Source organism: Nostoc sp. DedQUE02 (genome assembly GCF_034531035.1).
In the GTDB taxonomy this organism is placed as follows: Bacteria; Cyanobacteriota; Cyanobacteriia; order Cyanobacteriales; family Nostocaceae; genus Nostoc.
Genome location: NZ_JAVRBY020000001.1, coordinates 576,716 through 634,386 on the forward strand (window position 1 = coordinate 576,716; position 57,671 = coordinate 634,386).

Consider the following 57,671-nt stretch of genomic DNA (forward strand, 5'->3'; position numbering starts at 1 on the left):
TCAAAGAGGGGTGATAGCAATGGAATATCATTGACTGCATTTAATGCTGCTAGCACTACTTTAACTGTAACAATCGCTGCTAAAATTAAACCAACAGTTATTAGAGGTTGCTTGTAGTCCTTAAAAAAACTACTTAAATATTCGGGCAGTTGCTCCAAAAATTGAGAAATTTGTCTGCTAATTTGCTGCCATTGAGATTCAGGTTCAGATGCTGGTGGTAACTTTGGCAAGTTTGCAGTATCAGTACCTTCAAGTGCTAATGTACCTTGAGATAATGAAGCATTGATCGATTCACGTTGCTGTTGTTCGGTTTCCATAGTTTTTATTTTCTGTGACTACAAAGAGTTTGTATAAATTAACTGAGCATCAACAAATATAATTATATAAGTCATCAGTTTTCAATTATTAGTGATCAGTAATGAGTGTAACTGATCACTAACACTGAGCAAGAGCATCTAAATTTATTTTTGCATACCTACTCAGTTAGATTTGTTATTAGCTGTTTTAGGGTTTTGGTGGGAGAACAGTTGCTTTAACAACTACACTTTTTACACCTTTAATTTCTTTAGCTAATTTTTCAATTTTAGCCAACTCCTGCTGATTGTTGACAGTTCCTCCCACAGTGACAGTTCCGTTGTCTGCGGCATCAACTGTTAGTTGGCTCTTGGGTATGTTAACCTCCAACTTCGAGCGAACTTCACTTGCTAAATCACCCTTGGCTCGTTGTGCATCACCACCAGTGGTATTATTGCGCTGTTCGCGGGCGCGAATATCAGAATTAGCTTGTTTTCTACGAACTTCACTTTGTGCGTCGTTTTGAGAAGCTTGTGTGGTTTGGGCGGTCGGTGCTTGGGGAGATTCATTAGGGTTATTCGGTGCAGATTCGCTTGTTTTAGAAGCGTTATCACAAGCAGCAACACCAAAGACTAAAAGGCCGCTAAGTAACAAGGGGGTTAGCTTTTGCATAGGTTTAATTCGCAATCGGAAAGTGAAATTTGTTGATATTTACGGCAGGAAGGAGGAGCAAGTTTTTTCAGTCAGGAGCAAGAATTTGAAAAATTTGCTCCTGCAATATTGTGGAGTTAGTCTGAGTGACAACTACTCTAGATTAAAGTGTTTCGTCACGACGATCAACAATGACTACAGCAGGATCGTTTCCATGAAGCTCTGTTGAGTAATTGGGGCGAATGGGTTCATCTACTACTCTGTCGTGATTGGTTGCTCGGTCTATACCTGTGCGATGTTCGCTGATTTCAGTTGCATCATAGACCGCAAATTCTTCAATACCTCGATGTCTGAGAACCGCTTCAGCTTGGTGGATTTCTGCTTCCGTACCATCGATAATTACTAAGTAGTCGCCTCTTTGAAAGCGATCGCTATATACTCGCGCTCTATCTTCAGGAATTCCCAAGCCAACCAGTGCGCCAACAATACTACCAGCTGCTGCACCGATCGCACCACCAGCCAATGTTGTCGCCAAGGCTGTTGCAACTGCGCCACCTGCAATCACGGGGCCGATTCCTGGAATTGCTAAAGTTCCCAGACCAACTAATAAGCCAGTCAAGCCGCCGACGACTCCGCCTGTAGCGGCACCAGCTTTTGCACCATCGTCTGCTTTATTACCTGTACCAACGTTTTTGTCTACATCTACACCAGCAATCCCATGACCGTTTGCATCTTTAGCTATGATGGAGACTTTATTTAAGGAAAAACCTGCATCTCGTAATTCTGTGATTGCCGCTTCTGCATCTCGACGATGTGAAAATACCCCGATCGCGCGTTTGGCAACACCACTATAAGTTCCAGTGGGAGTAGGAGTTACATAACCAGTGGTTGCATTTGTGGTTGTATTTGGAGGATTTGGGTTATCGTAGATGCCAAACTCTTCTACACCCTGACGATTTAAAATGGTTTCTGCTCTAAGAATTTCTGCATCTGTGCCATCGAGGATAACTAAATAATGGCCGCGTCTCACGCGTTCGTCGTAAACTCTGGCTCGTTCTTCGGGAATCCCTAAACCAATTAATGCGCCAATCAAACTACCAGCTACCGCACCAATACCAGCGCCAGCGAGAGTTGTAGCTAAGGTAGTTGCTGCGGCTCCAGCCAACATAATTGGCCCAATTCCAGGGATTGCCAAAGTGCCAAGACCGACTAGTAAGCCAGTTAATCCGCCCAAAGCACCGCCTGTAGCTGCTCCGACTTTAGCGCCTTCGTCAGATTTATCGCCGACGCGATCGCGCACTTCCGCTCCAGCAATATCGTCTTTTTCTCCATCTTGTGTAATGACAGAAACTCTATCCATGTCAAAGCCGGAATTTTTCAATTCATGTAACGCATTTTCAACATTCCGACGATTAGAAAATACACCTACACCACGTTTATGTAAACCTACAACCATTATCTTTTTCCTCAAGCAACAATCTAATTTTTCACTAACTTATAGCTCCTAGTAACCCTTATTAATACATGTTTCTGTTTATTTTTCATCAATCGCTTGGAAGAATTTTTATCTCTATCATTAGACATAGGTAATTTTATCTAAATGATTAATTTTTCTCTTGTAAAAACTTAGATATTTTCTAAAATTTAAACATTGATTATTGTCAGCTTAAAAAATTTCAGATGCAGCTTTACAAAACTTAAATCTTATTTATTAATATTAATTTTTTTCTGTAAACAAATTATTAAATAAACTTTTATTCTATTTATTAATTAATGAAAAATAATCATAACTTGATAATTGAAAGATACAACTTTTGATAAAAAAATCTCCTACCTAAGAAAGTGTCAGTTTATATAAATAATAATTAAATTAAAAATTAAGCTATTTAGCAGATAAATAGATATAGCAATCCTCAATGAATTGTGAAAATCTCAGATATCGTTATTTATTATTTGCACTCTGCGATAAATTGATTCTGAGAAATGATTGAGGATTGCTATCTTTAATTGAGTTGAAGTGAGAAAATACATGTTTCAAGGTGTTTTAAGTATTTTGGTATGGAACTGGCTACCTCTTGGATTAGCGCCGATAACTTTAGCTCAAGAAGTACTAACTCCAGAAGAAGCATCAATTGTTTTTTCTGGGCCTAAATTCTTGATAGCATTGCTGGCTGGGGTTTCGATGGCATTTGCCTTTCAATTATTATTCACAAACTTTTCAGTTGCTGTTGGAATCTCATCTTGGGAAATTGATTCAGATTCTAATGATGAGTCAGAAAGTTTGGGTAAGACAGTTCGTAACGTTCAAACGAAAGTTGGCACTTGGGCGTTACTAACCGCTAGCATTGCATTATTTATTGCTTGTTTTTTAGCGGTAAAACTTAGTTTAATCGAAAATGTATTTTTAGGATCAATTATTGGTGTAGTCATCTGGTCTACCTATTTTTCACTAGTCATTTGGTTTGGTTCATCGGCAGTAGGTTCTTTAATTGGTTCGATCGCTAATACTGCCTCTTCTGGTTTTCAAGCTCTGATGGGCACAGCAACTGCTGGCATCGGTGCTAACAATGCGAAAAAACAGTTAGTTTCTACTGCTGAAGATATTACAGCCGCAGTCCGACGGGAATTAACTTCAGGTTTTGATTCAGAAAGTATTAAAAATACGCTTCAAAGTTCTTTAAGTTCTCTGCAATTACCAAAGCTAGATATTAAAGAAATTAGAAATCAATTTGATCAGCTTCTTAAAGATACAGATTTACAATCTGTTGCCAATAGTGATTTACTGCAAAATGTTAATCGCCAAACCTTTGTTGATTTAATCAGCAGTCGTACAGATTTATCTAAAGAAGATATTAATGGCATTGCTGACCAATTTCAAGATGCTTGGCAACAAGCTTTGAATCGCAAAAATCCTACAGAACAAGTAATCAATTTACTTAAATCTGCTACTCCTGAAGAACTGAACTCTGAGCAATTGGGTGAACGGCTTCAACAACTGGTTACAGTGGGAGGCGGTAATGGCAATGGTGTAATTAAGCAAGCAATTCGATATGGCTTGAGTGCTGCTGCACCAGCAGTTCTAGAGCGAGTAAATCTTTCTGATATCGATGTGAACAAAATTACAACTCAGTTGCAAAAGCTAAAAGAAAAAGTTCAAGATGTCGATGTCGATGAAATCACAGAACAATTCAAAAAGTTTAGAGATCAAACAACTGAGCAAGTATCTGCATTACCAATATCACTGGAAAATGCAATTAAGGCAGATGTAGAAGACTACATATTGCATTCGTTTCCTTGGCATTTTAACCGAATTACGCTAATAGATGAATTTAAAGAAGTTATCTATGATGTAAATGCAGATCCGACAACTGTAAGACGAGAATTGGAAGAAATTAATCAAGAATATTTCACCAATTTGCTACAGCAACGGGATGATCTCAGCGAAGCCAGGGTGAAAGAAATTTCCGATCAAATGGAAAGCGATCGCCTAGAAGTTTTAGAGACTGTAAAACAGGCCGAAGCGCGAGAAAAAGGGCAAGATTTCCGCAGCCGCATCGAAGATTATCTGCGTTCGACGGGGAAAGAAGAACTCAATCCCGAAGGTATTGAACGGGACTTTGCTAAGTTACTCGACGATCCACAAGCTGGGTTTGAAGATTTAAGTAGCCGCTTCGGGCAATTTGACCGCGATACTTTTGTACAATTGCTCCAGCAGCGTCAAGATATCAACGAAGAGGAAGCTAATAATATAGTTAGTCAACTCGAACGCAATCGCGATAATTTCTTGAATCGTGCGAGAGATTTGCAAGAGCAAGCAAAAGCGAAAGCCGATGAACTGCGCCAAAGAGTTGAAGACTATCTGCGAAATACTAACAAAGACGAACTCAATCCCGAAGCGATCAAACGTGAGTTTAGAATTTTGCTAGACGATCCGCAAGCTGGAATTAGCCTGTTACGATCGCGCCTATCGCAATTTGACCGCGATACACTAGTACAATTGCTTAGTCAGCGTCAAGATTTGAGCGAAGAACAGGTAAATCAAACTCTTGATCAACTCGAAGCAGTCCGAGATAGTATTTTGCAAGTACCGCAACAAGCGAAAGAACAGTACGAAAAAACTACCAAAGCGATCGCTGAATATCTCCGCAATACCAACTTGGAAGAACTCGATCCAGAAGGTATCAGAGCCGATTTGGAAAAATTACTCGACGATCCCAAAGCTGGAGCCTTAGCACTGCGCGATCGCTTGTCTAATGTCGATCGAGAAACTTTAGTTAAACTCGTGAGTCAACGCGGAGATTTGAGCCAAGAGCAAGTTAATCAGATTATTGATCGCGCTCAAGATGCAATTGGTGATATTGTAAGAGCGCCACGACGTTTGGCCAAGCGTACTGCTCAACAAGCTTTAGATTTTGAAGGTAATCTCGAAGAATATCTGCGTAACACGAACAAAGAAGAACTCAATCCCGAAGGAATCAAACGCGATTTGCAATTGCTACTGTCTTCTCCTCGCGCTGGACTTGGCAATTTAAGCGATCGCGCCTCAAAATTTGACCGTTCGACAATTGTGGCGCTATTATCCCAACGAGAAGATATCTCAGAAGAAGAAGCTAACCGAATTGTCGATCAAATTGATTCTGTTCGTAGTTCCATCGTTGAACAATTCCAACAGATTCAGCAGAGAGTGCAATCAGTATTAGATGGAGTTTTTGGCAAAGTTCGCAACTATCTCAACTCCCTGGATCGTTCGGAACTCAACTATGAAGGCATTAAGCAAGATTTTGCAAAATTCTTCGATGATCCCCAAGCTGGATTTGAAGCATTGCGCGATCGCCTTAGTCAATTTGATCGCGACACCTTAATTGCTGTATTGAGTTCTCGTGAAGATATTTCCGAGGCAGATGCTAACGGTATAATTAGCCAAATAGAATCGGCGCGGGATGGCGTATTACAACGAGCCGAACGCATCCAGAAAGAAACCCAAAAACGCTTAAAAGCGATTCAAGAGCAAGCTAAAAAACAAGCTGAAGAAACCAAAAAAACCGTAGCCAATGCTGCGTGGTGGATATTTGGGACAGCAATTACTTCTCTTGCAGCCAGTGCGATCGCTGGAGCAGTGGCCGTTATGGGGATACCTCTACCTCGTTAAAATATTACCCTGATCAAAAATTTTGAGAAAATATCAAGTGGTATTCAGTTTTTACAAATGAATGCCACTTTTTTTATATATAAATAAAATAAACTACCCCACAGCGTACTATCACGACCTTTTGATTCCGATCTAAAACAAAAATCCTATCTGAGTAAAGGTTTCAGATTTAATGATGGCGAGAATCATAAAAATAGGGTTAATTATTATTTCTTATAGATAGAAAAAATTATGTTCGAGGATAGTATTATGCTTGTGTTACTCTAAATACACTAAGAATGTCCTCAAACCTATACAATTCCATAGGAGATAATCTGCTTGTTCCTTAGCAGCCTACTACTAGAACCTGTGAAGACATCAGGCATAAGGACATAAAATGAGCATTGGCACAATCAATTTTGATGCCAAAATTATCAGTCCATACACTGCTTTTCAAATTTCCGACTTACAGTAGTTTTCATGTATTTGAATCACATCTGTCGTTAGGGCACAGCATTGCTAATATGTGTCAACTTCAGCTAGAAATAGCTTATGTGTTGGCTGAATCCCCGCCCGGAAATAAAGTTTTCGGCTTTTAGCTTCACTCTACTTCAATAGACTGGAGATTTTTAGCGATATTTAGTCATCTTCAGATGACTTTAGCTATGAGACGGGAATTTCAATTCCCGGCGGACAAGCGGTTTGGCGTTAAGTTGACACCAATCAGCATTGCTGTGCCCCTACCATGTGGTCTATTTACCTGAAAATAGTAGCAGCAAAGACCTGTTTTAATCAGGTCTAATTTGTTCATATCTTCACACTCGTTATTTCCTCACTTTATTTTCTCGGCATTGCTGAATAAAAGTGTGAAATTCCAAAATTGCATATTAGAAAATGTTTCCTTTGCGCCTTTAGGAGAAAGGAAATTCATCCTCTTAATTAGCAGCGCCGTTTTCTGATGGGGAAGTGACGAGGTAATTTTTTACCCAAAAAATTCAGGATAAACCACAATGCCAACCATTAACGGTACTAATCTCCCTGACAATCTTGGTAATCCTTCTGCTATTCTCCCTTATCTCATTAATGGATTTGATGGTAACGATACGATTAGGGGCGGATCTGGCAACGATACGATTAATGGCGGATCTGGAGACGATACAATTAACGGCGGAAAGGGTAACGATAGCCTTCTTGGCGGATCTGGAGACGATACGATTGACGGCGGAGCGGGCAACGATACAATTGACGGCGGTGATGGTAACAATACGATTTATGGAGGATTTGACGGTAACGATAAAATTAACACCGGTTCTGGCAATGATAGGATTCAAAGCGGTGATGGCAACGATACGATTAACGCCGGTTCTGGCAACAATCGGATTGACGGACAATCTGGCGACGATAAGATTGACGCTGGAGCCGGGAATGATACGATTAATGGCGGTTCTGGCAACGATACAATTAACGCCGGAGGCGGGAACAATCGGATTGATGGCGATTCTGGCAACGATATTATTAACGCCGGATCTGGCAGCGATACAATAATCGGCGGAGCAGGCAGCGATACGATTAACGCTGGTGATGGCAATAATACGATTGACGGCGGATATGACAACGATAGGATTAACACCGGATCTGGCAACGATACAATAAACGGCTCGGTAGGCAACGATACGATTAACGGCGGATCTGGCAACGATAAGATTGACGGCAGCTCTGGCGACGATAGCCTTGTTGGTGGACTTGGCAATGATAGCCTTATTGGCGGCTCTGGCAACGATACCATTAGCGGTGATTTTGGTAACGGTGGTATCCTCGTTGGTGTTGGTGGGACTGATATCCTCACTGGAGGATCGGGTAACGATGTTTTCGATTTCAACTTCGTTTCTGAGAGTCAACCTGGTTTGTTGCGGGATGTGATTACTGACTTTGTTGGCAACGGTGTTTTGGCAGGCGATCAAATCGATCTCTCTACCATTGACGCTAATTCCATTACAGGGGGCAACCAAGCTTTCAGTTTCATTGGGAGTAGTGCATTCTCCGCAGCCGGTCAGATTCGTTATTCAGGAGGCATTCTCCAAGGTAGTACTGATGGAGATTTGTTAGCTGAGTTTGAGATTCAGCTTGCAGGAGCACCAGGACTAGTAGCAAGCGACATTATCCTTTAGCTTGTAGAGGATGGAATGCCATATTATTTCCCTTGCAGCCAGTGCGATCGCTCTTACAAAGATAAATCTAGCTGAATAAAATATCCCCATCATCGGGAATTTTTATAAATAAAAGTGGTATTCAGTTTTTACAAATGAATGCCACTTTTTTTGTAAATAAAACATATTACCCTCAAGGGTACTATCATGACATCTCTATTCCGATATAGATTAAAAACATCTCAATACACCTACAGTTGCATCAGATAAAATCTGTCTGCTGCCTCTTTCTAAATACAGTCTTTAGTAAGCTTGTAGGCACATTTTGGATAAAAGCTTTTAACTTTACAGGAATTTATCATGAGTACATTAACCGACGAAACAAAAAGTAATAATTTAACTACTCTTACTGTTCCACCAGTCACATCAGAACGGGCAGATGCTTATGGTGGAACTACGCCTGTAATCAACACGACAAAAACAAATGTTAACAATATTGATGGTCTGCTAATAGGAACTGAGTGGAAATCGAACACTATTACCTTCAGTTTCACCAACAACTTTGCAAATGACTATGAAGATGAGTCTGGCTATCCTAATTCGGCGGTACATAAAGCTAGCTTCCAAACTCTCAACGCCACCCAGCGTGCCGTCGCTCGCCAGTGGTTTGATCAATACGAGTCCGTCTCTGGACTTAATTTGGTCGAACTGACCGGTGCTAGCGATCGCGACGCAACGATCCGAATTGCAGAATCCGACGACCCCCCTACAGCTTATGGCTATTACCCTGCAAACAGCTTTGCAGCAGGCGATGTCTGGTTAAATAAATCCGATTACAATAACCCAGTTATCGGCAACTATGCTTATCACACTTTCGGGCATGAGTTGGGTCACGCGCTAGGACTAAAGCATGGTCACGAAACTGGTGGCGTCTCAAACGTCGCAATGGATGCCAACCGTGACTCTATGGAGTTCTCGATTATGACCTACCGCTCTTATGTGGGCGATCCTCTCAGTGGCGGATACTCGAACGAAACTTGGGGATATGCACAGTCGTTGATGATGTACGACATCAGAGCAATCCAGCAGATGTACGGCGCGAATTTTAACTACAACTCTGGAAACACAACTTACACTTTCTCGACCACCACTGGAGAAATGTTCGTTAATGGCATCGGACAAGGTACACCAGGTGGCAACCGGATCTTTCGTACAATTTGGGATGGTAATGGGAACGACACCTACAACTTCTCAAACTACAGCACCAATCTGGCGATCGATCTGGAGCCAGGTGGATGGACTAATTTAGATGTCGGTGGTAACTTTCAGCGAGCCAATCTTGGTGATGGCAACTATGCCCGTGGACATGTTTTCAACGCGTTGCAGTTCAACGGCGACACCCGCTCATTGATCGAAAACGCCAACGGCGGATCGGGAAATGACAGTATCAACGGCAACAGTGCCAACAACATTTTGCGCGGCAATGGCGGTAACGATACAATCAGTGGCAACGGTGGCGATGATTATATGGATGGTGGTTCTGGTATAGACACCGTTGATTATAGATACTGGAGTGGTGGAGGCACTTACAACCTAGCAACTGGTGTTGCATCCTTCCCAGGCTTTTATAACGAAGAGATTCTCAACTTCGAGAACATCCTGACTGGAAGCGGCAATGACAATGTGATTGGCAGCGATGCAAATAATAGAATCATCACTGGTGCTGGTAACGATACAGTCAATGGCAACGGTGGCGATGATTATATGGATGGTGGTGCTGGTATAGACACCGTTGATTATAGATACTGGAATGGTGGAGGTACTTACAACCTAGCAACTGGTGTTGCATCCTTCCCAAGCTTTTATAACGAAGAAATTCTCAACTTCGAGAACATCTTAACTGGAAGCGGCAATGATAATGTGATTGGCAGTGCGGTAAATAACAAAATCGAAACCGGCGCTGGTAACGATACAGTTAGCGGTGGATCTGGTAATGATACAATTATCGCTGGACTTGGTAATGATACAATCACTGGTGGATTTGGCAACGATATCCTGACTGGCAATGCAGGTGCAGACCACTTTAGGTTTCAATCTTTCAATCAAGGTGTTGATCAGATTACAGATTTCTCCGTGTTCAGTGACACAATTGATGTTTCAGCAGTTGGCTTTGGAGGAGGATTAGTAGCTGGAGCATTCATTACATCTGCTCAATTTGTAATTGGCACAGCAGCTACTGATACATTTGACCGATTTATCTATAACGGTAGCACTGGCGCTCTTTCCTTTGATAAAGATGGAAGTCTTGGAGGCTTTGCTCAAGTTCAGATAGCGAAGCTCAGTACTGGACTAGCTATAAGCAATAATGATATTTTCGTCATAGCTTAACGTGAGTTAGACGAACCTCTTCCTAAGTTTAACTTTAGTTCCAGTCTGTCCTTCTCTGGTTCAGAGAAGGACAGTTTTCAATACTTGTCGGTTAAGGGGAAAAGGGGAAAGAAAAAACCTTTAACCTTTACCCTTTAACCTTTTCCCCAAACCCAACTCCGAGTTAAAAATCCAAAACCCGAGCAGTATTGGGACAGTTTTGTGTTGCTAGCTGCGGTACTTCTTCATACAAAGATTCCCATAAATTTTTCTGCTCCTGATTCCCCCGATCACTTTTTCACTAATATTAGGTGAGAACGCCAAGATGCATAATATGTGTATTGTTTGATGTTTTCCAATTTAACTTGCGAAACATCTTCTGCAAGTTGTGCAGGTGAAAAAGGTACTGTTCGATCGCAGACTCGCAACAGGCTGGCATTAAGATATTCTAGTTTGCCATTCACATCATAAACAGCCTTTTCAATATTGAGTTCTCCTTTGCCCCATGTCTGGCATCCTAAAGAGCCGTGAGAAGGATCAGAGTATAGTTGTCGGGAGTTAATCATCATATCTGTTATGGGTGTTGACTTACCGTTTCCAAACTGATAGATTCCAGGCTTTAATTTACCTGCTTTGAGAATAATTTGGATGTCGGCAACATTTCCCATAGCGGGTCGAGCTGCTGGAGTCTGCTGACATGCTCTGGTAGTATCTGATTTGCATTGCCGTTCAGATACGCTACTTATTCGGAAAAGATATTCGATAGTATCATTCTGTTTGGTGAGAATGATATCAAAAGCACCGTTTTTGTTATGAGTGATAGACTCTTTGTATTTATCTGGATTTGTCAGAGTTGGAGATGGAAATTTCACATCAGCGTTAAACTGAAATTCCTGTGCGTGTAAATGGATTGTGCGAGATTCCTCATTTAAAGATGGCGACAATTCTTGATTGTTAGACTGAAGTTTATGGAATTGTGGATCAGTCATTTGATGTTTGTTATTGAGTAAACTAGAGTTTTTTGATGAAAAAGGCTTTGAAGCAGCAAATAAAACTAATGTTAGAGATATAATAGACAAATTTAAAAAAGATTTTTTAAAGTATTTTGTCATATAAAATGCACTTTTTCAATAAATAATATATTTGTATTTTCAGATTATTAGAGAATATTTTTAAAGTCTCAATTCGATACTAACTCAATTTGCTAGTTATGCGATCGCACGCATTAAAAAGTAGCAATAAAGCAATAAAATCCTCTTCATGAAAAAATACTATTTCTTAATTACATATTTATTAACATTTGGAAAAGCGATCGCTAGCACTTAACAAACCCTTATAACTCCGTGTTCAATTTTCACAGGACTTACGCAAAAATTGCCAAAAAGCTTAATTCTATCGTTCGCGTAGCGTGCCGGAGGCATACCGCCATCTCTACGAGAGGCTTCCGCCAACGCGTAGCGTCTCGCAGAAAAGATGCCAAAAACGGGCGTTGCTGATTCCATGTATGAAAACGATTTTGCATAATACCAAAATCCTTGTAGAGACGTAGCAGTGCTACGTCTCTACATCTAGATTCATACTTCAATTCAGCAACGCCCAAAAACGCCAAGAATTAGTAGAGTCTGCGTAAGTCCTATCTCAATTAAAAACCATACTTTTTGTAGGCCGATAAGTATCAATTATGTTTCGATCGCGCCGCATATACATGAGAAAATCAGGTAATACAATCGCAATACAAGCGATGATGCCACGGAAGGAAAAAAGATGTCGGAGAATTTGAGAAGCCAAATTGTGACGCAAGGGGTGCAGCGATCGCCTAATCGGGCTATGCTGCGTGCAGTTGGTTTTAAAGATGAAGATTTCAACAAAGCCATTGTGGGCATTGCCAATGGCTACAGTACGATCACTCCTTGTAATATGGGAATCAATCAACTGGCACAAAGGGCAGAGGTTGGGATTAAAACTGCCGGAGCGATGCCGCAAGTGTTCGGCACAATTACCATTAGCGATGGGATTTCGATGGGAACTGAAGGGATGAAATATTCCCTAGTTTCGCGGGAAGTGATTGCAGACTCCATTGAAACCGCCTGTACTGGGCAAAGTATGGATGGTGTACTAGCCATTGGTGGTTGTGATAAAAATATGCCAGGGGCAATGCTGGCGATCGCGCGGATGAATATCCCTGCAATATTTGTTTACGGTGGCACAATTAAACCCGGTCACTATAACGGACGCGATTTAACTGTTGTTAGTTCTTTTGAAGCTGTTGGTCAATACAGTGCTGGCAAAATTGACGACAAAGAATTATTAGAAGTCGAAAGTCGGGCTTGTCCTGGTGCTGGTTCCTGTGGGGGAATGTTCACAGCTAACACCATGTCTTCAGCATTTGAAGCGCTGGGAATGAGTTTGCCTTATTCTTCGACAATGGCAGCCGAAGATGCCGAAAAAGCCGACAGCACGGAAAAATCGGCGTTTGTCTTAGTCGAAGCCATTCGTAAACAAATCTTACCCCGGCAAATAATCACCCGCAAATCTATAGAGAATGCTATCTCTGTGATTATGGCGGTGGGTGGTTCGACCAATGCAGTGCTGCATTTCTTGGCGATCGCCCGCGCTGCTAATGTAGAGTTAACCCTGGATGACTTTGAAACTATCCGCGCCCGTGTTCCCGTTTTGTGTGATTTAAAACCAAGTGGTAAATATGTGGCTACAGATTTGCACAAAGCTGGTGGCATTCCGCAAGTCATGAAGATGCTACTTGTGCATGATTTATTACACGGTGATAGTCTCACCATCACTGGTCAAACCATTGCAGAGATATTAGCAGATATCCCAGAAGAACCATCTACCAATCAAGATGTGATTCGGGCTTGGAATAACCCGATGTATCCCCAGGGACATTTAGCTATTCTTAGAGGGAACTTGGCAACGGAAGGGGCTGTCGCCAAAATTACTGGCGTGAAAAAACCAGTAATTACTGGCCCTGCACGGGTGTTTGAATCGGAAGAAGCTTCTTTAGCTGCAATTTTGGCCGGTAAAATTCAAGCTGGTGATATTCTAGTCATCCGCTACGAAGGGCCCAAGGGCGGGCCTGGGATGCGCGAAATGTTGGCTCCCACTTCGGCAATTATCGGTGCTGGTTTGGGTGATGCGGTGGGATTAATTACCGATGGGCGCTTTTCTGGCGGTACTTACGGTATGGTGGTTGGTCATGTTGCTCCAGAAGCAGCAGTGGGTGGTGCGATCGCTCTTGTAGAAGAAGGCGATAGTATTACTATTGATGCACCCGCTCGTTTGTTGCAGTTGAATATATCTGAAGAAGAATTAGCCCGTCGTCGTGCTAACTGGCAACCTCCCGCTCCACGTTACACTAAAGGCGTGTTGGCTAAATATGCCAAATTGGTATCTTCTAGCAGTATTGGTGCTGTAACAGATTTGGACTTGTTTTAGTTAACTTGACATGATGTCAATTACCTACACTGTACTGTCAAGGTCAGTGTAGGCTATCCAAAGTATTGGAAACTAGACGCTATGCGATCGCAGACCATGCCACTACTTAACGCTTTTTCTTCACCTTTGTGATCTTAGTGGCTCTTTTAATGTTGTAGCAGTCAGTTTAATAAGTGTTTTTGGCAACTTACGTTGCTATTTTATACTAAAAATCCGAGTTAAAGAGGAGCGATCGCCCCTACTTCTACTAAATATTTATTATTTTTTTGTAAAGTTTTGTAAAGTAAATCTAGAGTTTTAGGGAAATTAATCTATCAAATATGGTGTCAAGAAGGGAATCACGGAAATACATATTGACTCTCAGCTATTTGAAAACCTAGAAGGATAAAAATGACCAAACAATCTAACATTAAATTCACGATCGCTCTTGCTAATCCAGACTTAGATGCAGAAGAACAAGAACGTGAAACACGAAATCTGCTGCGAGAAATTAAAGACTTAGATGTGGAAAGTGCTGAACTTGTAGCAGTTACAGAAACACCCAAAGGAGCAAAGGCGCTAGGAGGTTTCCTGCTAGGGGTGTTGCAAGCTGAGGTGAGTATGGCCAATTTTAAGAAAGTATTGGGATTTGTGGGCGATCGCTTGGGTAATAAACCAATTGAGTTGGAAGTAGAAGCCAACGGTAAAAAGCTGAAAGTTAAAGCCAGCAGCCAGCAAGAACTAACAGCAGCATTGGAAGCCGCCCAAAGGTTTGTAGCCGTAAGTTGAGAAATCCCATAATCAAAGAGAGGATAGCAAAATGGCAAAGGTAGCACTTCTGATTGGAGTCAGCGAGTATCAACTTGGTCTTAACCCACTACCAGCCTCAGTAAAGGATATGCAAGCGATCGCCCAAGTGTTGCAGCATCCAGAAATGGGCGGGTTTACCGAAGCAGACATCCAAAAACTGGAGAATCCCGATCCTCAGAAAATGCAGGAAGCGATTGAGGGATTGTTTAGCGATCGCAGCAAAGATGACCTTGTAGTATTTTACTTCTCCGGTCACGGCATTAAAGATGAGAGTGGCCACCTTTACCTCGCCACTCGCTTAACCCGTAAAAATCCTCAAGGACAAATTATCAAATCAACCTCTGTTCCAGCTAGCTTCATTCATAACATCATGAATGATAGCCGATGCAAGCGTCAGGTAATCATTCTTGACTGTTGCTTTAGCGGAGCGTTCGCTGAAGGCTGGTCAGCAAAAGATGATGGTTCTGTTGATATCCAGACACAACTCGGCGGTGAGGGACGAGTTGTCCTGACATCTTCCACTTCCACTCAGTATTCTTTCCAGCAACAAGGAGACAATCTTTCGACTTATACTCGTTATCTCATTGAAGGTATTGAAACAGGAGCCGCAGATTTAGGTAATGATGGTGCAATTTCGGTCGATGAGTTGCATGAATACGCAAAAAAGAAAGTTAAAGAAGCTGCTCCCGCCATGAAACCAGAAATCTATGCCTTCAAAGAAGGATTCAAAATCCTCTTAGCTAAAGCACCAATTGGCGATCCAAAACTGAGGTATCGCAAAGAAGTTGAGATTTATGCCAGTCGGGGCGAGATTTCTATTATTGGTCGCAAAATATTAGATGCGTTACGCCAAAATTTAAGACTTGTACCTGAAGATGTTACTGCAATTGAAGCTGAGATTTTAAAACCTTATCGAGAATATCAACAAAAATTGCAGGAATATGAACAAGCATTAATTTATGCACTTGAGCGTGAACAACCTCTCAGTGAGCGAACTCAAAATGAGTTGCAACGTTATCAGCAACTTTTGGGGTTGAGAAATGAAGATATCGCACCGATTAAAGCTCAAATTCCTCATCATAGGGCAGCAAAGCAATCTCAAAATCAGATTGCATCGATTGAGGCTGAAACTAAATATCATGGTCAAAATGCAACATTAGTCAAACAGCCAGAAGAAGAAGTAGTAGAAAGTAAAGCTCAAACTTCTATAGGCAACACAATTGCTTCTTTCATTGTAGTTATAAGAAACCCCAAAATGCTGATTGGGGCAGGTATTTTTACGGTTGTAGTTTTAACTTTCTCTTTTCTCATGCAGTCACACAAGGTTTCAGTAACGACACAGCCTAGCCCTACAAGTTCAATTACACCGACGCCTAATTTAGCAGAGTCACCGACAACGACACCCACTCCTAATGTTTCTCCTACAGCCGAGATAAATGCTAAGGAATTCTACGATAGGGGACTAGATAAATCTAATAAAGAGGATTATAAGGGAGCGATTGAGGATTTTAACGAAGTGCTACGGCTAGATCCTGATAATTATATACTTGCTTACTACCAGCGAGGTTATGCCCGTCTTAAGCTTAAAGACTACAAAGAGGCAATTGAGGATTACAACCAGTATCTTAAGATCAATCCTAATGATGTAGTTGCTTTGAATAACCGAGGAACCTGTTATTACAATTTGGACAAATACGATCTTGCTATTGCCGATTTAAATAAATCTATTAAAATTACTTCCAAGAGCAGCTACGCCTATTATACACGAGGTCTAGCCTACTATGAACAAGGCAAGTTCGAATTAGCTATTACTGATTACACAAAAGCCATTGAGCTTAAGTATACACCACTCAATTCGGCATATTTTAACCGGGCTAGAGCCTACTATAAACAAAGTAACTACAGTAAGGCAATTGAGGATTATAATCAGGCGCTCCTGAATGATCCTAATGATGCTTATTCCTATTACAACCGAGGTCTTGCTTTCTCTGCTTTAAAAGATCGGAAGGGAGCAATAGCCGATTTTAAGAAAGCTGCTGCGCTTTATAAACAACAAGGACTTACAAAAGACTACCAAGACACTTTAGACCAAATCAAAAAGCTTCAGCAGTAGATTTGAAGACTAATTGTCTGCTGAGAATGATGAGCTATCAGGTCTTTCATACATTCTGTTGCAGATTTGATTTGTAAATGCGATCGCTCTTGCTTCTCGGAAAGCTAGTACTCATGAAGAGTTAATCAGCGCTATTGAATAAGGGAAAAATTCAGTTTTTCCCGCGAGGCGATCGCATAGTAACTTGTCTCTTCATCTATTACTTGTACAACTCAAAACTGTATTCCAAATAAATCAAAAAAGCCAAAATATCATAACATATCTGGATTTTCCCCTAGTTCTCTTAATCTAGCCGCTAAACGATCTGCCTGTGCAAGTGCGGCTGATTCTCTTGCAGCAGCAGCTTGTGCTTGTGCAACTGCGGCTTGTGCTTGTGCAACTGCGGCTGACTCTCTTGCAGCAGCAGCTTGTGCTTGTACAACAGCAGCCTCCTCTGGTAACAAAACCAAATTGCCAGCCATATCGTAAAATCGCAACCATACCGCCGTTTCTCTATCTATTGTTCCCTCATTCGTCCCCAACCATAAACTTAAACGCTTACACCATAGCCACCCACGCTCATTTGGTGTCAAAGGTTGATACTGCTGATTATCATCTAAATGCCATCCCTGCAAAGAATTAGGATCAAAGGGATCATAGACAAAATAATCTGAGGTACGGAAAGTTTGCTCGTAAAGGTTTTTCTTAATACCCTTGTCTATTGCTGCCGTAGATGGTGACATTAATTCCACGATGACATCAGGATAACGACCATTTTCTTCCCAGACTACCCAACCCTGTCTTGAATTATTGCCGTCAACATTCAACACTGCAAAGAAATCTGGGCCTCGGAAATCACGGTTACGAACCTGGGTACTGCTGTAATAAATAAACATATTGCCGCCAGTGAAAAAATCATTGCGATCAGCCCAAGCTTGTTGCAATGAGCGAATCAACACATTCATAGCAATACGGTGACGATTTGATTCCAAGGGTTCACCATCATCAAAAATTAAATCTGTAGGTGGCATGGGGGGTTCCCACTCCACAATGGCTGCTGGATTTGTCTCAGTAGTCATGAGCGATCGCCTTTCTGAGAAAGCCTTAGATTTCTATCATAAATTATTCTTCACCCAATCTCGAAAATTTCGCATAGCTTGACTTCTACCAATTGTTAAACACTGCTGAACATATTCATTAACTAATTCAATAATTGGGATATTAGGAAAATTAGGACTAGATTGAGATTTAATATACTTTCCCTCTTGTAGAAGCGAAATTTCTAAACCTTGTTGTGTATGTCGCCAAAGTTCAGGAACTCCCAAAATTTCATAATTTTCAAATCGAGTCCGAGAAGTAATATCAATTTCGATTGCTAAATCTGGTGGTGGAGCTATATTTAAATCAATCCAATTTTTCCCAATTACAGCAGCTTGATTTTGAATATAAAAACTGGTGTCAGGTTCTACTGTTTGACGGATTCGCTCATTTTTTAGTGTTGTAGAACCAAAAGGCTCAAAATCAATTTGGAGTATTTCTAACAAGATTTTGACTAAATCACTAATAAGTTCTTTATCTTTTTCGTGTTCTGGTAGAGGAACCATAATTTCTAACCAACCATGACTATAAGAAATACGTGCAGCACGCCTTTCTCCCATTTCTTCTAAAATATCTTCTAACTGCTGCCAACTAATATCTTTGAGTAACATTTGTTGACCAGGTTTCACAATAATTTGTTGCAGTTTTAAAAGCATATCATCTCAGAGAGTTGATGTAGTCATGATTGGATGTAGCAGATTAATACAAATCAACTTTCTTAAAGTATATCGTCTCTGACGAGGAGTGTATAAATTAGCCAAAATAACTCATTGACATAATCTTTAGCTGTTTAAATTTTGTCAGCAATTTTTAATTTTTACTTGTTAAAGGAATACGAATAGTAAACTCTGTGCCGCATTCTGGGGTAGAATCAACTTCAATAGTTCCTGCGTGTTTATCTACAACGATTTGATAAGCGATCGCCATTCCTAATCCGATTCCTTTGCCCACAGGTTTGGTCGTAAACATGTGGTCAAATACGCGTTGCTTAACATCCTCAAACATCCCAATGCCATTATCATAAATTTGAATGATCGCGTAATTACTTGATTTTTCAATTTGGGTTTGGATTTTAATATGATTAGGGTTAGTTTTAAGATACTCAGAACTCCGTTTTTTACTAGCTTCTTCTAATGCATCAATCGCATTTACTAGAACATTCATAAACACCTGATTAAGTTGACCTGCGTAGCATTCTACTAGGGGTAAATCACCGTATTTCTTAACAATTTGAATTTCTGGTAGATTGGGTGTAGCTGTGATCCGACGGTTTAGAATCATCAAAGTGTTGTCTAATCCTTCATGAATATCTACAAATTTCATGTCTGCTTCATCAAGGCGCGAGAAGTTACGCAATGATAGTACAATTTCACGAATGCGCTTGGTTCCAACTTGCATTGATGTCATAAGTTTGGGTAAATCTTCTGCTAGAAACTCAATATCAAGCTCTTGGGCGCGATCGCTAATTTCGGGGGTAGGATTTGGGTAGGTTTGTTGATAAAGCTTAAGCAAATCGAGGATATCTTGGCTGTAAACACTTGCATGGTTGAGGTTGGCATGAATAAAATTAGCCGGATTATTGATTTCGTGTGCCACTCCAGCAACCATTTGTCCCAAGCTAGACATTTTTTCGGTGTGGATGAGTTGAGCTTGGGTATTTTGCAATTCTTTCAAGGCTTTGCTGAGTTGCTGCGCCTGCTGACTGGAAATCAAGCCGCGATCGCGAATCTCTTCATATAGTTGCACCTGTCGACATGCACCGATCAACCCAACTACTAGCAATCCTCCCAAAACCGTAGCCAACAAGTTCAACGCTTGCAATGGCGATTCAATATTTTCTTGTGGCACAACCAACGCTACCGACCAATTTGCTTCTCTGAGGGGAGTATAAGCAACATAGCTCCACTTACCATCCAGTTGAGCAAATTCAATATTTGTAAGTTTAGCTACCATTTGTTGAGTAATTTCAACTAACCTGTGATTGGATGAATTGAGGAAACTCTGAGCGGCTTTTTCGGGTGTACCAATTAGTTCCGTGTTGGGATGGGCGATGGGAACTCCTTGAGAATTGAGCGCAAAGGCATAGCTGCCTTTGCCTTGATGTAAATTGCCGATCACCTCAACTACTCGGTTAATCGGAATGCCTCCCATTAAAACACCTGCTGGTTTTGTGCCTGTTTTGGCAGGAATCGGCGAACTAATTTGAATCTGTAGCTGTTTAGTTGTGCGTCCAATAACTGGATCGGCTGCTACGGTTTCACCCGCCATACTCCGTTGAAAAAACTCTCGGTCTTTAACATTGAGATCATCTCCGTGAGTATTGATTAATAGCGCATCCGGTGTGACCAACCCCATGAGCAAAAACGTTTGTAGCCGCTTCAATTCAGATTGCAAGTAAGGTTCCATTACAGACCAATCGAGCGATCGCACCACAAATGAATTTGCCAAAGACTTAATTTCTGTCTTACGAATGGCTAACCAGTTATCAATATCACCTTGACCTTGGTGTGTTTTTAATAATACTTGCTCTTTGAGACTATCGAGCAACAGTCCTTTAATAATATTGTAACTAGTAATAGCTGTGGCACTAATGCTAATAGACATAATCACCACAATTGATAACAATAGTAAGTTCCGCGATCGCCATTTAAATAAGTAGTAATTTTTGTTGTTTTGAGCATACCATTGGGGATTGATTTTCAACCATACTTTCCGTAATTTAAGCATCATCGTCGCTTTACTCCAAGTTAAAATTTAAAAAGTAAAAATGAAAAGTGCTGAGTAATTTCTACTTTACTCAGCACTTAGCAATGGCTCAACGCCCCACTAGCGCTAACAGCACTGATTATTTTTGTTGAGTAGCAATTTGAATGATAAACTCTGTACCCTGTCCAACTTCTGAAGTGCAGGAAAGCGAACCTCCATGTGCTTCTACCACAATTTGACGAGCGATCGCTAATCCTAATCCAGTGCCTTTTCCTACTGGTTTTGTGGTGAATAAATGGTCAAATACTTTTTGTTTAACCTCCGATGACATTCCTACTCCGTTGTCGGCAATCTTAATTAAAACATGCTTACCTGAATCTGCTACACAGGTTTCAATGGTGATGCAATTGGGTTTAGCGAGAATAGCTTCTAGACTATGCTCTGAATTGTATTGTTCAAGTGCATCAATGGCATTTGCTAACAAGTTCATAAACACCTGATTAAGTTGTCCAGCAAAGCATTCCACTAGGGGTAATTTGCCATAATTTTTAACAACCTCAATCGCCGGACGGTTTTCATTAGCTTTTAAACGGTGTCTGAGAATCAGAATAGTGCTATCAATACCTTCGTGAATATCAAAGGGAACTTTATAATCCTTATCTGCTCTAGAAAATGTTCGCAAACTGGTACTGATACTGCGGATACGGTTAACACCCAATTTCATTGAGTCCAGCAATTTAGGTAAATCTTCGCGTAAATAATTCAGGTCGATGGCATCAATTTCATCTTGAATATCTAAACCAGGATTAGGAAACTTCTGTTGATAAAGGTTAATTAATCCAAACAAATCTTTTACATAATCTTTAGCTGGTTCTAAGTTACCAGCAATGAAGCCAACAGGATTATTGATTTCATGGGCAACACCTGCTACCAAATTACCAAGTGCAGACATTTTTTCACCTTGCACTAATTGTAATTGCATCGTTTGGAGTTCTTGTAAAGCTTGTTCTAATTGTTGTTTTTGTTGTTGTAGTAATTGTTGTGCTTGCTGGCGTTCCGTGATGTCTTCAGAGGTGCTAAGGATGCCAAAAACGTTTCCTTCTTTATCTTTTAAGGGAATTTTATTTGTATTCGACCACTTTTCTTTTCCATCTGCTTGCTGCACTGTTTCGATAATGTTGAGTTCAGGTTGCCCAGATTCCATAACGCGGCGATCGCGCGCTACGAAAAAATCTGATTGCTCACTAGTCCAAGGAAGGTTGTAGTCTGTTTTCCCAATAACATTTTCTGGCACTCCTAGACCCCAAGTTTGCGTAAACTTATGATTACAGCCTAAATAAACACTATTGCAGTCTTTCCAGAAAACAGATTGTGGGATATTGTCAATAATTAACCGCAAAAATTGTTCAGTCTGTCCCAGGTTTTCTAAAGTATCTTGTGCTTGCTGATAAAGCCTAGCGTTTTCTAGGGAAATTGCAGCTTGAGTGCATAATAAATTGAGAATTTCGACGCGATCGCTAGTAAACGCCCCAGTCATTAAATTGTTTTCTAAATACAAAATCCCTAACAATTTCCCTTGATATAAAATTGGTGTACACAGCAAGCTTTTAGGTTGCTGATGAATAATATAGGGATCGGCTATCAGCACCGGATGTAATGTTGTATCAAGGATAACGGTAGGTTGTCGGCTGCGTTTAACGGCGTAAATTAGGCTATGGGGAACGTCTGCACTATCTTCCACAAAAATGGACTGTAACACCGTTGATTGTTGCCCAGCTTGAGCCATCGCCTCAATTAGCAATCTATCTTCTTTAAGCAGTAGTAACGCACACTTATCTGCTCCAGCATTTTCAATCACTACTTGTAGCAGCTTTGTAAGTAATTTATCTAATTCAATTTCACTGGAGAGAGTCTGAGAGGCTTTTAAAACTGTTGCCAAATCTAGCATTACTGATGTATTGCTGCTAGATGTTACTGATTTATGAATGCTTGGGTGGAAGGTAGCAATGCTGTCAATATTTGCGATTGTGTCATTGGGTGTGAGTGGCGATACTCTTTCAGAGTCACTTCGTGAACGCCTCTGTTGTAAAATTGGGGCTAGCAGTTGTGGATAACGCTGTTCTAGGTCATCGACTTTGGCTTTAGCATCCCAACGGGTGTAGCAATAGTAAGCATTAATTAAATACTCTTGAGCAATGCGTTCTTTGCCCCATTCTAAATAAAACTTGGCTGCAAGCTCGTTGGCGAGAGCTTCTTCGTTGACATATTCGTTTTCTTTAGCTTTCGCAATGGCGCGATCGTATGACTCGATTGCATCCATATATTTGCCAGAAATTCTTGCTATTTCCGCAGATAACAAGAGATATCGATGTAGAAAGTTGTCTGGGCAACTATTCGCCCAATTTTTCTGAATTTGTTGATGCTCTCGAATAATGTCCCAATACTGCTTTTTCTTCTCTAATGTCACATTGGGATAAAGAGCTATCAAGCTGAGTGGATAATAGAAATGATACTGAATAATTGGGAAAAAACCAGAGTTACAACCAAGAGTTTTCTCAGCTTCTTCTGCTGCTTGCACAGCATCTGTGTAACGACCATAAAGGTACGACAATTGAATTTTAAGAAAGCAGTACCAATTAATTCCATGATCGAAGTTATTCTTCTGTCTCCATACTTCTATGTATGGAATATCTTCGTCGTTGCGATCGCCTAATAAATCGGTGTTTTTAGATATATCTTGCAGATTTAACAAGAACTGCCTCTGTAAAGTAAATGCATACAGCATATTGGCATCATTAACCTGTTGGACATAACTCAGATATTTTTCAGTTTCCGCGTAAACATCTGAGAGGCGATCGCCTTTAATTAACATTGCCCAAATCAAAAACGAAACCGCCCAAACACCAAACACCAAATTTCCAGTTTCTTGACAGACTTGGAATGATTCCTGAGAAAGTGGTAAATTCGTTTTCAAATGCTGATTATAGGGATTAATCGTGTGTGCAAAGATATTATTGGTCTTAAAAATAAATTGAGTACTATTAAAGTGACGATCGAGTTTTAGTGCTAATGTACCGAACTCATAAGCAGTTTGATAATTTCCTTGATTTGCTAGACTCATCCCATATATACAGTAAGCAAAACCAGAGCTTTCTGCATTGCCATATTTAAACGATAAATTGATCGCTAATAGAGGAACCAAGCAAGTAAAATATTGATCTCCTCCCATATAAGCTGCTGCCCAAAGGTCAGCTAAAATACCCATACAAACCTTCTTTTCTGGATCTGTCATCTCAGGCAGATCGAATAAATCTGATATGCGAACCGTTTGCAGTTTAGCTTTTAATTCTTGAAGTTCAGTTTCGATAGCAGCTTGCTGTTCTTCAGGAGTGACTAGCAGATTCATCCCCATAATGCTCAAACCTTTTACCCCAGCTTCAATACTAGCTGCTATATTTTCACCTTGAGTCATTTTCAGATACATCTGAATTCGATAAATCTCTACTTGCTCAAACCTATTTTGGCTTTGAGTTAGCGCTATCTGAAATAATGTTTCGGCTTGGTGAAAATTACCATTTAAATATTCACATTCTGCGGACTCTCGATATAAGTCAAACGTAATTTTATAATTAGATAACCAAGTCTCTGCTATTAGCAAGCTTCTACCCAATGTAAAATATTTCAGAGCTGCTTTATAAGCAGTAGAAGCTTTTGCTTTCTTACCAGCGATTAGATTCAGTTGAGCTAGTTCATATTTTTGAGATTGTCCATTAATTATGTCAATTCCTTCATTTAGCTGATTAACAATATCAAAAATGCTAGCTTCAAGCGCTTCAGGTGATGTATTGTTTAACAGTAATTGCCCAATCTTGAAATGAGTAGCTTTTCGTTGAGATTCAGGGATAAGAGAATAGGCCGCTTGCTGAACGCGGTCATGAAGAAATCTGTAAGAGCAAGAATCAGGAAAATTGTGTTGCTGAAATTCGGAGTTTTGAATTCTCAATTCAGACTCGTCATGATAGAACTTGTAAACTTCATTGGTAGGAATAATCAACCCATCTTGCAAAGCTTTCCAAAAGTCTGCGGCTGTTTCCACTTGAGATTTTTCATAGACGATCGCTAACGTCGCTAAATCAAATTGATTTCCTACACAAGCCGCTAACTTCAAAACTTCTTGAGTTTTTGCTGACAATTTCTGAAGCTGAACTGCCATAAACTCTACTACATCATCGGTAAGAGCGAGCGATCGCACCTGAGCAATATCACATTCCCAATAACCACCATTAAAATTAAATGTAATTAGTTGCTCTTGATGTAGCGCTTTGAGAAACTGGGTACTGAAGAAAGGATTTCCTTGAGTTTTGCTCAATACTAATTCTGTTAAAGGTGTGGCTAAAGCTAAAGAGCAACTCAATGTATCTGCAACCAAATGATTGATAGAAACCCGATCGAGAGGTAATAAGGTAATCGTATTGACTGTAGCATCTAACTTCTGAATCTCTTCCAAAGTCAGCATCAGGGGATGTACTGGGTTGACTTCGTTATCTCGATAAGCACCAATTAACAATAAATAGCCGATGTCAGCTTCACTCATTAACAAGTGCATTAAGTTTAAAGAAGCAGCATCTGCCCATTGCAGATCGTCAATAAAGATCGCTAATGGATGTTCTGATGCAGTGAAGACTTGAGTGAACTTCAAAAACAGCAAATTGAAGCGATTTTGGGCTGCACTACCAGAGAGTTCTGGTGCAGGAGGCTGTTTACCAATCATACTTTCCAGTTCTGGAATCACCTCAATCATCACTTGTCCGTGTTCACCCAAAGCAGAGAGAATTTTGCGCTTCCACTGCTGGAATTGGACATCAGTTTCACTTAACAGTTGCCCGATTAAGTCTCGAAAGGCTTGCACAAAGCCAGAGAAAGGGATATTGCGCTGGAACTGGTCAAATTTACCTTTAATGAAATAACCCCGTTGTCGCACAATTGGCTTGTGGACTTCGTTCACCACAGCAGTTTTGCCAATTCCAGAGAAGCCCGCTACCAACATAATTTCAGTGCTTCCCTGGCTGACTCTCTCAAAGGCATCCAGTAAATTTTGAACTTCGGCTTGGCGACCGTAGAGCTTTTCTGGGATGATGAAGCGATCGCAAATATCTCGCTCACCCAATTGAAAGGATTTAACCCTGCCAGTTTCCTGTAATTGAGACAAACATTTTTCTAAATCAAATTTCAGCCCTAATGCACTCTGATAGCGATCTTCAGCATTTTTCGCCATCAATTTCATCACAATCTCATAAAGAACTTCGGGAATTTCTTCTTCTCCCCTGCCCCCGGTCACTGAGCGTTGGTCATTGAGCGTAGCCGAAATGAGCCGAAGTGCTGCCCCCTGCCCCCTGCCTCCTAATTGCTCTGGAAGCTTTGCAATATGACAGTGAACCAACTCCATCGGATCGTTAGACTCAAAGGGCAGATGTCCAGCCAGCAATTCATAGAAGGTAACGCCGAGGGAATAGTAATCACTGCGATAGTCAATTCCACGATTCATCCGCCCAGTTTGTTCTGGAGAAAGGTAAGCGAGAGTACCTTCTAAGACATTGGGACTGTGAATTTCGCGGGTTTCTCTAGGTAAAAGAGAGGCAATACTAAAGTCAATTAACTTGACTTGCTTAGTTTCCGGGTTGATGAGGATGTTGGCAGGCTTAATATCTTTGTGGATAACCTGATGGCGGTATAGTCCGTCAAGAATATTACTTAGAGCGATCGCAATATCCAAAAACTCTGTCAAAGTATATTGGTTGCTCGCCATTTTTTGGTTGAGCCAATCTCTGAGGGAAATGCCACCAAAATCCTCCATCACCAAAGCATAGCTATTGCGGTAAGGTTCCAGGCTGTAGGGATGAACAATACCGGGTAGGTCAAGATTTTTAGCAATAGTGTACTGATTACGGAACAGCAACAGTTCATTGAAGGTAGGATACTCTTGCTGGAGCAGTTTAATCACAACCGGAAGTCGATCGGCTTCTCGAATAGCACGGTAAACTACGGTTCTAGAGCCTGCATAAAGTTGTTCGCTAATTTGATAGTTCAAAAGCTTGTCCATCGGCTCAACTGCTGTATTCATACTTCATCAACTCTTGTGAAATCAGCTACTTATTTAAAGTAGTTTGCCCAAGAATAAGCTTTTGCTAACTCAGTTTTCTTTTAAACAATTGGATTGTACGCGTGTCATCTATCTGTAGCTCTTTCAGCAAAACTACCGCTATTTCCAGTAAAATCAAGTTCTAAGGACTGTGGATTTGGGAGAAACTTAGGGTGCCTACACTTGGCGTTAACATTGACCACATCGCCACTATCCGGCAAGCGCGGCGGACGGTGGAACCAGACCCGGTAGCGGCGGCGGTGCTGGCAGAATTAGCCGGTGCTGATGGAATTACGGTGCATCTGCGTGAAGATCGGCGACATATCCAAGATCGGGATGTGCGGATATTGCGGCAAACAGTGCGATCGCATCTTAATTTAGAAATGGCCGCTACAGATGAAATGCTGGCGATCGCTCTCGATATCAAACCAGATTACGTGACTTTAGTCCCCGAAAAGCGCGAAGAAGTCACAACAGAAGGCGGACTAGATATTGCCCTCCAAATTGCTAGAATAGGTGAGATAGTCGATAAATTGCAAAGCGCTAACATTCCAGTTAGTTTATTTATCGATGCCGAACCAGCACAAATTGAAGCATCTGTCAAGATACAGGCGCAGTTTATTGAATTGCACACCGGACAATATGCTGAGGCTAAAGATGAAACAAATCGCCAGCGAGAATTAGCCATATTAGCAAAAGGGTGTGAGCAAGCGATTCAAGCTGGATTGCGAGTTAACGCTGGTCATGGACTCACCTACTGGAACGTCTATCCGGTGGCTGCGCTTCCAGGCATGGAAGAACTGAACATTGGTCATACCATCATCAGTCGGGCAGCATTAGTAGGTATAGAAAGGGCAGTCCGCGAGATGAAGCAAGCTATGAGAGGGGACAGGTGACAGGGAATAGGGAATAGGGGAAGAAACTGATAACCTATAATCTGTAACCTATAACCTGCAACCTATAACCTAGAGGGGTTGTCACTGCGAAATCTAGAAATTGGGATCGAATCTTCAGCAAAAACTTCTATGAGCGCAACACAATCTAACAACCTGCCACTTTGGGTACAGGATCGGGATAAGGTGATAGCAGAAAGTACTAATGTCGAGTGGCGCTATCAGACACCGCCTGATTATTCCCGTTCCAAAGAGAATCTCGCTAAAGAAAGTATCCACAATCATCTTGAAGGTACACTGGAAGCGATCGTGCAAAACTTGGTAAGAACCTTTGAGATGGAGGTATCTTTCAAAGCTAACCCGCAAGAGTGGTTATCTATTGTGAATGACAACTTTCGCGTCAGTACCAATGGCGGAGTAGAGTACACCGCAGCAGATTTATCAGCCCAAGGTACTTACAATTTATTTATGGCTGATTCAGAGCATTATAAGGCTTCAGAAGAAAGCTTTGAATCATCTGCAAAAGTCTTCCACACCACATTTCCCCAAGGATTTCCTTGGGAAGTTCTGGAAGTTTTCTCCGGGCCACCAAATGTCACATTTAAATGGCGGCATTGGGGACATTTTAACGGAGAATACAAAGACCATGCACCGACTGGAGAGACGCTAGAAATTATCGGCATGACCATTGCAAAAGTTACCGATGACTTGAAGATTGTTTCTTTAGAACACTACTTCGATAATAATCTGTTCTTGGAAAAGCTAACATCTGGTGGTAAACAGACAAAATCTGAAAACCAGAAAAGTGCTTGTCCGTTCAGTTCCTGGTTCAAGAAATCCCCCAAAAGTTAGTTTGTAAGGGTACAGAGTCACTGTGCCCTAAAATTATTCACATAGCAACCAAAGGATGAAAATGCAAACATACCATTACGTTTTGGCAAGTCAGCGCTTTCTTCTCCAGGAAGAACCGATACAGGAAGTTCTCAAAGAACGTACCCGTAATTACCACGAACAAGAAAAACAAATAGATTTTTGGTTGGTTGAGCAACCAGCTTTCTTAGATGCATCTCAATTTAAAGATATAAAGGCCAAGTGTCCCCAACCAGCAGTGGCAATTATTTCTACAAATCCCCAATTTATTACTTGGTTAAAATTGCGTTTAGAGTACGTTATTACTGGAGAATTTCAGGCTCCTTCTGAGACAATACCTGATGCATTGGCATCCTTGGCTAGCGTATCCTCTTAGGAGGAGGCAGAGGGGTAGAGAGAAGAGTGCAGAGGAGAGAAGTTTTCTCCCTGCTCCCTGCTCCCTGCTTCCTAATTTTATTTTTGAGTAACAAAATATATTTTTTACACTATTTTTATCCCCATACTGAAGTAGCGAGGTTTTTATCTTTTTTCTTATAAAATCTTCTAAGACACCTTGATTTACATAATCTAACTTTTGTGCATAGATTTCAGATTTTACCAAGTGTTTTAGGATTAGCGATGTCTACGATGAGCTTCGCTTACGCAGGGTTGATTGGTGGCATGAGTTCTGTCTTTGCCCAACAAGCCATTCCCGTTTGTCAACCACCAAATACAGGTGAGTATCTTTTATTAGTAGTCAGTCCTACAGCAAATAATCAAAAGCAGTTGCGTAGTGCCTTACCACCTGAACTTAAGACTATCACCTGCAAATATCTCAACGAAACTGTGACACGAGTAGGGGGCTTTAATAAAATTGACGATGCCAATCGTTGGGCGAGATATGTCAGCAATATTGTTGGTTTATCTGCCATAATTACAACTCGACCAACAACAACGGCAGATGTGCAGCCACAGTCACAGCCACAACCACTACGACCTCAGCAAGCAATTAGCTATAATCCTCAAGCTTTAGGAGAGGGTTATGCAGTGCTGGTAGATTATTACAACCGTCCAGAACTAGTAAATAGTGTGCAGCAAGCAGTGGGAGGTAATGTAGGTTTTGTTTCTTATGGGCAACGTCCTTACCTGCTGGCAGTTTACACTACTAATCAAAGTGAAGCATACAACACATTACAGAAGCTAAATAATGGTGGTTTTGTTGCCAGTATAGTAGATAGTCGTAAAGTGATTCTGCTGCGCTCAACTGTGCGGTTGTAGTGATCTTAATTTTGCTGGCATACTAATAGGAATTGCCAGGGTAGCTAATTGTCAACCAATTTTAAATTTTGGATTTTAAATTTTGAATTTAAAATCCAAAAAAGTTTAAATTCAGGCATTTATACTAGCTCTCTAAAAGACAAGCTATGTAGAACATATGCTTTTATTCGATGACTTTTTGCTAAGACTTTGCCAAGTATGGTATTCCAACAGCCGATAACTTCGACTTTGCCAAGTATGGTATTATACCAATTCTGTATGAAGATGCGCCAAACTAAATAAGAAACGAACCGCAAAGGGCGCAAAGAACGCAAAGAAAGAAGCCAAGAGAATTTAGCGCAGCCTCACAAAGAAATGGTATTACAACGGCTGATAACTTCGACTTTGCAAAGTATGGTATTCAAACTGGAAACGATATACCAAATTTTTGTGCTAATGGTAATATCCCAATTGTTTAGTGCCAATTGTCTAACTTTAAGGGCAAATTTAACTGAGACATAATTCCAAAACTCTGGATTTGTCTACCTTTTAATTACACGATATGTAAGTTTCGCTAAACAAAAATCACACCTTAGCAAAAGATAACAATTACAATAGACTTCTTGCAGAAGTCGGGAAAGGGGGAAAGGGGAAAGGGAAAGATTCTGTATTTTGCCTTTCCCCCTTAACCTTTACCCTTTTCCCACCTCTTGCAAAAAGCACTTTTGCAAGAGGTCTAATGTTGTAGCTTTTGCATAAGGTGAGATATTTGGTATCTATGGAAGAGTTGGTAGTGAGCATGACTTCATCATCTAATAACTCTCATTTTCAATTTATTTATACTCCTGCAAAGCCCCTAACTTGCGAATTCCCGGCCAAATCATGGCTGTAGCAATCACTACTACAATTGTGCCAATTCCACCGCCCACAACGGAAATCACTGGGCCAAATAAAGCAGCAGTCAAACCTGATTCAAAGCCTCCTAATTCATTTGAGGCACTAATAAACACGCTATTAATAGCAGCAACTCGACCACGCAAATGATCCGGTGTTCTGATTTGAACTAATGTATGGCGGATCACAACGCTGATACTATCTAGTGCGCCACCAAGGATCAGCATCAACATAGACAGCCAAAAGGAACGAGAAAGTCCAAAGATAATTGTGACAACGCCAAAGCCAACCACTGACCATAATAAGGCTGGGCCTGCTTTGCGTAACGGTGGTAAATACGCCAGTGTAATGGCCATAGTCAAAGCACCGATGGAGTGGGCTGCTTGTAAATATCCCAATTCCACTGGCCCCACGTGTAAAATATCTTTGGCAAAAATCGGAAGGAGCGCGATCGCACCACCCAACAATACAGCAAACATATCCAATGTAATCGCTGCTAAAATCAACTGATTCTGCCAAACAAATTTAGCGCCAGCAGCAAGTGCTTTAAATGAAATTGGCTCAGTTGCGCGGATGACTTTTTGCTGTTTGATTGCTAGCGTTAAAATAAAACACAGTAAAGCTGCGATCGCTGCTAACACATAAACTCCTGTAGCACTTCCCAATAGCGCAATCCCAAATCCCCCGAAGGCTGGGCCAACAACAGCAGCCAATTGAAAGCTACTACTATTCCAAGTAGCTGCATTGGTAAACGCGCTGACAGGTATCAACTGCCACATCAAAGCATCACTGGCAGGTTTGAGGAATGCCCTCGCTACACCTGTTAATACTAAGCAGGCGTAAATTAGAAAAATTGCCCCTTGAGTATAGGAAAGCACCCCTAAAGCTAGGGAGCAGAGGGCTAGCAACATTACCGAGAGTAACATGGTCACTTTACGATCGCGGCGATCGGCAACATCTCCGGCAATTAAGGTGAGAATAATCATCGGTAGGACTTGCGCCAGTCCTACACCACCTAAAGCTATAGCTGAGTTAGTCCGCTCATAGAGTTCCCAGCCAATCGCTACAGTTTGCATTTGCGACCCCACGAACAGCACCAGCCGTCCGATGGTAAATAGCCGATAGTCTCGAAACTTAAAGGCTGCAAAGGGATCGTGTTGTGCAACCTCAAAGTTATGGGGCTTTGAGTTCTGTTTTCTCGAAGACATTTTTTAGTAGAGTTAAGCCTTCTTCAATGTTGGAAATTTGGTCTTCTGAAAGACCTTTGAGCAAATCGCTAATATGAGCGCGAGTTTGATCTTGGGATTGCTTAAGATGGTGTTTTCCATCTTCAGTTAAATTGAGCAGCACCCGCCGCCGCTCTTGAGGATGAGCAATCCGTTTCACGAAGTCGCGTTGTACTAAGCGTTCTATGGTTGCTGATGCCGTGGCAGAGGTGACACCTAAATGCTCTGCCAGATCAGATAATGAAGCACCAGGATTGCGGTTGATAAATGCTAGCGATCGCAATTGAGGTATGGATAAAAAAGCGGCACTATGGGCACGCATATCCGCTCGGATAAACCGCATCACTAATGGAACTGTTTCCATTACTCTAGCGGCACATTCTTCGGAAGTTGCACCTTGATTAGGTTTATCCAAGGTCATGGGCTTGTTGTTCTCCTAGTTACATGGCCACCCGTGGATAAAGTTTTCCACCTAGAATGGCCAAAATTATTAATGTGAATAAGAGAATTGTACAATCCAGACCAAAGCTATAGATGCTAGTGCCATTCAGCAGCATGGTGCTACGTAAGCCGTCAACCAGATAAGTCAACGGATTTAAATGGGAAATCAACTTTAACCAACTGGGCATCAAAGAAATTGGATAGATGGCATTGCTCGCAAAAAATAACGGCATGGTTAACAATTGTCCAATACCCGTCATCCTTTCTCGGCTTTTCACCAAACAGCCAATAATTAATGAAAAAATACAAAATGTTCCCGCCCCCAGTATGACTAGCAGCAATACTTGGAGAATAGCTAGAGGATAAAGATTTAGTTTGACACCTAATAAAAATGCCAATCCGTAAATGAATATTACCTGAGATAAGCACCTTACCCCACATGCTAAACCTTTGCCCAACACCATCGCTACACGGGGTGTAGGACTAGCTAAAAATTTATGGACAATCCCTAAATCTCGCTCCCAGATTAGCGTCATCCCACCACTAAAAATTGCCACAAACAAAATACTCTGAGCCAAGATGCCAGCAGAAATAAAGTCCAAATAGGGTAAGTTCCCCGTAGGAATCGCGCGAGTTCGGGTGAAAACTTGCCCAAAGATTAGGAGCCATAAGGTTGGTTGCACAGCTCGAACTACTAAATCAGTGGGATCGTGGCGAAGTTTACGTATTTCTAATTCTGCGATCGCCAGGGTTTTTGTAACTAGCTCTTTAATTGCAGAGATCAAATTTCCTCGGACAGTGGGTGGTGCTTTAACCCAACCGTTGAGCAGTACGTCTGGTTCTTGCTGTGTCACGGTAGTTGACTCCTGATGTTAACTGGTCGCCTGTATAGTGAATAAAGACATCATCCAAAGTTGCATTTGGGTTATTTAAAGAAGCTTTTAAGTCCCTTGGTGAACCTGTGGTAACGACTTCACCTTGCTGCATAATCGCTACTCGGTTACATAAGCTATCCGCTTCTTCTAAAAAGTGGGTTGTTAAAAATATAGTTGTGCCGTAATCACCACAGAGTTGTAGTACAAGCTGCCATACTTGAGTTCGAGCGATGGGATCTAGTCCGACAGTCGGCTCATCAAGAAACAGAATTTGGGGTTGATGTAGAACTGATATGCCAATTTCCAGCTTGCGGATCATCCCACCAGAGTAGTTTCGTACCAAGCGTTTCGCCGCATCTTGCAAACCCATGTATTCTAGAATTTCATAGATACGGCGATCGCGTCCTTTGGCAGGTATTCCATACAGCTTGGCGAAGATTAAGAGATTTTCGTAACCCGTGAGACTACCATCAGCAGACAGCGCCTGGGGGACATAGCCGATAGCCCGTCTCACCGGATTAGATTGACGAGCCACGTCATAGCCAGCTAAGGTTGCTTTCCCAGCACTGATAGGCAGCAAGGTTGTCAACATTTTAATAACTGTACTTTTCCCTGCGCCATTGGGGCCAAGCAGTCCAAACACTTCGCCCTGTTCCACAGATATGTTCAGGTTATTAACTGCGGTGAATTTCCCAAAACGGCGTGTGAGTCCCTGAGTTTGCAAAATCAACGGTTTTGGTTCGGTAGGAGGTTGCGATCGATTTATTTTTCCCGTCAGTATTGTCACAAGTTTGATGCACTTATATTAATTAGCAAATCTAACTATTAGCTTCTCAATAGATTTACCAGAAGTCAATAGACTTCTGGCGGAAATTTGAATCAGAGTAAAAGGAAACTCAGTAGAGTGGCGGCAAAGTTATTGATGGGCGAAGTATCACTGGCAAATTAACCGCAAACACTTGCTAGAGATGGTTAATAGGTAAAAATTTTCAGAATGCCTACTGCTCAGTTAGAAAGTCTATGCCGCATTTAATTTTCATCAACAAGCTGCAAAACCCTCTTATATAAAGGTTCTGCCACCCAGAATCCTGCTTGGTTAATCAGAGCATCTAACAAAGGTTTCACAGCAAAAATCAGCTTTTGACTTTTAGCTTCAACCAAAATCCCTAAAATTCCTGTGTAACCAAGATTTAGCCTAGCTGCAACCATGCGACCACGACGTTCATCAATCAAAACTTGATCTGCTTTCATTTCTAGTGCTAGAGCGATCGCTTCAGCTTCACCAATATCCAGTTCATTGCTGAGTGCTTCAACCAATGTTCGATCTTGAACTGGACGAGTTTGAATCCAGATAAAAGTTTGGACTTCAATTGCACCTGCAACTGGAAAGTTAGGATCAGTCAGTTCTCGGTAGACAGCTTCAGGAATTAGGACTGTTCCATAAAGCTGTTGTAGTAAATGAAGATGGTTAATGGCGGCGAGGTTATTAATGGGTGAAGTATCACTGACAACGATCACAGTCTACCCATCGCCCGCAAGTTTTCTATATCTTGGTCAAAATCCTCGACCCCATAATGCACTGAAATTTGACGACTTGCGAGTAGATGCTGAAATGCTATACGATTCATCCCTGCAAATTGGCTGGCTTGAGCAAGGGTTAACTTTTCTTTTTGAAAGAGCATCACCGCAATTTCCTGCTTCATTTCGCCTTCAGTCATCCGAGTTGCGGTTAATATTTCATTAGGAATGACGACGCTCATAATTATAATCCTCTCTATCACTACTATTCTAAGCAGCTTCAAACTCTTTGTTGCTGATTTGGTATACAGCAAAATGCCACTAGTATTAATACTGTTACAGATTTAGTAACAATTATGCTCTAGTAGTAGAGTATCGTGTACCAGATTATGAGAAATTGATTTATGAATTTTGAAGATATTACCAATAAAGCCGTTGAAAAAGGTGTAGAAACTGCTGTAGAAAAAACTTTAGGCGTTAAAGACCTAAAGACGGTAAAAGCCGTTGTAGAGACTGGTGCGGCCGCAGGGGCTGCTGTCAGTGCTGCTACAGGGTTATCTGTTGCAGCAACTTCAGGAGCAGGAATCACTTCTGGTCTAGCTGCGGCAGGTGGTGTGGTTGGTGGTGGCATGGCCGCCGCTCCTGCTGTATTGGCAGCAGGACCAGCTTATGCTGGAGCAAAAATAATGAATGAAACTTTGTTCAAAGACCAACCGGATTTGTCTGCGGAAGAACGTGAAGCTCGTGCAGCTGCAAGAACAGCTACAAATATTGGGGCTGCTGCTGGTGTAGCTGGTGCTGGTGCTGTAACTGTAGCTGCTGGTGCTTCTGGTGCTGCAATTATGAGTACCCTTGCAGGTATTGGTGGTGTTGTTGGGGGAGGTGCGATCGCTGGTACTGCAATAGTTGCTGCTGCACCTGTTGCTGCTGCGGCAGCTATTGGATACGGGATATATAAACTTTTCGGCGGCGGTAAAGACAAATAGCGTTAAATAAGTTATCCAATGCAGTGTTAAGCTGCATTGGAGTGAACGAATGAAGGTTGGTCAGCGCACTATTAGTTAGTTTTCAGTAAGGCAGTTTTTTAATACATATAAGAGTCAAGAGCGATCTGTTCCTATATTTAATTAAGATTTAAATATTTATGCTTCAACCGACGAAAAGATATTTTGAATATACTTCAGATACTCGTTGCTCAGTACGGGGTTGTGAAAAACCTCCTGAGTACGAAGTTTATTTATACGACTACTACCCTTTGTACCATGAAGAATTTTTTGAGCAGGATCAAACCTGTCCGTTTTTGTGTGAACACCATATGGAGGAAAATGAATTTTTAGCAGACGGATTAAGGACACCACGAGGCTACGTAAAATATCCTTACAGCAATCGTTATCAAGCACAAGGATATACAAAATACTCTCCCATTAGGGAGTTATTTGATGATATTTATGCAGTAGATTCAAAAGTATTAATTCCAAACAGTATAGAGATAGTAGACGTTAATAAAGAACTGATTAAACATTTAGCAAAACATCCGGAGATGTTATACGAACTCGACCCTAGAAAATTTGAGGAGTTAGTTGCTCATATTTTCCAAATACAGGGTTTTGATATTACCCTGACTCCAAAGACGAGAGATGGTGGTAGAGATATACAAGCAGTTCATAAAAGTTCCCTTGGCAATATGCTCTATTTGATCGAATGTAAACGCTATCAATCATCGAATAAGGTTGGAGTAGAGTTAGTTAGATCCCTTTACGGTGTAAAGCAAAGCGAACGTGCCACAATGGGAATTTTGGTGACAACATCATCATTTACAAAAGATGCTTTAGATTTTGCATCACCATTGAAATATGAACTCAGTCTGCGAGACTATGAAACACTAAAAAAATGGCTTAAGGATTATAAATAATAAATCTGAAATAAAATCATATCTATAAACCTTTCGCAAAATATCTGATTATGGCGATCGTTGTTTCCCTAAGCCCAGAATTAGAAGCACGACTGCGCGAGAAAGCTACACAGCAGGGACAAGATGTTAGTTTCGTTGCAGCCCAATTGCTAGAGGCTGTCCTAGAGTGGGAGGTGCAAGACTCAGAAGCAGCTATTAAGGGTATTCAGCAAGGATTAGAAGACTTTGAAGCGGGTAGATTCCGTTCATTTGATGATTTTGCTGACGAGCAACGTCGCAAGTATAATCTGCCAGCCGATTCATGAAATACCGCATTGAAATCTCTAGTGTAGCTGAAGCAGAAGCAGACAGCGCATTTTTGCAGTTATCTCAAGTTACTTCTCCTGAAAGGGCAAGTCAGTGGTATGCAGGATTACTACAAATTATTGAATCTTTATTGCAAATGCCAAGCCGATGTTCTCTAGCTAGAGAAAATGATTATTTTAGCCAAGAAATTCGCCAGATACTTTACGGTCGAGGACGCAACTCATACCGAATAATTTTCACGATTTTGGCAAGAGAAAAAATATCGACAGTGCGTGTTCTTCATATCCGTCACGCTGCACAGCAGACCCTTGGTGAATCACTGGATGACTCTGAGACGACCTAAAGACTAGTAAGCGCACGGGGGTACGCTGGAGCATATTAAACATATACCAGCAAAGCGATCGCATCTGGTAATTTTGAGAGCGATACCTACGGCTGGCTACGCCTACGTATTAAAAATTATTGATAAATTGAGCGCTTCTTGACAAAATCCTGATTAGTAATCACAATGTAATTACAATCAAGGATAAGTATCCTCATGGGGACAGCAATTAGAACCCGTATTGTTAAAATTGGAAATTCTCAAGGTATCCGCATTCCTAAACTTCTGCTGGAACAAAGTGGTATTGGTGAAGAGGTAGAAATTGAAATTCAAGATTGTCACCTAATTGTCCGTGCAGCCTCTCAATCGCGTAAGGGGTGGGAAGAAGCATTTGCAACAATGGCGAACCAACATGACGATGCACTGCTTGATGATGGCGTAACTACAGAGTGGGAGCATCTAGAGTGGGAGTGGTAGTCAATCGATTTGATGTGTTTTTAGTTAACCTCGACCCGACAATTGGCAGTGAGATTCAAAAAACAAGACCCTGTGTAGTAATTTCACCCGATGAGATGAATAAATATATTGCCACGGTTATTGTTGCTCCAATGACAACTAAAGGACAGTCTTATCCGACTCGTGTCACTTGTGATTTTCAGGGCAAGGATGGGCAAATCGTTCTAGATCAAATTCGTACAGTTGACAAGGCTCGATTAGTCAAAAAGCTAGGTCAGATTGACTCTGATGAACAAAAAGCAGTTTTAGATACCTTAGCTGAAATGTTTGCTGAATAATATGTCTAATAATCCTATACACCGGATGGTGATGAGATGCCACCGTAATAGTTATACCAATTTTATATGAGTATGAACTATATAACATCTCTGGTTATCTTCAACATTTTATTTCCACCAGGCTGTAATTCGTATTCAACCTTTTCAATATCTACCTTGTAACCTTTTAAAGTGTAATATTTTACTATTTCATCTAAATGTTGTGAATGTTTCCACATTAAAGTTATCAGGGGAAATATTCTGACTTCTTTAGCAATACGCAACATCTCACCTACTGAATTTAAGTGAAAATCGTAATCGAGATGATCTGAATATAAAAATAATAAATGCGAACAAAGAGCTATATCAAACTCTTGATTATCATAAGCTAATTTTGGCAATTCACCGACTGCGTATCTTTTACTTTTTTTGCCAATTTCATAATCAGACAGAAATTCTCGAATAACTTTGACTCGATTGTGTCGCAAATCATCTGGAGATTTATGATAGCTCCATACCCAATCATTCATTGTAGCCTTGACTTGATTAATGATATCATCTACTACTTCATTAAATCTTTGCAATATTTCATCACCAGAAAATTGGTAGAGTGGATCAATAGAAACTACACTTTTCCCCTGATGTGTCATTTCTGCATTAAAGCTTGCCGGGCCATCCCCAATCCCAATGATTCTTTTATTTAAATCTGCATTTGTTAAATTGAATATTTTTATATATTCATCCATTGACCTCCCAAAAGGAACTACTTTATCTAGAACCATTGCCATAGAATTTACCTCGTCAATAGACTGATTAAACTGAATGATGATACCATCAAAATGTTTTATTTACTGAGAGCTGGCAATCATTCATAAGCGCGTTAAGTTCTTTTATAACTGTCAAGGGATTTCTAACTCTAAATATAGCAGCGATACCTTCGGTAAGCTTCGCTAACGCAGCTTCATAAGAGAATGTCTGAAAACTTTTTGGTGTTGTATTTGAGACTTGTAGATCCCCCTAAATCCCCCTTAAAAAGGGGGACTTTGATTCCGGTTCCCCCCTTTTTAAGGGGGGCTAGGGGGGATCAAGCGAAATATTTAATACTTCTCACACATCCTCTAAGGATTTCTACCTGTTTTTTTACAGCATTTATTGCAGCTTGATTTGATAATCCTCGGACACTAACTAGCCATGCCGCTAATATGTGTCCAGTACGTCCAATTCCACCAGCGCAATGTACAACAACTTTCTCATTTTCTTTATCTGCTTCTATTAAAAAAGGAAGTATTTTATTAGTGAGGGTTTCTAAATCACATAGATGGAAATCTGCAATTGGTGCCCAACAAACTAGTTGATTCCCAAATTCCTGTTTGTATCTGTTTAGAAGATTAGAGTAAGAAGCTAGCTGTTGTTCATCAAGAAGACAGCAAACTCGCTTGATATTTTGGCGCTTCATGAATTCTATCCAATCCTGAACGTTCTTATCAGAATATCCAGGTCGTGCAGCACCAAAGACTATTTGCTCCTTCTTCCAAGCTGGGGCAAACTTGTACATATCTAGTCTAGAGTCGAGGTTGGTAAATCTAACCAATGGCAGAAAATGGCGATGGCTGCGCCAACGCTTTCAGCGAACGCAGTTTAAAAATCCCCTTTACACTCAATGCAAGCTAAAGTTACTAATCTAAAGACCTAATGCAATGCTTACGTAAGTATACCTCGCTATCTTGCTGTAGGCTGATACTGCGCTGCATCAAATCTACCTAGAAAATTTTAAGATAATAAACTAAATTGCACGGTAATAATAAAGTTTTTCAATAAATTTTATATTTTTGTGAATTGTCTTGCTGCCTATACTACCTCTAATGCTTATTTTTAGGACTTTTGCAGCTTACTTGGCTAGCTCCAGTAGTTACCTTGACTAATCAAGGAGGTTAAGAGAAACTAACTAAATACTGATGTATGTGCTTATAATACTAATAAGTTTTGTAAAGATTCTGAGATATATATGTTGAAAGATGGAACATTAGTTAACAAATTGAGAGTTAGTATCTAGTAAAAATGTTCCTATGGCTATATTTGTAGCCTTCTGCTAAGGCAGTAGAATTTAAGCGTACTTATCCTGGTTGGCCAAAAGAATGGAGACATTAGAGTTCATAATTTATCCAGACGGTCGGGTACAAGAGAAAGTCACTGGCATTGTGGGTAATTCTTGCGCTGAAGTTACAGCAGCAATAGAGGCGCAGCTGGGGCAAGTACTTAATCATGAGCCAACCTCAGAATATTTCGCCGCTAAGGTGCAGCAACCTAATGTAGCGAATACACACACCACTTACAGCGATTGGTAAGTTTTCACAGTAGTTTAGTGTTATTAATTCACAACCACCATGTCACACTTTAGCCAAATTAAGACTCAAATCCGTAACCTTGATTCTTTGAAAGATGCTTTGACTGAATTGGGCGTAGACTGGAAACCAGGCCCGCGCGAAGTTCGTGGCTATCGCGGTCAAACCCATCCTGCCGAAGTTAGTATTGAGCAGGAAAATGGCTATGACATCGGCTTTAGATGGAATGGCAAGGAATATGAACTGGTGGCTGACTTGCAATATTGGCAACAAGATTTGTCTGTAGATGGATTTTTGCGCCAAGTAACACAGCGCTATGCTTATCAAACAGTTCTGAAAGAAACTGCTCGTGTTGGTTTTCAAGTTTCTGAACAACAAAAAAATGAAGATGGTTCAATTCGCCTGGTAGTACAGCGCTGGAGTGCGTAATGGCTGATTTTCTGCCGTCACCGGAAGAACAAGAAGATAACCGTTCCGGTTTGGAACCAGAACTAGGGGGTTTTTTACGGGATGCCCCAGAACGTTCTGGTTTAGAACCGGAATTGGGTGGTGTGCTACGCCAAAATGGTGTTTATGTTGACGAAATCACCTGTATTGGCTGTAAGCATTGCGCTCATGTTGCGCGTAACACCTTTTATATTGAACCAGATTACGGGCGATCGCGTGTGGTTCGACAAGATGGGGACGCTGAAGAAATTATCCAAGAAGCAATTGACACTTGTCCGGTTGATTGCATTCACTGGGTTGATTACACTGAACTGAGAAAGTTAGAAGATGAGCGTAAATATCAGGTAATTCCTTTAGTGGGTTATCCTGTAGAACAAGCGGTTGCTGCTAGCGAACGTCGGCGTAAAAAGCAAAAGTTAAAAACCAAAAAATCCCGTTATTAAGATAAAAACGTTAAATAAATATAATAAAGGACTGGTATATCCAGTCCTTTTATTTTTCGTCATATAGTTAATTTCTGATGTCCACATCACATCAAGTTTTTTATAAAGCCTGTTAATCCAAAATTGCTATAGCTACCTTCATTTGAAATTTAGACAATCCTGTTGTGAAAGCAATTTTTCCACTTTCGCTTCGTTTAACTTAGCCGTTAATCTTCTAGTTTCGTGCAAGTCTCTAGTAGTTTTTGCCAAAGTAAAAGTTGAGCCAACAGAGAAAGCCATACCCATAAAGCCTTTCATCCAGCTATTTACAGGTAAGTTTACAATATCGAAGCTGGTCACAGAAATAGAAATCACAAAAGCTGCCTAAGTTTGAATAACCCAAGCTGGACTGTCTTTTTGATACCATTTTGCAATTATATGTAGTATTTCTCCCCCTGCCTCCCCTGCTTCCCCTGCTCCCCCTGCCTGTCAAAACTAATATTTTTGAACGCAACTTGGTATGAGTACCGATTGAAAGAAGCGTAAGATTTCATCTGGGTTTCCAGACTTGTATCTATAGTTTAATTTTAGAGAATTGGTATTAACAGTAATTGTATTGAGTAGTAGGTTTACTGGTATCAATAGTAAGACAAGTTTGGTAACTGGACTCCAAAAGGTAAGCTCAAAAGCAATTGGAGTAAGTAGAAACTGGCACAAGATTTGTACCAGTTTTACAAGTGGCATTAAACAGATTAGTTTACTTATTCATCTGGAAAAGTCTGTACCTTGCCATCAGGACTGAGAACAACTCTAATTCTGACATTTTGTCCGCGTTTATTGGCAGAAACAAAAGGTTTACCAACTTCAGGCATCCCAGCGTTATCAACGAATTCTCTTGCTGCCTTATTAAGGGGAAAAATTCGTTCAACTGTGCCGTCAACACTGACTATCAAACTGTACTCTAATGTTTGTCCCAGTCCAGAAGGTGGTTGCCAACGCTTTGTGAGATATTCTCTAGCTTCTGCTACTTGAGGTGTGTCAAATAATGTGCCAGTAGCTACTTCTCTCGATGTGGGGTTTTTACTTGCGTCCCCTAATTGATCGATAAAAGGATTATTCTCCGCAGTTCTAGAGGAGGGAAGTTGTGAAGTAGGTTTCTGGCTAGAAGAAGGTTGCTGTAGAGAATTGATTCTTTCCTCTAGCTGTTGTGAGGTTAGTTGTGAGGGCTGGGTTGGAGTATTGCCACGATTAGTATTGGGTATGGTGTCAAGAGACGGAGGCAGAATTGGTGAGATATTAGTTGGTAAGCTATTTGCATTAGAGGAAAGTCTGGGTGGCAAATTCCGCAGTTTAGGGATAGCACCGACTTGGGAACTTGACCCGGTTGGATTCTGCCCCAGATTTGGTAAGATGGCAATTTCCTGACCTGGGGTTTTGCTCGATGGTGCGTTAGCGTTCGCGGAACTTCTTGTAGAGAAGCTCGCCGGAGGCATTGCTCGATTACTAGGAATTGCAGTCGTCCCCTGAGGTATTGTCAATGTACTTAGAGGTGGCGATGTAGAGAAACCGGAACTAGGAGCTGTTAGAGGTGCTTGGGGTAAAATTGATGTGGAAAGTGGTGGGGTGGAACCTAGCGGATTATTTGATGGAGTGATTAGCCCAGGCTCAGGCGTGGGAAAGTTTAGTGAGGATGAAGGTTCTAAAGCAGTTTTTACTGCTGCTGAATCTGATGTTTTAGCTGTCTGCTGCTTTTCTCTAAGGTTGTTAGCATATTGCCAAGTAACTGGTAAAAAACCTACACCTAATACTAATACTGCGGCAATAGGTGCCCAAGCCGGAAACCTTAAAGTCGAACTCGTGTTGTTGAGAGTTGGAAGTGCCATGACATCAGTCGAGTATTCATCTAAAGCACTTGCCAAATCAAATAATTGCAACAGACTGAGTTGAATTACAGGGCCAGATGAATAGTTGGCAAGAGAACCGAGAAATAGATTGTGAGTTAAATAGCTGCTTGGTTCTAGGTGGATATTTCCCCCAGGAATCTGGGTACTAAAGGCATTTAATGTTTTTGTTGAGGACTTTAATTCTGGTTCATCCAGTGCTGTGCTTGACTGGTGAGTACCGGAGAAACTGACCCAAAAGCTCTCTGGAGACTGTTGGAGAAATTGCTGTACGTAGCTAGTGACAGCATCACATAAAACTTCTAATTGCTCGCGATCGCCCCGAATTGGAAATCTTTGTTCTTCTGGAAGTCGGGGATCATCAAAACGTAGCTCAAAGCTCAGGTGTTTGAGGACAGTTTTACCCATCCAACGGGACAGAGGTGAGCTTTGCGCGAATACTTCTAGCGTGCAAGTCGGTGGTGTATAGCGACGAATGACAGAATTTGATAGAGGCATGGCAGGAACTGCGAAAAAGACTATTTGGAATTTTGCAAAAATTAAGCCAGTAGCTTGCAAAGAAAAGTTAGAACTTTGTCAGGTTCCTTCACTTATACAAACTAGTGTGCAAGGAGAAAGCAGTGCCGATAGTTCATTGCCCAAGAGCCAACGACCATCAAAAAGGTTTTCTGATCTAGCAAACAAATCACAAGCAAATTTTGGTTGAGAAATTTCAAATCTAAAATTTAAAATTTAGTTGAACGGTCTATAAGTGCTAGCCAGAGACGGCGATGCCCACCAGGAGCACTGTAAAAAAGTAAATCTACAAGCAGTTTTAGGGCCAGGTTGGTTAGTAAATCCGTTGAGATTTGCTCGTCCTCTTCCATCCGTTCTTGGTAGGTGTTGCAAAAAGCATCAATATAGTCTCCAAGTAAAGCAGCCTGGTGAGGTTCCCGGTTATTTTCTGCCATTTGTTCCAACAGACCGACAGCTCGGCGAATCAATTCCTGGTGCTGTTTGGCTAGGTAGCAGACAATCAAAACAAGCGATCGCGCTTCTTCGACATCTAGCTTTTTCCGCCCTCCTTGACCTTTGCGTAGGGGATTTGATTGGCGCAGTCGCCATAAAGCTACGCGGTCTGGCACTCTTGACTCTAAATTCAGATCAGTTGCCGCCGAAAGCATAGCCTCTGAACCAATCCCAGTTAAGGTTTCTAGCGCCAACAGCACCAAGTCTAATTGGGTTTTGATATTGTCCCATTGAACTGTGTTTGGAGCTGGAAGCTTGATTAAATCCTCCCACTGGGAATTTGGAGTGGCTGAGTTGGTGGCCGAGTGCATAACTTTTAGCATAGGTGATCAAGCTGATAGGGGATGTTGCTGTTACCCATTTTGAAACCAGACTCTTAAGAATCAAGCTTGGTTTCCTCTAGACATCAGCCACAGGCTTCAGCTAGCTTTTTCTATGTGGTAAACAGCAGGTATCTTTGTCCTACTCTAGAGGAAAATTTATTTTCGACAAAGTAGAAAAGTATCAATTCTAGTTAAGGTTTACCTGGCTTTCGCTGCTATCTCCGTACAAGAGTATAAATAAACAATCTTAAGAATGCTAACTGCTAGTTATCGCCAAGTAATTATGTAGAATACCTCCTAATTTATTTCCGCTTTTAAATTTTGAAATTTTTTGATGTTTATTATTTGGTCTTTATGTATACATAATTACTATACAAATCTTTTGCCTGTTTGCTAAAAGTACTTCTTGCTGCCGATGATAATCTCACCCCATTGGCGCTTGTGTGCAGCCTGTTATTTCAGGACAGTCTGGGCAACATCAGGAAGATTGATGCCTTAATGAAACTGATGACAAACTTAAAAATTTGATAAAGTCAGCGTTTGAAGATATTGGGAGATTGATTTATTCCAACTTAGTTGGTATTATGACTTTAACTGCAAACTATGCATATATCAGAACTCATTTATAAAGTTGATGGGCGGAGGTAATAGTTTATATCGTGTCCGGTTAAAGACTTATCATTAAAACTGCAAGGGGGCTATTAGCTAGGAGCAGGCAAAAAAAGGATTTTCAGGTTTTTGCACAGATGCGAAAATTATAGCTAATCAGCCGGACATGATACTTAGATATTTGCCAAAACCTATGCTTCAGTATGGGTTACAGATAATTCACTAAGTAAGAATAACAACGCAATAATATAACAACTATGAAAAAGCATTTTTTTGCCTTTTCACTGATAGCTTGTGCTGTCAGTGTTATTCTGCCAACTCAGGCATTCGCAGTTAAGCTATATGGTGCTGGTAGTTTGCGCGATAGTCTTACAGAAGTAGCTGAATCTTTTAACGAGAAATATGGGATTCCAGTAGAAACCCGATTTGGCCCGTCTGGTTTAACACGAGAATTTGTAGAACAAGAATTCTCCGAAACTGGAAAATCCGCGGATGTTTTTGCTAGTGCAGATATTGAGAACCCTCAGACATTGTTTGAAGAAGGTTTAAGTGAACCTGTAGTGAACTTCACTAGCAATCGCATGACTGCTGTTGTGAGATCGGGACTTGGTATCACATCAGATAATCTGTTAGATTTTTTGCTAAAACCTGAAATCAAGTTGGGAACCTCAACGCCTATAGCAGATCCATCTGGTAACTATGCATGGCAGATATTTGACAAGGCCGATCGCGTTAAACCTGGTAGCTCTCAAATTCTGAAGAATAAAGCTTTGCAATTAGTAGGTGGTAATCCTAATGCTCCTATAGTTCCTAATGGCAAAAATAATTTAGTCTACTTTCTAGAAGAAACAAAGCAAGCAGATATATTTTTATCTTATTACACCAGTGGTCAGACTGCCCAAGCAACAGCAGGTGGTGACAATCTGCAAATAGTAGAGTTACCCGATTACTTAGCAACGAAAGCTAATTATGGATTGACTACACTCAAAAATGCCGATCCCGATGGTGAAAAATTAGCTGAATATATCCTGTCACCAGAAGCGCAAGAAATTTTAGTAAAGTATGGATTTAGCGCACCCTCTACTTCTATTCCCGAACATCAGGGTACGGGTGGAATTTTACTAGCTGTAGTTGTAGCTTTAATCCTGAATAAAAAACCAGTATTACTCAAAAAGCAATTAATCAAATTAGACCAACATAGCTAGAAAAATTATTAAATATTTCTGATAATTTAAACTAAATATGGCTACTAATTTGCTGTTTTATCCACACACGGAATGCTTTAATTGTCGCATTTCTACCATTGGTTTTACTTAGCATAAAATATTCGGGAATCACTTGTTGAATGGGGAGATTAGTAAAAATAGAACTGGTATTTGATTCTAGATATTTCCCATCAGATAGTACGTTGATTTCCAACTTTCTTCCGTTCCATCGCCATAGTTCTGGTACTCTTAAAGCTTGATAATTATTGAAACGAGTGCGGGAGGTAATATCAATTTCAATAGCTAAATCTGGAGGCGGATCGGTTTCTAAATCTATTCTATCTTTGCCCCTAATTTTAGCTTCATTTTGGATATAGAAACAATCATCGGGTTCTACCCCAGCATCCATACTTTCTTTATCAAAAGTCGTAGAACCCAAACTCCAAAATTCCAGATCAAGCTCTTCTAATAAAACTTTTACCAAGTCGCCAATAATAACTTTAGCTACTTCATGCTCTGGCAATGGAGCCATTATTTCTAGCACCCCTTGACTGTAACCTATCCGTGAGCTGCGATTGTCTCCTAATTCTGCTAAAATGCGTTTGTATGCCGACCAGGAGACATCTTTAATCAACAACTGATGACCGGCTCTAACAATTAGTTGATTGAGTTCAAGTAACATAGCATTCCTGCTTTTATAAGAAGAATTCAGCATGAATTCTGTACGATTGGTTAATGAATATTGGTTAAAATCTCGTCCCTGGTGGGCGAAAACATTAAAATATTCAACAAGCTAAAACTCTATCCCTTTATGGGTAGAGTTTTCTGAATTCTGAATTCTGGATTCTGACTCCTGCTTTTTATTTTATGTGAGCAACGGTAACACCAGTGCCACCATCTGCTTGTTCTGCTGGTTCGTAGTTGTTCACTCTGGGATGCTGTTGCAAAAAGGCGTGAACTCCTTGTCGCAGTTTACCAGTACCGTACCCGTGAATAATCCAGATTGACCCTGTAGCTTCCGAAATGGCTTTATCTAAAATGTATTCGGCATCAGCTACTCGTTTACCACGCAAATCGATGGTATTTTTGGAAGTCCGAATTTCTGGGACAACTGGCGGTGGGGGAGTTACTGCTGCTGGGGTTGGTTTGGCTTTGACAACTGGTTCGGGTTTTTGACCATCTAGAGATTCTACATCTTCTAACTTCACATTCATCTTCATTAGCCCAAACCGAACGCTTAACTCGCCATCAGCATCAGGCGCGGCGATTACATCTGCTATTTGTCCCAATTTTGGAATGCGGACGCGATCGCCAATTTTCGGCATAAACCCAACTTTTGGTTTTGCTGGCGTTGCTGGCTGATATTGCTGGCCAATTTGATTCAAGGCATTGGTTGCTTGCTGTGCCTCTTGGGCTGTGGGCGTACCTTTCTGCAAACGGCGGATAACTTGGGCAATTTCACCTTTTGCTTGAGCGATCGCTTGTTGGACTGCTATTTCCTGGGAAGCCCGCAAACTGCTTTCCCTTTCCTCCAAACTTGCAGCTTTTGCAGATACTTCTTTATATAAACGTTCCGCTTGCTGCAACAAAACTTGGGCTTCCGCAGCTTTGGTTTCTTGGCGGCGGCGTTGCGCTTCTAACCCAGCAATCACCTGGTTAACTTCATCTGTAGCCTCTCCTACTTGGGTTTTCGCCTGTTGTACAACTTCTGGCTTCAATCCCAAGCGTAGGGCAATAGTTAAGGCATTAGAACGTCCCGGAATGCCCCACAACAGACGGTAAGTCGGCGACAAAGTACTTTCGTCAAATTCTACAGAGGCATTTTCAAACCGATCGTCTTCGTATTTCAGGGCTTTTAGTTCGCCGAAGTGAGTGGTAGCAATAGTTAGCTGGGCGTGGTTGGCTAGATATTCCAACAAGGCGATCGCTAAGGCACTACCTTCCACTGGATCGGTTCCTGCGCCGACTTCATCGAGTAAAACGAGTGCTGAGTTAGAAGTAGAAAGTTCCCCCTCTGCTCCTCTGCTCCTCTGCTCCTCGGTCACTGAGCGTTGGTCATTGAGCGTAGCCGAAATGAGCCGAAGTGCTGCTCCCCTGCTCCCCTGTTCCTCTACTTCCCCATTCCCCAATGCTTCTAAAATCCGACTAATGCGGCGGATGTGTCCAGAGAATGTGGATAAACTTTGCTGTAAGGATTGTTCATCGCCAATATCTGCCAGCACTTTATCAAACCAAGGTATTTCTACTGGTTCGCGGGCGGCGACAAATAAACCCACTTTGGCCATTAATGCAGCTAACCCCAAGGTTTTTAAGGTTACAGTTTTACCGCCAGTATTGGGCCCGGTAATTGTCACTACCCGAATTTGTGGACTGATCAACAAATCTACAGGAACTACTGGTTGCCCTTGTTCGTGCTGTTGCTGCCACACTAACAGAGGATGCCGTAAGTTCCGCAAGGTAATCATTTCCCTGTCTTCGCGCTGAATAAATCGCGGAGGGTTTGCTCCTAGCCAGAAACTATATCGCGATCTGGCGGTTGCTAGATCCAAAGTGGTAGCGATCGCTAACAACCTCTCCAAATCTGGTTTGACTGCGGCCACTTGTTCCGTCAAAATGCGGCGAATCGTTTCTTCTTCGGCTTGCTCTTTTCTAATGATTTGCCGCAGCTGGTTGCCTAGAGGCACTACGGAATTCGGTTCTACGTATAGCGTAGCACCACTGGTAGAGGTATCGTGAACAATACCAGGGATAGCATCTTTTTGCGGTGCTTTTACAGGAATGACAAAGCGATCGCTCCGTTGCGTAATCAGTTGTTCTTGAACTGCCCCAGATTTTGCCTGTAAAATATTTTGCAGCTTTTGGGTAATTTGGCTGCGTACTCGCCGCAAGTCTGTGCGAATTTCTCCCAGTTTTTGACTCGCGCGGTCAGTTACTTGGGCGCGTTCATCAATACATCGGTGAATTTCCTGTTCCAGTTCTGGATAAGTCCGCAAATCGGCAACTAAATCAGTCAGTATGGGCAAATCTTCCTGATTGTCAATGACACGGCGCAAATTTCTTGCACCAGCGAGGGTAGTGGCGATCGCTAACAGTTCATCTCCTGCCAAAATTCCACTGCGTTCGGCCCGTTCTAAGGAATCGCCAATGTCTTGAATTCCCTCAAATGACAGTCCCGTAGTCAGGCGACTTTCCAGTTGGTAGACTTCTTTGGTTTGCTCTAACAACTGTTCGCTTTGGGTCTGAGAATTGGGTATTTTCAGATAACGCGCAGCTGTCGCCCCTAGCTTAGTTGCCGCAAAGGTGGCAAGGTGCTGGCAGAGGCGATGCCATTCTAATAGTTCTAAGGTTTCAGATTGGATCAAGGTTTCAACATCTAATCTGAAATTATCGTAACAATTCTAGCTCCCAGATGGAGGAATTTTAAAGGAGAAAATTTTGCTTTAGTCAATAGTCAATCAATTTTGGATTTTAGTTCTGAATCCCTGGGTTGCGCCAACGCCGTCAGCCGACGCACCGGAAATATTGAAAATTTGTTTAATTGCAAGTCCTCTAAGCAAGAGTTATTTCTTGTGCCAAAACGTAAGGCTGGACGATGAGAGTATTAAATCGTTTACTACGGTCAAGATTCCATTCTCCTACTTGTACTGTAGTGGGTTTGGTAATTAATAGCTCATCAATCCACTGCTGCACTGATGGAATGTTATCGCTGGCGATCGCTACTCCAACATCCAGTATGTTTAACTCAGATGCCACCAAAATTACTGCATCTCGTTGTACATGAGGAATTAGCCACTCCCACTCTGCCTCATCCAAAATTTTTGTTAATTCCGCTCTTAAATCCGACATTATTTCCCAATTTGTCTTGTCTAACATTCTATTTTACATTAGATAGACCGCTTCTAAAATTTCAAATAATGTCCAAAAACTTATTTTCAGGCTAATAGCTTAAATCGCTTTAACCTAAATAATTGCAATATTTATATTCCGTTATATATGCTATTAGCAAAATACTTAATTAGCTGGCTGTCAGACTATTTTTGCTATATATTTATTAACAGACTATTGCTTTTTTAACTCATCATATAAAACTAATATTTAATTACGTGAAAAATCTCAGTATAATTGGAAAGCCTTCTTTCCTATTGCCTATTGCCTATTGACTATTGCCTATTACCTATTACCTGTCTACGCAAATCAGTTCCAAAATCAAAGCAAATTCCTATAACTAAACTTCTGCCTTCATTTCATCAATTTCAAATAAAGACACAATTACTCCAGCGATGGGAATAGATATAAAAACACCTAATAAACCTGCTACTTTAGCGCCTACTAACAAAGCAAAAAATATGACTACAGGATTAAGATTCAGCGCGCCTTGCATAATTCTGGGCGCAATCAAGTTATCTTGTATCTGTTGAAGGATAATACAAGCGATTAATACTTTCAATGCTAACCAAACACCTTGAGACAATACAAACAGAGTAATTGTGCTGACTCCTAATGTTGCTCCTATGCCAGGAATAATATCAACGACTCCAACTATTATCGACAAGATTAGAGCGAAAGGTACTTTTAATACTAAGAAAACTAAGAACGTTGAAATTGTTAAGAATGCGCTTAATAATAGCTGACCTCTAAAAAATCCTAAAAAAGACTTTTTGATTATATTTGTAAATCTATTTCGACGATGTTTCGGTACTATTTTTAAAATAAAATTCCACAGCTTGTCTCCATCTAATAGCATGAAGAAAGCCACAACTGCAATCAATATAAAAGTTACAAAATTCGTCATAAAACCTTGTAGAATAGCTAAACTAGTTACAAGAGTCGATACAGCTTGATTCCGCACTTGTTCTTCAATAAAGCTTAAATCTATCTGTGAGTTCCGGCTTCGCAAAAATTCTTCAACCCTCTCTAATAAAGGGGCTAAAGAATTTAAAAACCTAGTTATACTGTCAATTAATTGCTGTCCTTGAGATAAAACTGTTAAGCTCACGGTAATTATCACACTGCCAATAATCACAATACTCAGCAAGAAAACAACACCAACAGCTACACCGTGAGGCAAAAAACGCCGTAGCCATTGCACAGGATAGCTGAGTAAAAAAGCCAAAATTGCCGCAAATGTGAAAATAACAATGACTGCTTCAAAGTAAGCTAAAAGCTGTACGATTGCCCAACCAGAAGCAACTAAAAGCAAAAAGCGGACTAACGCCAGATTATTTAATCGCTCCCAAAAATTCTTGGCTTCAAAGCCGCTCATAATAATTTCTAATGGGCTTCGCCCCACTACGCTAACGTAATTTGTAATTCGTAATTAATATGTAAGAAAAGCTAGTAGTGTAGCGTGAGATAGTTGCCCATACTACAAGATGGATAATTTATTTGTTGGAAGTCCCTTAATTGATTGCTAAAGTGAATTGACTTTAAGATTAGAGAAACTTGATAGCGATCGCTACCTCCTTAAAGCATATATCTCTTGCTTGTCTAACTCATCTTCCTAAATCATGCATTTCGTTAATTACTGTGGCACACTTTTGTGTTAAGCTCTCTAATTCTTCTTTGTTACTGGAAATGGGAGCATCAATCAAGTTACCAATTCTCACAGTGATGGGAACTGCACGGGGTAGCGACGATCCTTTTTGTAAAATCTCCTCAGTACCCCAAACACTGACTGGTAGTATTGGGGCTTTTGCTTTCGCCGCTAGCAGTAATGCACCTCTTTTGGGGTCTGTAATTCGACCATCGGGGGTGCGAGTACCTTGCAAGAAAACACCGACAGCCCAACCTTTATTGAGATAATCTAGGGCGGCACGGATGGCATTGCGATCGGCATTTCCCCGGCTGACTGGGTAAGCGCCATACAATTTAATCGCTTGCGCCAAAACGGGGATATTAAATAACTCTTCCTTAGCCATGTACGCCACTGGACGACGTACACAATTAGAGACAATCGGTGGGTCAAAGTAACTAGCGTGATTACTCACTACCAGTAGCGGTCCTGATTTGGGAACATTTTCCGCACCATAAATTTGACCCCGAAAGTAAGCGTGAAGCATGGGACTGACGACTGACCATTTAAAGGCGTGGTAAAGTGCCAGACTGATAAACGGTTCGCGGTTTTTGTCCACAGAAGATAATACAAATCAAACTGAATTTAGCATAAGCGATCGCAACACCCAGATCAAATGCAAAAAAGCTATAGAGATGAATTGCTTCACTCATCTGGGAACACTAAATCTAGAAATCTTTAGAGTTCAGCAGTATAGTTAGCACTACAGTCAGTATTCCTGGATATAAAAAATTAAACAGACAAATCAGCAGCACTCTGGATATTTTTTAATATTAAGTCAGGGCTAATACGTTTAATTAAACCAGTTAGCACTTTACCAGGGCCAATTTCTATTACTTGCTGAATGCCGTTGACTGGTAATTGCAGACAAATTTCTCGCCATCTTACAGAGCCAGTCATTTGTTTGTTCAAGCGTTGCTTTAAAGTATTGGCATCAATAGACGGAATTGGTTCTACATTAGACAGCACTGGCACAGTCGCTGGCTGAAATTCTACAGATTCTAGAATATCTTGAAATTCGGTAGCTGCTGGTGCAATTAAATGTGAATGAAATGCTCCAGAAACTTTGAGGGGAACCGCACGCTTTGCTTTAACTTGAGTCATCACCGCTTGTACAGCCTCAGTCGTGCCTGAAATTACCACCTGAGCCGAACTATTATCATTTGCTATCACCACATCAGGCGTTTGAGCAATAATTTTTTCTAACTGTTCGCGGTCAAAGTTCATCAAAGCTGCCATCATCCCATCGATGGAACTATCCATAAGTTCTGCACGACGCTTCACCAGATATAAACCAGCCGACCATTCAAAGACACCTGCTATATAAAGAGCAGTATATTCTCCCAAACTGTGGCCAGCAACTAAATCTGGCTGGTGTCCTCGCTCTCGAAGCAGGTCAGCAAGAATGCTTTCGATCACATAAAGACTTGGTTGAGTATACAGCGTTTGTGATAACTTCTCTTCTTGAGTTTGACAAATTTCAGTTACAGACCAGCCCAAAATATCCTCAGCTTTGGCAAGCTTGTCTTTAGCGGACGGTATATCTAGTAAATCCATTCCCATTCCCAGCGTTTGGGAACCTTGTCCGGGAAACACCCATGCAGTTTTTGTCATTTGTCAATAGTCAGTGGTCATTGGTCATTTGTCATTGGTCATTTGTCATTCACAAAGGACAAATGACTAATAACTAATGACAAAATATTTATTTTCCCCATTGAAAGATTGCCGCTCCCCAGGTAAGACCGGCGCCAAAGCCGGATGTAGCAACGATGTCATTGGGTTTAATTTTACCTTGTCGTACTGCTTCATCTAAAGCTAAGGGGATGGAAGCGGCTGAAGTATTGCCATACTGGGCGAGATTACTGATAACTTTTTGTTCTGGGATATTCAGGCGTTGGGCAACGGCATCAATAATGCGCTGATTGGCTTGATGCAATATCAGCCAATCTATTTGATCAACGCTGAGGTTGGCTTGAAACAAGGCTTTATCAATTATTTCTGGCACTTTTTGAACAGCAAAGCGGTAGACTTCTTTGCCGTTCATCGTAATCGGTTGATAAGTGCCTTTGGTGATATTTACATCCGGGAGCAGTTCTTGGGAAACGCCTGTATAAGCAAGGTTGAGGTAATGGTTTTGAGTCCCATCACTTTTAAGTGCAAATCCTAATAAGCGATCGCTTTTGGCAGCCTGTAACACCACTGCCCCTGCTCCATCACCAAATAAAACACAAGTGCGCCGATCTTCCCAATCTACCCAACGAGACAGGATATCTGCCCCTATCAACAGTACATTTTTGTAGACACCTGTTCTAATATATTGGGCTGCTGTTACCAAACCAAACACAAAGCCAGAGCAGGCAGCCGTCAAGTCAAAGGCTACTGCGTTAGTAGCTCCCAATTGAGCTTGTACTTGACAGGCGCTACCAAACAAATCATCAGGGGTGGAAGTCGCTAGCAGAATCAGGTCTAGGTCTTCTGGTTTTATTCCTGATCCAGCGATCGCCTCAGTACTGGCGGCAGTAGCGAGTACACTCAAAGACTCAGATGGCAATGCTAATCGCCGTTGACGAATTCCGGTTCTTGTGGCAATCCACTCGTCTGATGTTTCAACTAGTTCACTCAATGTTTGGTTGTGCAGGGAAGTTGCTGGTACTGCCGAGCCGCTTCCGGTAATTGCTACGCCTAAGTTTTGCACTCCTAATCTCCCAAGCTATCAGCTTTTTGTCTTTTGTCCTTTGTCCTTTGTCCTTTGTCAGTTGTCCTTTACAAATGACCAATGACTAATACTTCGACTACGCCCTTCGACTACGCTCAGGACAAGCTCAGTACAAGTGACTAATGACTAACCGCTCTCGCGCTCTAGGATATATTGGGTCTGAATTCGTTGTATCACTTGGTTGTCAACAGCTTCTTTAGCCATGCGAATTGCATTGAATATTGAAGGAGCTTGTGAGCTACCGTGACCAATAAAACAGACTCCTGCCACGCCTAACAGCAATGCACCACCATGTTCTGCGTGATCCATTCGCTGCTTAATCCGCTTCAGGTTTGGTTTTAAGAGTGCTGAACCGATTTGACCGTGCAATCCTTGGGGCAATTCTTCTCGAAGAATTTGCAGAATTACTTCTCCAACTGCTTCGGCAAATTTTAATAATACATTGCCCACAAAGCCATCACAGACAATTACATCAAAGTGACCAGAAAGCACATCACGCCCTTCGGCATTGCCAATAAAATTAATTTGAGAATTTTCGCGTAGCAGTTGATGGGCACGGACTGCGGCATCATTGCCCTTAGAGTCTTCTTCACCGATATTCAGCAAACCTACCTTTGGCTCAGTTGTACCCAAGACATACTGACTGTAAGCCGATCCCATAACCCCAAACTGCTCTAAAAACTTGGGACGGCAATCTACATTCGCGCCGACATCAAGTACTAACACTGGCTTACCGGCAATAATCGTGGGAAAAACAGTCCCGATGGCTGGGCGGTCAATTCCCGGCAATCGTCCTAAGCGGAGCAAAGCTGATGCCATAGCTGCCCCAGAGTGACCCGCAGAAAATACCGCATCTGCCTTTTGCTGCTTGACTAAATCCATCGCTACGTTAATAGAAGCCTTACGTTTGCGTCTAACTGCATTTAAAGGCTCCTCATCCATAGCGATCGCTTCTTCAGCAGTCACGATCTCCACCTGCCCTAAACTTGTTTTTGATGGCAAGGCAGCTTCTATTTGTTGGGGATCACCAACCAACAATATATCTACACCCAATTCTTCTCTTGCTCGCAATGCGCCAGCAACGATTTCACCGGGTGCGTGATCCCCTCCCATTGCGTCAATTGCGATCCTTACGCGAGTCGATCCCATTGCTCACAGCTTCTAGAAACCTTACAAATTTTACCAGATGGCTTCACCGAAAAAGCTTAACTTTCTCACCGCCAAATTACTTCTGTTACTATTGCAACAATTTTTGCTGGCAAGCTCAAGATAGCACGAATTTGGGGATTGGGGATTGGGGATTGGGCACAAGAGGCAAAGGGGCAGAGGGGCAGAGGCGATGGGAAAGACTTACTGCAACTGCTCCCCTGCTCCCCTGCTCCTCGGTCACTGAGCGTAGCCGAAGTGCTGCTCCCCTGCTCCCTTACTCCCTACTCCCCAATTCCTAGCACCCAATCAACTAGCGTCCGAACGCCGTAGCCAGTTGCCCCGGCGCTGTTGTAGCCATTTTCTTTATCTGTCCACACTGGGCCAGCAATATCTATATGCGCCCAAGGGGTTTCTTTAACAAATTGCTTGAGGAAAAGGGCTGCGGTAATTGCACCACCTGGACGCGGCCCTGTATTTTTCATGTCCGCTATACCTGACTTTAACCCTTCAAAATATTTTTCTTCCATTGGCATCCGCCAAATCTTTTCTCCTGAAGTTTGGGCAGCTTTTTCGATCTGGGAAGCAACACCATCATCGGGAGTGTACAAACCAGCAATATCGTCACCCAAGGCAATGACGTTGGCACCAGTCAGGGTGGCTAAATCAACGATCGCATCTAATCCCAATTTTTCGGCATACACCAAGGCATCTGCTAAGGTCAAACGTCCTTCTGCATCGGTGTTGTTCACTTCGATTGTTTTGCCGTTTGATGCTGTGAGAATGTCTCCAGGGTGCATGGCATGACCGCTAATCATGTTTTCGGTTACTGCGGAGATGAAGTGAACTTCCGAATCCGGCTTAATTTGAGCAATTGCTTTTGCTGCGCCGAAGGTAGCAGCTGCACCCCCCATATCCATCTTCATGGTTTCGATGCCGCTACCTGCACCTTTAATGTTGAGTCCGCCGGAATCGAAGGTTACACCTTTACCAATAATTGCTAATTTCTTTTTGGGTGTACCTTCTGGCTTGTAAGTTAGGTGAATGAATTTCGGTGGCAAATCGGAAGCTTGGGCTACTCCTAAAAATGCACCCATACCCAACTTTTCACAGTCTTCTCGTTCTAGAATTTCCAGTTGTAAACCGTATTCTTTGGCAATCGCTTGAGCTGTTTCCGCTAAAGTAATTGGTGTTACCGCGTTGGCTGGTGCTGCGACTAATTGCCGTGCCAAATTTACCCCGGAAACAATTTGATGAGCGCGGGTGATTGCAGCTTCTTGCCCGCCGAATCCTAGTAAATCTACGGTTTCTATTTGTGAACCTTTATCTTCTGGTTCGGATTTAAAGCGAATATCTTGGTAAAGTGCTAATTCCACACCTTCTGCGATCGCTTGGGCACTGGCAGCTGGATCGTTGTTCCATAATGGAAAACTAAATCCGAGAGTTTTGCTTTTTTGCTTTTTTCCTACCCTGGCTACAGCCGCAGCAGCGCGGCGCAGAGTATCTAGTTTTAGTGCATCTGGTTTGCCTAAACCTACCAAAATCAATTTCCGCACTGGGCTACCAGCATTTACACGGGTGAAAATTGTAGTGTTGGCTTTACCTTTAAATTCTTCTTCGGTAATCAGTTCTTTTAAAACCCCAGAAAACTTTTGATCTAAAGTAGCTAGTTCTCCGGTTAACTCTACTGCATCTTCAAATAATCCAATTGCCAAACTATCGCCTGCCCACTCTAGCAAAGGCTTATCACTAGGTTGAATTGTCATTTTGGGATTTTGTGTAAATATTCCTTCCTGTACCAGTATTGCTCAAAATTCTGGTTTCATGGTGAGAGGAGTGGGTATTGGGTATGG

General features: G+C 41.4%; 50 protein-coding genes and 1 pseudogene (1 of these 51 cut by a window edge). 21 read left to right on the forward strand and 30 right to left on the reverse strand.

The window, feature by feature from the left end; genetic code table 11:
* The 3 genes from RMX98_RS02325 to RMX98_RS02335 all read right to left on the reverse strand — a co-directional run.
* Positions 1 to 317 carry the 5' portion of a CAAD domain-containing protein gene (locus tag RMX98_RS02325; protein ID WP_322679294.1) on the reverse strand. It extends 118 nt beyond the left edge of the window, so only the first 317 of its 435 coding nucleotides appear in the window; it begins with the start codon at positions 315 to 317; the stop codon falls past the left edge of the window.
* 187 nt (positions 318 to 504) lie between these two features.
* Positions 505 to 966 carry a BON domain-containing protein gene (locus RMX98_RS02330; RefSeq protein WP_322679293.1) on the reverse strand — a complete coding sequence of 154 codons (462 nt, stop codon included), beginning with the start codon at positions 964 to 966 and terminating at the stop codon, positions 505 to 507.
* A 142-nt stretch (positions 967 to 1,108) separates the two neighbouring features.
* Positions 1,109 to 2,401 carry a histidine kinase gene (locus RMX98_RS02335; protein ID WP_322679292.1) on the reverse strand — a complete coding sequence of 431 codons (1,293 nt, stop codon included), beginning with the start codon at positions 2,399 to 2,401 and terminating at the stop codon, positions 1,109 to 1,111.
* A 573-nt stretch (positions 2,402 to 2,974) separates the two neighbouring features.
* Between RMX98_RS02335 and RMX98_RS02340 the strand changes: the two genes are divergently transcribed.
* Positions 2,975 to 6,094, forward strand: coding sequence for an MFS transporter (locus RMX98_RS02340; RefSeq protein ID WP_322679291.1), 3,120 nt, complete (start codon positions 2,975 to 2,977; stop codon positions 6,092 to 6,094).
* Between the two features lie 658 nt (positions 6,095 to 6,752).
* Here the strand turns inward: RMX98_RS02340 and RMX98_RS02345 are convergent.
* On the reverse strand, positions 6,753 to 6,884 hold the full coding sequence (locus tag RMX98_RS02345; RefSeq protein ID WP_322679290.1) for a hypothetical protein: 132 nt from the start codon (positions 6,882 to 6,884) through the stop codon (positions 6,753 to 6,755).
* Positions 6,885 to 7,083: 199 nt separating this feature from the next.
* Between RMX98_RS02345 and RMX98_RS02350 the strand changes: the two genes are divergently transcribed.
* Both RMX98_RS02350 and RMX98_RS02355 read left to right on the forward strand, forming a co-directional pair.
* The gene (locus RMX98_RS02350) at positions 7,084 to 8,241 is read left to right on the forward strand and encodes a calcium-binding protein (protein WP_409881006.1); all 1,158 of its coding nucleotides are present in this window, start codon (positions 7,084 to 7,086) and stop codon (positions 8,239 to 8,241) included.
* 339 nt (positions 8,242 to 8,580) lie between these two features.
* Positions 8,581 to 10,608: a M10 family metallopeptidase gene (locus RMX98_RS02355; RefSeq protein WP_322679288.1), complete on the forward strand. Its 2,028-nt coding sequence runs from the start codon at positions 8,581 to 8,583 to the stop codon at positions 10,606 to 10,608.
* A gap of 269 nt (positions 10,609 to 10,877) precedes the next feature.
* Here RMX98_RS02355 and RMX98_RS02360 read toward each other — a convergent pair whose 3' ends face one another.
* The gene (locus tag RMX98_RS02360) at positions 10,878 to 11,576 is read right to left on the reverse strand and encodes a hypothetical protein (protein WP_322679287.1); all 699 of its coding nucleotides are present in this window, start codon (positions 11,574 to 11,576) and stop codon (positions 10,878 to 10,880) included.
* Positions 11,577 to 11,950: 374 nt separating this feature from the next.
* Positions 11,951 to 12,109: a hypothetical protein gene (locus RMX98_RS02365; RefSeq protein WP_322679286.1), complete on the reverse strand. Its 159-nt coding sequence runs from the start codon at positions 12,107 to 12,109 to the stop codon at positions 11,951 to 11,953.
* A gap of 242 nt (positions 12,110 to 12,351) precedes the next feature.
* Between RMX98_RS02365 and ilvD the strand changes: the two genes are divergently transcribed.
* The 3 genes from ilvD (at position 12,352) to RMX98_RS02380 (ending at position 16,939) form a co-directional block, all read left to right on the forward strand.
* On the forward strand, positions 12,352 to 14,037 hold the full coding sequence (gene ilvD / locus RMX98_RS02370; RefSeq protein WP_322679285.1) for a dihydroxy-acid dehydratase: 1,686 nt from the start codon (positions 12,352 to 12,354) through the stop codon (positions 14,035 to 14,037).
* A gap of 390 nt (positions 14,038 to 14,427) precedes the next feature.
* Positions 14,428 to 14,805 carry a hypothetical protein gene (locus RMX98_RS02375; RefSeq protein WP_322679284.1) on the forward strand — a complete coding sequence of 126 codons (378 nt, stop codon included), beginning with the start codon at positions 14,428 to 14,430 and terminating at the stop codon, positions 14,803 to 14,805.
* Positions 14,806 to 14,836: 31 nt separating this feature from the next.
* Positions 14,837 to 16,939, forward strand: coding sequence for a caspase, EACC1-associated type (locus tag RMX98_RS02380; protein WP_322679283.1), 2,103 nt, complete (start codon positions 14,837 to 14,839; stop codon positions 16,937 to 16,939).
* A gap of 251 nt (positions 16,940 to 17,190) precedes the next feature.
* Here RMX98_RS02380 and RMX98_RS02385 read toward each other — a convergent pair whose 3' ends face one another.
* From RMX98_RS02385 to RMX98_RS02400, 4 genes are all read right to left on the reverse strand, one after another.
* Positions 17,191 to 17,997: a Uma2 family endonuclease gene (locus RMX98_RS02385; RefSeq protein ID WP_322679282.1), complete on the reverse strand. Its 807-nt coding sequence runs from the start codon at positions 17,995 to 17,997 to the stop codon at positions 17,191 to 17,193.
* A gap of 36 nt (positions 17,998 to 18,033) precedes the next feature.
* A complete protein-coding gene (locus tag RMX98_RS02390) occupies positions 18,034 to 18,672 on the reverse strand; it encodes a Uma2 family endonuclease (protein WP_322679281.1) in 639 nt (212 codons plus the stop codon).
* A gap of 154 nt (positions 18,673 to 18,826) precedes the next feature.
* The gene (locus tag RMX98_RS02395; RefSeq protein WP_322679280.1) at positions 18,827 to 20,746 is read right to left on the reverse strand and encodes an ATP-binding protein; all 1,920 of its coding nucleotides are present in this window, start codon (positions 20,744 to 20,746) and stop codon (positions 18,827 to 18,829) included.
* A gap of 115 nt (positions 20,747 to 20,861) precedes the next feature.
* Entirely contained in the window at positions 20,862 to 26,843 is a 5,982-nt protein-coding gene (locus RMX98_RS02400; protein WP_322679279.1) for an AAA family ATPase, read from the reverse strand.
* Positions 26,844 to 27,034: 191 nt separating this feature from the next.
* On the opposite strand from RMX98_RS02400, the gene RMX98_RS02405 reads away from it, so the two are divergent.
* From RMX98_RS02405 to RMX98_RS02420, 4 genes are all read left to right on the forward strand, one after another.
* The gene (locus tag RMX98_RS02405; protein WP_322679278.1) at positions 27,035 to 27,757 is read left to right on the forward strand and encodes a pyridoxine 5'-phosphate synthase; all 723 of its coding nucleotides are present in this window, start codon (positions 27,035 to 27,037) and stop codon (positions 27,755 to 27,757) included.
* Positions 27,758 to 27,886: 129 nt separating this feature from the next.
* Entirely contained in the window at positions 27,887 to 28,606 is a 720-nt protein-coding gene (locus tag RMX98_RS02410; RefSeq protein WP_322679277.1) for a SnoaL-like polyketide cyclase, read from the forward strand.
* Positions 28,607 to 28,667: 61 nt separating this feature from the next.
* The gene (locus tag RMX98_RS02415; protein ID WP_322679309.1) at positions 28,668 to 29,000 is read left to right on the forward strand and encodes an MgPME-cyclase complex family protein; all 333 of its coding nucleotides are present in this window, start codon (positions 28,668 to 28,670) and stop codon (positions 28,998 to 29,000) included.
* Between the two features lie 242 nt (positions 29,001 to 29,242).
* Positions 29,243 to 29,881 carry a hypothetical protein gene (locus RMX98_RS02420; RefSeq protein ID WP_322679276.1) on the forward strand — a complete coding sequence of 213 codons (639 nt, stop codon included), beginning with the start codon at positions 29,243 to 29,245 and terminating at the stop codon, positions 29,879 to 29,881.
* 812 nt (positions 29,882 to 30,693) lie between these two features.
* Here RMX98_RS02420 and RMX98_RS02425 read toward each other — a convergent pair.
* The 6 genes from RMX98_RS02425 to RMX98_RS02450 all read right to left on the reverse strand — a co-directional run bounded on the left by RMX98_RS02425 (position 30,694) and on the right by RMX98_RS02450 (position 35,056).
* Positions 30,694 to 31,962: an MFS transporter gene (locus RMX98_RS02425; protein ID WP_322679275.1), complete on the reverse strand. Its 1,269-nt coding sequence runs from the start codon at positions 31,960 to 31,962 to the stop codon at positions 30,694 to 30,696.
* Positions 31,928 to 32,401, reverse strand: coding sequence for a MarR family winged helix-turn-helix transcriptional regulator (locus RMX98_RS02430; protein ID WP_100902601.1), 474 nt, complete (start codon positions 32,399 to 32,401; stop codon positions 31,928 to 31,930). The genes RMX98_RS02425 and RMX98_RS02430 overlap by 35 nt, the downstream gene beginning before the upstream one ends.
* Before the next feature lie 19 nt (positions 32,402 to 32,420).
* Positions 32,421 to 33,275: an ABC transporter permease gene (locus RMX98_RS02435; RefSeq protein WP_322679274.1), complete on the reverse strand. Its 855-nt coding sequence runs from the start codon at positions 33,273 to 33,275 to the stop codon at positions 32,421 to 32,423.
* Positions 33,232 to 34,083 carry an ABC transporter ATP-binding protein gene (locus RMX98_RS02440; RefSeq protein ID WP_322679273.1) on the reverse strand — a complete coding sequence of 284 codons (852 nt, stop codon included), beginning with the start codon at positions 34,081 to 34,083 and terminating at the stop codon, positions 33,232 to 33,234. The genes RMX98_RS02435 and RMX98_RS02440 overlap by 44 nt, the downstream gene beginning before the upstream one ends.
* A gap of 242 nt (positions 34,084 to 34,325) precedes the next feature.
* The gene (locus RMX98_RS02445; protein WP_322679272.1) at positions 34,326 to 34,814 is read right to left on the reverse strand and encodes a DUF3368 domain-containing protein; all 489 of its coding nucleotides are present in this window, start codon (positions 34,812 to 34,814) and stop codon (positions 34,326 to 34,328) included.
* A complete protein-coding gene (locus tag RMX98_RS02450) occupies positions 34,811 to 35,056 on the reverse strand; it encodes a UPF0175 family protein (protein ID WP_322679271.1) in 246 nt (81 codons plus the stop codon). The genes RMX98_RS02445 and RMX98_RS02450 overlap by 4 nt, the downstream gene beginning before the upstream one ends.
* A gap of 162 nt (positions 35,057 to 35,218) precedes the next feature.
* Here RMX98_RS02450 and RMX98_RS02455 point away from each other — a divergent pair, with 162 nt between their 5' ends.
* From RMX98_RS02455 to RMX98_RS02480, 6 genes are all read left to right on the forward strand, one after another.
* Positions 35,219 to 35,800, forward strand: a complete 582-nt coding sequence (locus RMX98_RS02455) for a hypothetical protein (RefSeq protein WP_322660759.1) — start codon at positions 35,219 to 35,221, stop codon at positions 35,798 to 35,800.
* Between the two features lie 158 nt (positions 35,801 to 35,958).
* Positions 35,959 to 36,726 carry a restriction endonuclease gene (locus RMX98_RS02460; protein WP_322679270.1) on the forward strand — a complete coding sequence of 256 codons (768 nt, stop codon included), beginning with the start codon at positions 35,959 to 35,961 and terminating at the stop codon, positions 36,724 to 36,726.
* A gap of 50 nt (positions 36,727 to 36,776) precedes the next feature.
* Positions 36,777 to 37,031, forward strand: coding sequence for a hypothetical protein (locus RMX98_RS02465; RefSeq protein WP_322679269.1), 255 nt, complete (start codon positions 36,777 to 36,779; stop codon positions 37,029 to 37,031).
* Positions 37,028 to 37,375 (forward strand): type II toxin-antitoxin system RelE/ParE family toxin, encoded by a 348-nt coding sequence (locus RMX98_RS02470; protein ID WP_322679268.1) that lies wholly within the window; start codon positions 37,028 to 37,030, stop codon positions 37,373 to 37,375. Before RMX98_RS02465 ends, RMX98_RS02470 begins: the two co-directional genes overlap by 4 nt.
* A gap of 195 nt (positions 37,376 to 37,570) precedes the next feature.
* On the forward strand, positions 37,571 to 37,831 hold the full coding sequence (locus RMX98_RS02475) for an AbrB/MazE/SpoVT family DNA-binding domain-containing protein (RefSeq protein ID WP_322679267.1): 261 nt from the start codon (positions 37,571 to 37,573) through the stop codon (positions 37,829 to 37,831).
* Complete coding sequence (locus RMX98_RS02480; protein WP_322679266.1) at positions 37,825 to 38,148, forward strand: type II toxin-antitoxin system PemK/MazF family toxin; 324 nt, start codon at positions 37,825 to 37,827, stop codon at positions 38,146 to 38,148. The genes RMX98_RS02475 and RMX98_RS02480 overlap by 7 nt, the downstream gene beginning before the upstream one ends.
* A 77-nt stretch (positions 38,149 to 38,225) precedes the next feature.
* Here the strand turns inward: RMX98_RS02480 and RMX98_RS02485 are convergent, their stop codons facing one another.
* Positions 38,226 to 38,915: an SAM-dependent methyltransferase gene (locus RMX98_RS02485; RefSeq protein WP_322679265.1), complete on the reverse strand. Its 690-nt coding sequence runs from the start codon at positions 38,913 to 38,915 to the stop codon at positions 38,226 to 38,228.
* Positions 38,916 to 39,211: 296 nt separating this feature from the next.
* Entirely contained in the window at positions 39,212 to 39,682 is a 471-nt protein-coding gene (locus tag RMX98_RS02490) for a dual specificity protein phosphatase family protein (RefSeq protein ID WP_322679264.1), read from the reverse strand.
* Positions 39,683 to 40,262: 580 nt separating this feature from the next.
* Between RMX98_RS02490 and RMX98_RS02495 the strand changes: the two genes are divergently transcribed.
* From RMX98_RS02495 to RMX98_RS02505, 3 genes are read left to right on the forward strand one after another with little or no spacing between them, the layout of a single operon-like run.
* Entirely contained in the window at positions 40,263 to 40,472 is a 210-nt protein-coding gene (locus tag RMX98_RS02495) for a DUF2997 domain-containing protein (protein WP_322673334.1), read from the forward strand.
* 39 nt (positions 40,473 to 40,511) lie between these two features.
* Positions 40,512 to 40,898, forward strand: coding sequence for a DUF1257 domain-containing protein (locus RMX98_RS02500; RefSeq protein WP_322660747.1), 387 nt, complete (start codon positions 40,512 to 40,514; stop codon positions 40,896 to 40,898).
* On the forward strand, positions 40,898 to 41,359 hold the full coding sequence (locus tag RMX98_RS02505; RefSeq protein WP_322679263.1) for a ferredoxin: 462 nt from the start codon (positions 40,898 to 40,900) through the stop codon (positions 41,357 to 41,359). Before RMX98_RS02500 ends, RMX98_RS02505 begins: the two co-directional genes overlap by 1 nt.
* Positions 41,360 to 41,497: 138 nt before the next feature.
* Here RMX98_RS02505 and RMX98_RS02510 read toward each other — a convergent pair.
* Positions 41,498 to 41,776: pseudogene (locus RMX98_RS02510) on the reverse strand (YiaA/YiaB family inner membrane protein).
* Between the two features lie 323 nt (positions 41,777 to 42,099).
* Positions 42,100 to 43,737 carry a DUF4335 domain-containing protein gene (locus RMX98_RS02515; protein ID WP_322679262.1) on the reverse strand — a complete coding sequence of 546 codons (1,638 nt, stop codon included), beginning with the start codon at positions 43,735 to 43,737 and terminating at the stop codon, positions 42,100 to 42,102.
* Between RMX98_RS02515 and RMX98_RS02520 the strand changes: the two genes are divergently transcribed.
* A complete protein-coding gene (locus RMX98_RS02520) occupies positions 43,715 to 43,945 on the forward strand; it encodes a hypothetical protein (protein ID WP_322679261.1) in 231 nt (76 codons plus the stop codon). The genes RMX98_RS02515 and RMX98_RS02520 overlap by 23 nt on opposite strands.
* 19 nt (positions 43,946 to 43,964) lie before the next feature.
* Here the strand turns inward: RMX98_RS02520 and RMX98_RS02525 are convergent, their stop codons facing one another.
* Entirely contained in the window at positions 43,965 to 44,570 is a 606-nt protein-coding gene (locus RMX98_RS02525) for a DUF3038 domain-containing protein (protein ID WP_322679260.1), read from the reverse strand.
* 866 nt (positions 44,571 to 45,436) lie between these two features.
* Between RMX98_RS02525 and RMX98_RS02530 the strand changes: the two genes are divergently transcribed.
* Positions 45,437 to 46,384: a molybdate ABC transporter substrate-binding protein gene (locus RMX98_RS02530; protein WP_322679259.1), complete on the forward strand. Its 948-nt coding sequence runs from the start codon at positions 45,437 to 45,439 to the stop codon at positions 46,382 to 46,384.
* A 31-nt stretch (positions 46,385 to 46,415) separates the two neighbouring features.
* Here the strand turns inward: RMX98_RS02530 and RMX98_RS02535 are convergent, their stop codons facing one another.
* The 9 genes from RMX98_RS02535 to RMX98_RS02575 all read right to left on the reverse strand — a co-directional run bounded on the left by RMX98_RS02535 (position 46,416) and on the right by RMX98_RS02575 (position 57,584).
* The gene (locus RMX98_RS02535) at positions 46,416 to 47,066 is read right to left on the reverse strand and encodes a Uma2 family endonuclease (protein WP_322679258.1); all 651 of its coding nucleotides are present in this window, start codon (positions 47,064 to 47,066) and stop codon (positions 46,416 to 46,418) included.
* A 178-nt stretch (positions 47,067 to 47,244) separates the two neighbouring features.
* Positions 47,245 to 49,746, reverse strand: coding sequence for an endonuclease MutS2 (locus RMX98_RS02540; RefSeq protein ID WP_322679257.1), 2,502 nt, complete (start codon positions 49,744 to 49,746; stop codon positions 47,245 to 47,247).
* Between the two features lie 187 nt (positions 49,747 to 49,933).
* Positions 49,934 to 50,230 carry a DUF2288 domain-containing protein gene (locus RMX98_RS02545; protein WP_322679256.1) on the reverse strand — a complete coding sequence of 99 codons (297 nt, stop codon included), beginning with the start codon at positions 50,228 to 50,230 and terminating at the stop codon, positions 49,934 to 49,936.
* Positions 50,231 to 50,609: 379 nt separating this feature from the next.
* Positions 50,610 to 51,647 carry an AI-2E family transporter gene (locus RMX98_RS02550; protein ID WP_322679255.1) on the reverse strand — a complete coding sequence of 346 codons (1,038 nt, stop codon included), beginning with the start codon at positions 51,645 to 51,647 and terminating at the stop codon, positions 50,610 to 50,612.
* Between the two features lie 229 nt (positions 51,648 to 51,876).
* Positions 51,877 to 52,515: a lysophospholipid acyltransferase family protein gene (locus RMX98_RS02555; protein WP_322679254.1), complete on the reverse strand. Its 639-nt coding sequence runs from the start codon at positions 52,513 to 52,515 to the stop codon at positions 51,877 to 51,879.
* Between the two features lie 173 nt (positions 52,516 to 52,688).
* A complete protein-coding gene (gene fabD / locus RMX98_RS02560; RefSeq protein WP_322679253.1) occupies positions 52,689 to 53,570 on the reverse strand; it encodes an ACP S-malonyltransferase in 882 nt (293 codons plus the stop codon).
* 88 nt (positions 53,571 to 53,658) lie between these two features.
* Entirely contained in the window at positions 53,659 to 54,651 is a 993-nt protein-coding gene (locus RMX98_RS02565) for a beta-ketoacyl-ACP synthase III (RefSeq protein WP_322679252.1), read from the reverse strand.
* Between the two features lie 147 nt (positions 54,652 to 54,798).
* The gene (gene plsX / locus RMX98_RS02570) at positions 54,799 to 55,821 is read right to left on the reverse strand and encodes a phosphate acyltransferase PlsX (protein WP_322679251.1); all 1,023 of its coding nucleotides are present in this window, start codon (positions 55,819 to 55,821) and stop codon (positions 54,799 to 54,801) included.
* Between the two features lie 281 nt (positions 55,822 to 56,102).
* Positions 56,103 to 57,584 (reverse strand): leucyl aminopeptidase, encoded by a 1,482-nt coding sequence (locus RMX98_RS02575; protein ID WP_322679250.1) that lies wholly within the window; start codon positions 57,582 to 57,584, stop codon positions 56,103 to 56,105.
* Positions 57,585 to 57,671: the final 87 nt, after the last annotated feature.

Coding starts and splice junctions, on each gene's coding strand:
- RMX98_RS02330 (WP_322679293.1), bottom strand. CDS start 966: ATGCAAAAGCTAACCCCCTTGTTACTTAGCGGCCTTTTAGTCTTTGGT.
- RMX98_RS02335 (WP_322679292.1), bottom strand. CDS start 2,401: ATGGTTGTAGGTTTACATAAACGTGGTGTAGGTGTATTTTCTAATCGT.
- RMX98_RS02340 (WP_322679291.1), top strand. CDS start 2,975: ATGTTTCAAGGTGTTTTAAGTATTTTGGTATGGAACTGGCTACCTCTT.
- RMX98_RS02345 (WP_322679290.1), bottom strand. CDS start 6,884: ATGAACAAATTAGACCTGATTAAAACAGGTCTTTGCTGCTACTATTTT.
- RMX98_RS02350 (WP_409881006.1), top strand. CDS start 7,084: ATGCCAACCATTAACGGTACTAATCTCCCTGACAATCTTGGTAATCCT.
- RMX98_RS02355 (WP_322679288.1), top strand. CDS start 8,581: ATGAGTACATTAACCGACGAAACAAAAAGTAATAATTTAACTACTCTT.
- RMX98_RS02360 (WP_322679287.1), bottom strand. CDS start 11,576: ATGACTGATCCACAATTCCATAAACTTCAGTCTAACAATCAAGAATTG.
- RMX98_RS02365 (WP_322679286.1), bottom strand. CDS start 12,109: ATGCAAAATCGTTTTCATACATGGAATCAGCAACGCCCGTTTTTGGCA.
- ilvD (WP_322679285.1), top strand. CDS start 12,352: ATGTCGGAGAATTTGAGAAGCCAAATTGTGACGCAAGGGGTGCAGCGA.
- RMX98_RS02375 (WP_322679284.1), top strand. CDS start 14,428: ATGACCAAACAATCTAACATTAAATTCACGATCGCTCTTGCTAATCCA.
- RMX98_RS02380 (WP_322679283.1), top strand. CDS start 14,837: ATGGCAAAGGTAGCACTTCTGATTGGAGTCAGCGAGTATCAACTTGGT.
- RMX98_RS02385 (WP_322679282.1), bottom strand. CDS start 17,997: ATGACTACTGAGACAAATCCAGCAGCCATTGTGGAGTGGGAACCCCCC.
- RMX98_RS02390 (WP_322679281.1), bottom strand. CDS start 18,672: ATGCTTTTAAAACTGCAACAAATTATTGTGAAACCTGGTCAACAAATG.
- RMX98_RS02395 (WP_322679280.1), bottom strand. CDS start 20,746: ATGATGCTTAAATTACGGAAAGTATGGTTGAAAATCAATCCCCAATGG.
- RMX98_RS02400 (WP_322679279.1), bottom strand. CDS start 26,843: ATGAATACAGCAGTTGAGCCGATGGACAAGCTTTTGAACTATCAAATT.
- RMX98_RS02410 (WP_322679277.1), top strand. CDS start 27,887: ATGAGCGCAACACAATCTAACAACCTGCCACTTTGGGTACAGGATCGG.
- RMX98_RS02415 (WP_322679309.1), top strand. CDS start 28,668: ATGCAAACATACCATTACGTTTTGGCAAGTCAGCGCTTTCTTCTCCAG.
- RMX98_RS02420 (WP_322679276.1), top strand. CDS start 29,243: ATGTCTACGATGAGCTTCGCTTACGCAGGGTTGATTGGTGGCATGAGT.
- RMX98_RS02425 (WP_322679275.1), bottom strand. CDS start 31,962: ATGTCTTCGAGAAAACAGAACTCAAAGCCCCATAACTTTGAGGTTGCA.
- RMX98_RS02430 (WP_100902601.1), bottom strand. CDS start 32,401: ATGACCTTGGATAAACCTAATCAAGGTGCAACTTCCGAAGAATGTGCC.
- RMX98_RS02450 (WP_322679271.1), bottom strand. CDS start 35,056: ATGAGCGTCGTCATTCCTAATGAAATATTAACCGCAACTCGGATGACT.
- RMX98_RS02455 (WP_322660759.1), top strand. CDS start 35,219: ATGAATTTTGAAGATATTACCAATAAAGCCGTTGAAAAAGGTGTAGAA.
- RMX98_RS02460 (WP_322679270.1), top strand. CDS start 35,959: ATGCTTCAACCGACGAAAAGATATTTTGAATATACTTCAGATACTCGT.
- RMX98_RS02465 (WP_322679269.1), top strand. CDS start 36,777: ATGGCGATCGTTGTTTCCCTAAGCCCAGAATTAGAAGCACGACTGCGC.
- RMX98_RS02470 (WP_322679268.1), top strand. CDS start 37,028: ATGAAATACCGCATTGAAATCTCTAGTGTAGCTGAAGCAGAAGCAGAC.
- RMX98_RS02475 (WP_322679267.1), top strand. CDS start 37,571: ATGGGGACAGCAATTAGAACCCGTATTGTTAAAATTGGAAATTCTCAA.
- RMX98_RS02485 (WP_322679265.1), bottom strand. CDS start 38,915: ATGGCAATGGTTCTAGATAAAGTAGTTCCTTTTGGGAGGTCAATGGAT.
- RMX98_RS02490 (WP_322679264.1), bottom strand. CDS start 39,682: ATGTACAAGTTTGCCCCAGCTTGGAAGAAGGAGCAAATAGTCTTTGGT.
- RMX98_RS02495 (WP_322673334.1), top strand. CDS start 40,263: ATGGAGACATTAGAGTTCATAATTTATCCAGACGGTCGGGTACAAGAG.
- RMX98_RS02500 (WP_322660747.1), top strand. CDS start 40,512: ATGTCACACTTTAGCCAAATTAAGACTCAAATCCGTAACCTTGATTCT.
- RMX98_RS02505 (WP_322679263.1), top strand. CDS start 40,898: ATGGCTGATTTTCTGCCGTCACCGGAAGAACAAGAAGATAACCGTTCC.
- RMX98_RS02520 (WP_322679261.1), top strand. CDS start 43,715: ATGACAGAATTTGATAGAGGCATGGCAGGAACTGCGAAAAAGACTATT.
- RMX98_RS02515 (WP_322679262.1), bottom strand. CDS start 43,737: ATGCCTCTATCAAATTCTGTCATTCGTCGCTATACACCACCGACTTGC.
- RMX98_RS02525 (WP_322679260.1), bottom strand. CDS start 44,570: ATGCTAAAAGTTATGCACTCGGCCACCAACTCAGCCACTCCAAATTCC.
- RMX98_RS02530 (WP_322679259.1), top strand. CDS start 45,437: ATGAAAAAGCATTTTTTTGCCTTTTCACTGATAGCTTGTGCTGTCAGT.
- RMX98_RS02535 (WP_322679258.1), bottom strand. CDS start 47,066: ATGTTACTTGAACTCAATCAACTAATTGTTAGAGCCGGTCATCAGTTG.
- RMX98_RS02545 (WP_322679256.1), bottom strand. CDS start 50,230: ATGTCGGATTTAAGAGCGGAATTAACAAAAATTTTGGATGAGGCAGAG.
- RMX98_RS02550 (WP_322679255.1), bottom strand. CDS start 51,647: ATGAGCGGCTTTGAAGCCAAGAATTTTTGGGAGCGATTAAATAATCTG.
- fabD (WP_322679253.1), bottom strand. CDS start 53,570: ATGACAAAAACTGCATGGGTGTTTCCCGGACAAGGTTCCCAAACGCTG.
- plsX (WP_322679251.1), bottom strand. CDS start 55,821: ATGGGATCGACTCGCGTAAGGATCGCAATTGACGCAATGGGAGGGGAT.
- RMX98_RS02575 (WP_322679250.1), bottom strand. CDS start 57,584: ATGACAATTCAACCTAGTGATAAGCCTTTGCTAGAGTGGGCAGGCGAT.